The sequence below is a fragment of the Klebsiella sp. 18074 genome, assembly GCF_902705905.1.
GTDB lineage: Bacteria > Pseudomonadota > Gammaproteobacteria > Enterobacterales > Enterobacteriaceae > Klebsiella > Klebsiella terrigena.
This window is the reverse complement of the sequence record NZ_CACSIS010000029.1, coordinates 1-57,671: the sequence shown is the minus strand read 5'-3', so window position 1 is coordinate 57,671 and position 57,671 is coordinate 1. Positions and strand designations below refer to the sequence as shown.

Below are 57,671 nucleotides of genomic sequence, written 5' to 3'. Positions count from 1 at the left end.
CGATTTCAGTACCAGACCATCCTCCAGCCGCTCCTGCACCAGCCCTTCGAAGACGTTGACCGAGCCGATAAACTCCGCGCTATAGCGGGTCGTCGGGTGCTCGTAGATCTCCTCCGGTTCGCCGATTTGCACGAACTTGCCGCGATTCATGATCGCAATGCGCCCCGCCATGGTCATCGCCTCTTCCTGATCGTGGGTCACCATGACGCAGGTCGCCCCCACGCGCTCGAGGATATCCACCACCTCCAGCTGCATTCGGTCGCGCAGCTTTTTATCCAGCGCGCCCATCGGTTCGTCGAGCAGCAGCAGCTTCGGCCTTTTTGCCAGGCTGCGCGCCAGGGCCACGCGCTGACGCTGGCCGCCGGAAAGCTGGTGCGGCTTGCGTTTGGCAAACTCCTGCATATGCACCAGCGCCAGCATCTCCTGCACCCGGCTGGCGATTTCGGCTTTCGGCAGCTTGTCCTGCTTCAGGCCAAAGGCGATGTTCTGCTCCACCGTCATATGGGGGAACAGCGCGTAGGACTGAAACATCATGTTGATAGGCCGCTGGTACGGCGGGACGCGCGACAGGTCGACGCCATCCAGCATAATCTGTCCGGCTGTCGGCTGCTCAAAGCCCGCCAGCATGCGCAGCAGCGTTGATTTCCCGCAGCCGGATGCGCCCAGCAGGGCGAAGATTTCACCTTTATAAATCGTGAGATTGACGTCATCGACGGCGTGCTGACCATCGAACGATTTGGTCAGGTTACGGATTTCCAGCAGCGGGGTCAGCGCTTTGGGGGCTTTCATTTGTGGGCGGGAAATTAGGTCATTCACTTAAGCGCTCTCCGGCAAAAACTCACCACCGTATGGCCCGGTTGCCATACATCATTCTTTATCGTGCAGTCGCACCATCCTGGTGCGTTTTTTTAGCCGGGCATACTGCAATATTCCGGCTATTTATACCCTTTCAGGCCCGGCGAACCGGGCCATTGGGTTTTATTTCCCGCTTTTTACCTTGGTCCACGCGCGGGTGCGCACGCGGTCGATTTTCGGCTCCTGAACCTTCAGGGTGAACAGCTTGGCGAACACGTCGGCCGGCGGATAAATTGCCGGATTGCTGCGGATGGCTTCGCTGACCAGCGGCGTGGAGGCCTTGTTGCCGTTGGCGTAGTACACCTGATCGCTAATCTTAGCGATGACTTCAGGGCGCATCAGATAGTTAAGGAACTGATAGGCTTCATCTTTATTCTTAGCATCTGCCGGCATCGCAAAGACGTCAAAGAACGCCATCGCCCCCTCTTTCGGAATAAAGTAGGAAACGTTGACGCCATTTTTCGCCTCTTTGGCGCGGTTAGCAGCCTGCCATACGTCGCCCGCCCAGCCGATCGCAACGCAGATATCGCCGTTGGCCAGGTCGTTGATGTACTGCGAGGAGTGGAAGTAGCGGATGTTCGGCCGCAGCTTGAGCAGCAGATCGGTCGCCGGACCGGTATAGTCATCGGCCTTCATGCTATTCGGGTCTTTGCCGAGGTAGTTAAGCACGGTGGCAAAAATCTCTTCCGGTGCGTCAAGGAAGGAGACGCCGCAGCTTTTCAGCTTTTCGAGGTTTTCCGGCTTCAGCACCAGATCCCAGCTATCCAGCGGCGCGTCTTTACCCAGCGCGGCCTTCACTTTATCGACGTTATAGCCAATCCCGGTGGTGGCCCACAGATACGGCATCGCGTATTTATTTTCCGGGTCGTGCTTAGCGACCAGCTTTAAGACTTCCGGGTCGAGGTTTTTCCAGTTGGGCAGCTTGCTTTTATCCAGCGGCTGGAACACGCCCGCCGCCAGCTGGCGCTCGAGGAAGCTGGCTGAGGGTACCACCAGGTCAAAGCCGGTGCTGCCCGCCATCAGTTTGCCTTCCAGCACTTCGTTGGAATCAAAAACGTCGTACACCACTTTAATCCCGGTCTCTTTTTCAAAATCGGCCACCGTGTCCGGGGCAATATAGTCAGACCAGTTATAAACGTGCAGGGTTTTCTGTTCAGCGGCGAGCGAACCGGCAGAGACGGCCATCAGCGCGCCGGTAACCAAGCCTGTTAACCATTTTTTACCAAAGGCGGTCATATCTCTTATTCCTTCTCAATGCCCGTTAAGCACGGACTTAATATACGCAATTATCCGCATGCAAAAATCATGCATATTTTTTCATTGTCTAAGAAAAGGAGAGAGGACCTCTCCCGGAATGGTTGCCCGCAACGGGAAGCAGCGTCAGAATAACTGTAGCCAGAATAAGAGGCTATAGCCCAGGTAAAATAACGGCTTTTATCAATTTTTTATGCAAAATGGGTCTATGTGATAAGCCGAAAGCGGCAGAATGGCGGTGAAAAATTCTTTAATGGCGGGTTAATAGCAGAATAAAAGCGTGTAATACGCAGCCGCTCTGGCAGTGGCTGCGCTATTCACCGGCGGGGCTAGTGAAGAAAATGGTGCTGAACCTCCTGCACCGCGAGATCCTCTTCCTCATCGGCCTTATACAGCAGCTGGTTGGCCGCGGCTTCAAGGATAACCATCGAGATCTGCTCTTCGCCCTGGCGGAAGAACCAGCCGAACTGCTCGAGGGTAATGCCGACGCCCACCGGCAGCGCCTGACAAACCACCAGCTTGGGCAGATTGTCGTCCTGGATATCGAGGAAGGCTTTAGCGGTCAGCGAGCTGGCGTTAATCGCCGAGAGATCCGCCGCCAGCGGCAGCAGCGCGGACGGCTTCACCTCCGCCAGCGCGGAAAAGAGCACCACGTTATCCACCAGATCGAGCTTGGCGTCAAAAATGCCGTCGAAGTTCTGCATGTGCGGCAGGTGCAATGCCTGGCAGGAATCACACTCAAAAAAGCTGATGCCTAATTCGTCGAGCCAGTGACGTAACGTATCCAGACCCGGAACGACCAGAGAATCCATATGACCTGTAACCTCTTGCTGTGGAAAAACGACGTCATAGCTTACGCAAAAAACGCGGCGCATACCATGAAAGTGTCATCAATGCGCGCTATCCGCCCATTTTCAGGCAGAATTCTGGCGTCGCCTGGCGCTCAATCCAGGCAATCATGTGCCCGGCGATATCAACCCCGGTGGTGGTTTCAATTCCCTCAAGGCCCGGCGAGGCGTTAACCTCCATCACTAGCGGCCCGCGGTCGGCGCGCAGGATATCGACCCCGGCAACGTCCAGACCGAGCGTTTTTGCCGCCTTGATGGCGATCGCTCTCTCCTGCTCGCTAATCGTTGCCACCGTAGCGACGCCGCCGCGGTGCAGGTTGGAGCGGAAATCGCCCTCTTTCGCCCGCCGCTCAATGGCCGCCACGACCTCATCCCCCACCACCAGGCAGCGAATATCCCGCCCTTTCGCTTCGGCGATATACTCCTGCACCAGAATATGGGCGTTGAGCACGCGGAAGGCGTCAATCACGCTCTCCGCCGCCTGGCGGGTCTCTGCCAGCACCACGCCAATCCCCTGGGTGCCCTCGACCAGCTTGACCACCAGCGGCGCGCCGCCGACCATGGCGATCAGGTCGCTGGTGTCGTCCGGAGAGTGGGCAATGCCGGTCAGCGGCAGGTCGATCCCCTGACGCGCCAGCAGCTGCAGCGAGCGCAGCTTGTCGCGCGCGCGGGTAATAGCGACGGATTCATTCAGCGGATAGCTGCCCAGCAGCTCGAACTGGCGCAGCGCGGCGGTGCCGTAATAGGTAATGGCCGAGCCGATGCGCGGGATCACCGCATCGAAATGCGGCAGCTGGCGGCCTTTATAGTGAATCGATGAGGCCACCGGGCTGACGTTCATATAGCAGGAGAGCGGATCGAGGATTTCCACCTGGTGGCCGCATTTGTGTGCGGCTTCCGTCAGGCGGCGACATGAATAGAGCGTCCCGTCCCGGGATAATATGGCAATTTTCACCCTGCACCTCGGCAAAAAGGCCCGTTCAGACGGGCCGTTGATAGCTGACAAGTCTCAACATTCGCGCTGGCCTGGCGCAACCCCCGGATGCCAGTCCGGCTGCAGTTTACACGCAATCAGCGCGTTGCCCAGCCCTGCTTATGCAGATAGTCGAGAATAAACGGGCGGCTTTCTTTAATGATGGTGCGGCGGATATGGTCGCTCCAGGTATCCCGGCGCGCGTTGCTGCCGCGCGACAGGTAGTACTGCGCCAGCTGCTCATCATACTGGGCCAGCGCGTCGTCATCGATCGGTTGATAGCCATTTTCATGGACCAGCATCGCCGCCGGCATGCGCGGCTTGACGTCCGGATTATCGGCCGGCCAGCCGAGACACAGCCCAAACAGCGGCAGGACGTGCTGCGGCAGGTTCAGCAGCTCGGTCACCGCCTCAATGCTGTTGCGAATGCCGCCGATATACACGCCGCCAAGGCCCAGCGACTCCGCGGCCACCAGCGCGTTCTGCGCCAGCATCGCGGTATCGACGGCGCCAAGCAGAAGCTGCTCCGCGAGACCCAGCTGGGCGTCCGGGCAAATCTGCAGCAGGCGGTTAAAGTCGGCGCAGAATAGCCAAAACTCCGCCGCCTGCACCACGTGCTGCTGACCGCCGCTCATCGCCGCCAGCTGCTCGCGCAGGTGCGAGTCGGTAATACGAATAATCGAAGTGCACTGTAAAAAGCTGGAGCTGGAGGCTCCCTGCGCGCTGGCAATAATCGCCGCGCGCTGTTCGTCGCTGACGGGTACGTCGGTAAAGTGGCGAATGGAGCGGTGGCTACGCAGCAGCTCAATGGTCGGCGTCATCTCGTTTTTCTCTGTCTGACAATGAAGAAGGTGTTTTTTTGCTTTCGGTTAGCTGGGGAGCAACGATCTTCGCCATCCGCCACACCAGCGCGATGGCGGCCGGGATCATCAGCAGGACGCCGGCAAAGATCATTATTAGCGCAGCGGTTGGGCTGGCAAAAGGCGCCGGCAGCTGCAGGTACTGATTAAGCGAGAGCCAGGCCAGCGTCAGCAGTACGATGCCGACGATCTCTATCACCAGAACGCTTTTGGGTAACACAGCGGGCGATCGCATCGCTCTCCTCCGGTCCGTGGGCTTAGCGCGGCGAAGCAAAAATCGTCGCGCAACGAGGTTAGTATAACGGTTTAAAAGCAAAGTCATTTATCAAACATAGCCTTAAACCATCGAAGCAAAAGGCAGAACCTTCTTTTACTCGCCGGCAGAACGCGGCATCATAGGGGTCATTCGCCATCCGGCTGAGATTTAAGGAGAGAAATAATGTTTACCGTAATTTTTGGTCGTCCAGGTTGCCCCTATTGCGTCCGTGCCAAAGAGCTGGCTGAAAAACTGACCAACGAGCGCGACGATTTTAACTACCGCTACGTTGATATTCACGCTGAGGGCATCAGCAAAAGCGATCTGGAAAAGACCGTAGGTAAACCAGTCGAAACCGTGCCGCAGATTTTCGTCGATCAGAAGCACATCGGCGGCTGCACCGACTTTGAAGCCTGGGCCAAAGAGAACCTCGGCCTGTTTGCCTGAGACGGCTTAATGCTCCGATGAGTTGCTGCGTCTGGTATCGATCCAGACGCAGATAAACATAAAGCACAGCGCGCCGAGCGCGCACCAGAATACCGCGCTAAACAGCCATGCCAGCTCCTGCCAGAACGTCCGCTGAGTAACAAAGAAAATCCGCATCATCGCCAGGCAAACCGGCGCCGCCAGAATTGCGCCGACCAGCGGCTGTATCACGCGTCGTCCCGGAGAGAGAGAGCTCGCCAGCGCGCCGGGCAGCAAAAAAAGCAGCAGCCCGAGCTCTGGGTTACCGCCAGCCCGAAAGGTGCCTTTCATATGTAGTAACAGCGATAAACAGACCACAATAAACAGAAAAAATCCGCAGACGGCACCCGTCCAGGCACGCTCAGCTTTCACAACATCCTCCTGATTCTGCCTCTAACCCACTTCCAATTAGCCCAGTCAGATAAAGCATTTTGGCAATCCATGCCAATAAAGGCTCCCGCCGGAGTAAATACGATTGTGACTAGCCGCAGCATCCAGGAAGGATTAAACTATCGACTATATTTTTGCCGGTTATAACGGGATGCCAAAATAGGGTTCGGGACAACGCGAACACTGGAGCAACCTTAGACCAAATAACCATTTCCTTCAACAACTTACTAGTAAATGAGAAGTTGGTTTTCGTGAATATAAACGTCGCAGATTTGTTAAACGGGAATTACATCCTGTTATTATTCGTTGTCCTTGCACTCGGTCTCTGTCTCGGGAAACTGCGCCTCGGGTCAGTACAACTTGGTAATTCCATTGGCGTTTTAGTGGTTTCCTTATTATTAGGCCAGCAGCATTTCAGTATTAACACTGATGCGCTGAATCTGGGCTTTATGTTGTTTATTTTTTGCGTCGGCGTCGAAGCCGGCCCCAACTTTTTTTCTATTTTTTTCCGCGACGGGAAAAACTATTTAATGCTCGCCCTGGTGATGGTCGGTAGCGCGATGCTGCTGGCCTTAGGGCTGGGTAAACTCTTCGGCTGGGATATCGGCCTGACCGCCGGGATGCTCGCCGGCGCCATGACCTCCACACCGGTGCTGGTGGGTGCTGGCGATACGCTGCGCCACTTCGGCCTGCCCGCCGACCAGCTGGCGCTTTCGCTCGATCATCTGAGCCTCGGCTATGCCCTGACCTACCTGGTCGGCCTGGTGAGCCTGATCGTCGGCGCGCGCTATATGCCCAAGCTGCAGCATCAGGATCTGCAAACCAGCGCCCAGCAGATCGCCCGCGAGCGCGGGCTGGATACCGACTCCAAGCGCAAGGTCTATCTGCCGGTGATCCGCGCCTATCGCGTTGGCCCGGAGCTGGTGGCCTGGGCGGACGGTAAAAATCTGCGCGAGCTGGGCATCTACCGTCAGACCGGCTGCTATATCGAACGTATTCGCCGTAACGGTATTCTGGCCAACCCGGACGGCGATGCGGTGCTGCAGAAAGGGGATGATATCGCGCTAGTGGGCTATCCGGACGCCCACGCTCGCCTCGACCCCAGCTTTCGCAACGGCAAAGAGGTCTTCGACCGCGACCTGCTGGATATGCGCATCGTCACCGAAGAGATCGTGGTGAAAAACCACAATGCGGTGGGCCGCCGTCTCGCCCAGCTGAAGCTGACCGATCACGGCTGTTTCCTAAACCGCGTGATCCGCAGCCAGATTGAGATGCCGATTGACGACAACGTGGTGCTCAACAAAGGCGACGTTCTGCAGGTCAGCGGCGACGCGCGACGGGTAAAAACCGTGGCCGACCGCATCGGCTTTATCTCCATTCACAGCCAGGTCACCGACCTGCTCGCCTTCTGCGCCTTTTTCATCGTCGGCCTGATGATCGGGATGATCACCTTCCAGTTCAGCTCGTTCAGCTTCGGGATCGGCAACGCCGCGGGGCTCTTGTTCGCCGGGATCATGCTCGGCTTCCTGCGGGCCAACCACCCGACTTTCGGCTACATCCCGCAGGGGGCGCTGAATATGGTGAAAGAGTTCGGTCTGATGGTCTTTATGGCCGGGGTCGGCCTGAGCGCCGGCGCCGGGATTGGCCACGGCCTCGGCGCCGTCGGCGGACAGATGCTGGCGGCGGGCCTGGTGGTCAGCCTGGTGCCGGTGGTTATCTGCTTCCTGTTCGGCGCCTACGTTCTGCGCATGAACCGCGCAATGCTGTTTGGCGCGATGATGGGGGCGCGAACCTGCGCGCCGGCGATGGAGATTATCAGCGACACCGCGCGCAGCAACATTCCGGCGCTGGGATATGCGGGGACCTATGCAATAGCCAACGTGCTGCTAACCCTCGCCGGGACGCTGATTGTCATCATCTGGCCAGGGCTTCAGTAATTTTTTGAGAAAAAAATGCACATCGGCAGAACTTTTCTTACGGGCATCAGTCATAAGTAGTGCCACTGCTTTTCTTTGATGTCCCCATTTTGTGGAGCCCATCAACCCCGCCACTTAGGTTCAAGGTTGATGGGTTTTTTGTTGCCTGAAATTCAGCACCCTTCTAATCAACCACTTAGAGAACCACTTCTTCATATATGGCGACAAAGTGGCGGCAGCCATTTAGTATGGCTACAAAGTTCGTGAACTTATGCCGATTCAATCGCGTACAACAATTCAACCAAAGCAACAGCGCCCACATCATCCCAGCGCAAATAACTCGACAAAGAACTAGTTCCTGAATCACTTCCTAAAACTCGCTGACAAATAGCCTGGTGATCAACAGATGCTGAAACCCACACGGTCCCACCCTGCTGACAAAAGTAGGTAGAACCTTTTAAACCGTCCCGCTGAATGCGCTTCTTCCAGCTATCCACCTGCTGTGTTGTCACTCTTAAACTCATATTCCACCCTAAATAAATCAAGCAATCATCAGATGATGATCCCATAAGATACCAGGAATTAATCAGCACGGAGAATGCCAGTGTTTAACTTTTTATCCTGAAAAGACATTTCGGCGGCACTACGCCTCCCCGGCCAGGCGGCCGACCATCAGGCGAATCGCCTCTTTTGACAGCGGTGCGCTGTCGGTAACGAAATGCAGGGTCATACCTTCAATAAACGCATCCAGCCCGCGGGCGGTTTGCGGTTCAAACCACTGCTCCAGCGTCTGCTGGCTGCGCTGCATCCAGCTCTGCATCACCGCCTTGAGCGCCGGCCGGGTGCTGCAGAAGGCATACAGCTGGTACATCAGCTCCATGTTGCGGGCGGTGGTCACCTGGGCGCTAAAAATAAGTTCGGCGATGGCGCCGCAGGCCTCATCGCGATTGCTCACTCCGGCGAAAAACTGCTGATACTGAGCGGACATCTCGGTGGTAAAAATGCAAAACGCCTCCTCAATCAGCGCGTCTATGCCGCTGAAATAGTAGGTCAGCGAACCCAGCGGGACTTCGGCGCAGCAGGCAATCTTACGGTGCGTGACCGCATGAATACCGTGGGCGGCAATCGTGTCCAGGGTCGCGTTCAAAATGCGCTCCCGACGCTGGGGATCGTTCGGTCGACGGGCCATATTCATCTCTTTTCATTGCGCCCCATTCACAGGTCATGATGGGAATAACGACGGCCAAACATTCGCTAACCTGAAGGCCATCCGGTGTATGTACAAATGTACACAAACTTGCTAGTGTTGTCTGCATCTTCTCTTTCACTGGCGTTTACGGATGACAGCGCAAAACTCCCGCAGAGCCCTCCAGCTTCGGCTATGGGCGCTATTTATGTTCTTCTTTATCCCCGGATTACTGATGGCCTCATGGGCCACGCGCACGCCGGCAATTCGCGATCTGCTGGCGCTATCGACGGCGGAAATGGGCATCGTCCTGTTTGGCCTGTCGATTGGCTCCATGAGCGGCATTCTCTGCTCGGCGTGGCTGGTTAAGCGCTTCGGCACCCGCAAGGTTATTCGCACCACCATGTCCTGCGCAGTGGTGGGCATGGCGGTATTGAGCGTCGCGCTGTGGTTCGCTTCGGCGACCCTGTTTGCCATCGGGCTGGCGATTTTTGGCGCCAGCTTCGGTTCGGCAGAGGTGGCCATTAACGTTGAAGGCGCCGCCGTCGAACGCGAAATGAATAAAACCGTGCTGCCGATGATGCACGGCTTCTACAGCTTCGGCACCCTGATCGGCGCCGGTATCGGCATGGCGGTCACCGGCTTTGGCCTGCCCGCCGCGCCGCACATTCTGCTGGCCGCGCTGGTGGCCATCGCGCCCATCGCCATCGCCATTCGCGCCATCCCTGACGGCACAGGGAAAAATGCCGCCGAGGCCGCTCAGCAGGGGGAAAAAGGTCTGCCAGTCTGGCGCGATACGCAGCTGCTGCTGATTGGCGTCGTGGTGCTGGCAATGGCGTTTGCCGAAGGCTCCGCCAACGACTGGCTGCCGCTGCTGATGGTAGACGGCCACGGCTTTAGCCCCACCTCCGGCTCCTTAATTTACGCCGGATTCACCCTCGGCATGACCGTTGGCCGCTTTACCGGCGGCTGGTTCATTGACCGCTACAGCCGGGTAACGGTGGTGCGCGCCAGCGCGGTAATGGGCGCGCTGGGCATTGGTCTGATTATTTTTGTTGATAACCCATGGGTCGCCGGGATCTCCGTGCTGCTCTGGGGGCTTGGCGCTTCGCTCGGTTTCCCGCTGACCATTTCGGCGGCCAGCGACACCGGGCCGGATGCGCCGAAGCGCGTCAGCGTGGTGGCCATCACCGGCTACCTCGCCTTCCTCGTCGGGCCGCCGCTGCTGGGCTTCCTCGGCGAACATTTCGGCCTGCGCAGCGCTATGATGGTGGTGCTGGGGCTGGTCATGGTGGCGGCTCTGGTCGCTCGTGCGGTGGCTAAGCCGCAGCCTGAACCTGTCATGGAGAACAGCTAATGAGCGTCAAACTGATTGCGGTAGATATGGACGGTACCTTTTTAAGCGATGCCAAAACCTATAATCGCCAGCGCTTCCTCAGCCAGTATCGGCGGATGCGCGAGCAGGATATCCGCTTCGTCGTCGCCAGCGGCAACCAGTACTACCAGCTGATTTCGTTTTTCCCCGAAGTGGCGGATGAGATTGCCTTCGTCGCCGAAAACGGCGGCTGGGTGGTCAACGCCGGCGATGACGTATTTAACTGCCGGATGCCGAAAGATCACTTTAACGCGGTCATCGACTTTCTGCAGACGCTGCCGGAAATTGAAATTATCGCCTGCGGCAAGCGCAGCGCCTATACGCTCAATCGATACAACGATGAGCTAAAAGCGGTCGCGGCAAAGTATTATCACCGCCTTGAGCTGGTGGATGACTTCAATAACCTCGACGATGCGATCCTTAAGTTTGGCCTTAACGTGCCCGATAATCTGATCCCCGAGATGCAGCCAAAGCTGCATGCGGCGCTCGGCGAGATGGTCAACGCCGTCGCCACCGGCTACGGCAGCATCGACCTGATTATGCCCGGCGTGCACAAAGCCAACGGCCTGCGCATCCTGCAGGAGCGCTGGGGGATTGAAAATCATCAGGTCGTCGCCTTTGGCGACAGCGGGAATGATATTGAAATGCTGCAACACGCCGGATTCGGCTACGCCATGGCCAACGCCGCTGCGCCGGTAAAAGCCGTCGCCGGTTACGATGCGCCGCATAACAATGAGGAAGGGGTGCTGCATATTATCGATAAGGTGCTGAATCGCGAAGCGCCGTTCGCCTGATGCGCTCCCGGGTGAGGCGTCGCGCCGCACCCGGGGTTATTCTCATGCGCTACTGCGGATCGTGGCCGCTGCCGACGCTTTTATCGTGCAGAAAATAGATAATCATCACCAGCCACAGCACGCCGCTTAGCAGGTTAAACAGGCTGAATATCCCGCTGCCCCCCAGCTCATAGGCATGTTTGCTGACTTCAATCCCGACGGTGAAGATCAGCATTTGCAGCATCCCCATCGCCGCCGACACCGTCCCTTTGCTCATATCGCTGGCAAACAGCGTCAGGCGAACCAGGCCGGCGTTAGCCAGACCAATTCCGAAGGCGTAGACGCTTAGCCCGGCGGTCATCCACAGATAGGCGTGGGTCGACACCACCGTCGCCACCGCGGAGAGCAGCAGGCCAAACATAATCGGCCAGCCGCCGAGAATAATCAGCGAGCGCACCGTGCGGCGGGAGGTCAGCCGCGCCAGCACCAGATTACCGGCAATCAGCGCGCCAAAGATAGGCACCTGCAGCAGGCCGTACTCATAGCTGGTCGCCTGCTCACCGCTGATGATAATGACCGGCGACTGGGCAATCCATGCCAGCAGCGGCAGGCTGACAAAACCGGTGGCCAGCGCCCCGGCGACAAAGCGCAGATTTTTCAGCACCAGGCCATAGTCACGGCCCAGCTCTTTCATCGACAGCTTCTCGCCCATACGGGTGGCGGTTTCCGGCATCGCCCGCTGCAGCCCGAAGAAGGCGACGGCCGCCAGCACGGCAAACAGCACGAACATCATTTCCCACGGCAGAATGTGGACCCATGCCGCGCCGACCAGCGGCCCGAGCAGCGGCGCAATCAGCGCGACGTTAGCCATCAGGGCGGTGATTTTGATACACATCGCCTCATCAAACGACTCCTGAATCGCCGCGTAGCCAACCGCACCGATAAAGCACAGGCTGATGCCCTGTAAAAAACGCAGCAGCGTGAACTGCTCGATGGACTGGGCCAGCAGCGTCGCCAGGCAGGTGACGATAAACCACACGACCCCGGTCAGCATGACCGGGCGGCGACCAATACGGTCCGACAGCGGGCCGAGCAGCCACTGTAAAAACATCCCGCCCGCAAGGTAGGCGGTCATGGACGTTGGAACCCACTCATTACCGGCCTGAAACTCGGCGACCACCGAGAGCATGCCCGGCTGGATCATATCGTTGGCGATATAGGTGGAGAATTCGTATAAAACCAGGCACAGAGGGAAAAGTAGCGCCTGCCGTCCGAGGCGTTTGCCTGAAAGCGAATAATTCTGCATGAAATCTCTTATTTATAAAAAATCGCGCAAAGTTTAATGAAAGTCTTGCCGGGGAGATAGTGAATTGTGAGTGGCAATTAAAAAAATAGCCCAACCTCTCTTCTGTCCCCCGCCCGGCGCAATTTTTACTATCCCTGTCTATATTTCGTTTATATTTCAATTAGGTTACAGGCCTTATACTCATTGCAGCCGGCGTGTTAGCAAAGATGCCAGCCGAAAAACAAATCATAACAAGCTGATAATTAAGACAATACTGCTTTAATTCATCGCCTCCGTCTCTTAAGGTGGGCGGCTTATTGTTATCGGACCCCAAGAGCCTGAAAGTATGCTGGAAAATATCAACTACGCGCTGTTCGCCGCGATCAACGCCACGCCCGCCTCACCCTCGTGGGCTATTACGCTGGCCACCCTGATCGCCAAAGATTTGATTTTGATTGTTCCTCTACTGACGGCCGCGCTGTGGCTATGGAGACCGAACCAGCGCCAGCTGGTATTTAAGGTGATGCTGGCCCTGGCAATAAGCCTGACGCTGTCGTGGATATTCGGCCTTCTCTTCCCGCACGAGCGCCCCTTTGCCGCCGACGTCGGCTATCAGTTCCTGCACCACTCGCCGAATAACTCGTTCCCCAGCAATCACGGCACCATCAGCTTTACCTTCGCGCTGGCCTTCTTATTCTGGCATCGGCTGGGCTCCGGGCTCGCGCTGCTGGCCGCGGCGGCGGCTATCGCCTGGTCTCGGGTCTATCTCGGCGTGCACTGGCCGATGGATATGCTCGGCGGCCTGCTGACCGCCATGTGCGGCTGCCTGGGCGCGCAGCTGTTGTGGCACAGCGGCGGCCGTCCGCTCTATCAATACCTGCAGCGCCTGTACCGCCTCTGTTTCTCCCTGCCGATCCGCAAAGGCTGGGTCCGCGAATAGCCCGCGCCAGGCGGCTCCTCGTTCGGCGCGCATTGCAGACGCGTGACTAACCCCCTTCCGGCAGGTAAAATTGCCCACTGACGCCCTGCCAATGCAGGGCGATTTCAGCTTAGAGGGATTATGGAAACACGTCGTGATGAACGCATCAGCCAGCTTATTCAGGCACTCAAGCGCAGCGATAAGCTTCACCTAAAAGAAGCCGCAGCGCTGCTTGGCGTTTCTGAAATGACCATCCGTCGCGACCTGAACGGCCATAATGGGCCGGTTGTCCTGCTGGGCGGTTACATCGTCCTCGAGCCGCGCAGCGCCACGCACTACCTGCTTAGCGACCAGAAGACGCGCCTGGTGGATGAAAAACGCCGCGCCGCCCGCCACGCAGCCGGCCTGCTTGAAGCCCACCAGATGGCCTTTTTTGACTGCGGGACCACCACGCCGTGGATCATTGATGCGATTGATAACGCCCTGCCGTTTACCGGCGTCTGCTATTCGCTGAATACCTTTCTTGCGCTGCAGGAAAAGCCCCACTGTCGGGCCATCCTCTGCGGCGGCGAGTTTCACGCCAGCAACGCGATTTTTAAGCCGCTGAGCCTGCAGGATACCCTGAGCCATCTGTGCCCGGACATCGCCTTCTACTCGGCGGCGGGCATTGACTGCGAGCAGGGGGCGACCTGCTACAACCTCGAGGAGCTGCCGGTTAAGCACTGGGCGATGAGCAGCGCGCGCTACCACGTGCTGGTGGTGGATCACAGTAAATTCGGTAAGGTCAGGCCGGCGAGGATGGGCGATTTATCGCGTTTTGACGTGATTGCCAGCGACGTCTGTCCGGACGACGACCTGCTGGCGCTGGCGAAGCAAAAACAGATTTCACTGCTGTACTGATCGCGCCCCGCAGGGCGCGAACGGCGGATTACGAGAACCAGCCGCCGAACCAGCCGTGCAGTTTCATCAGCACGAAGTCCATCATGCGGCTAAAGAAGCCGCCTTCGTTGACCGCTTCCATCACGATAAGCGGGCGCTGCTCAATGGTTTTGTCATTGAGCTTAAAGTCGATAGTCCCTACCACCTGCCCTTTGGTCAGCGGCGCCGTCAGCTGCGTATCCTTCAGGGCATAGCTGGCTTTCAGGTTCTTCATCTGGCCGCGCGGAATGGTAATCGAGCCGGCTTCGCCCGCGCCGAGCTTCGCTTCACTGCTATCGCCAAACCACACGCGTTGGGTAATAAAGGTGGCATCCGGCTTAATGGGCGTCACGGTTTCATAGAAGCGGAAGCCCCAGGTCAGCAGCTTTTCTGACTCGTTGAAGCGAATACGGTCGGTTTTGGTCCCCAGCACCACGGCAATCAGGCGCATATCGCCCTGCGTGGCCGAGGAGACCAGGTTATAGCCCGCTCCGGCGGTGGTGCCGGTTTTCACGCCGTCGGCGTTGAGGTTGGTGCTCCACAGCAGGCGGTTGCGATTCGGCTGGCGGATCTTATTGAAGGTAAACTCTTTTTCTTTATGGATGGCGTACTCTTCAGGGACATCGTGGATCATCGCTTTGGTCAGCAGCGCCATATCGCGGGCGGTACTGAACTGGCCCGGCGCATCAAGGCCGTGGACGGTCATAAAGGTGGTATTGGTCAGGCCCATTTTTTGCGCATAGCCGTTCATCAGGCTAACAAACGCATCCTGACTGCCCGCGACGTAGTCAGCAATCGCGATGCTGGCATCGTTGCCGGACTGAATGATGACGCCTTTATTGAGGTCCTCAACCGAGACCTGCATACCCGGCTTGAGGAACATCACCGACGAGCCGCGCAGCGCCGGGTTACCGGTGGCCCAGGCATCGCGGCCGACGGTCACCATATCGGTAGATTTAATCTTGCCCGCTTTCAGCGCCTGCCCGACGACATAGCTGGTCATAATCTTGGTCAGGCTTGCCGGATCGAGTTTTTCATCGGCATTGCCTTCGCTGAGCACCTTGCCGCTGGCGTAGTCCATCAGGACCCAGGCTCGCGCATCAATCGATGGGGCGTCGGGGAGTTGGTCCGCAGCCTGTACCGCAGGTGCAACGAGAACGAGAAGAGCGCAGCCTGCCGCGAGGCCGCGAAGGGAAAAAGCATCATGCGTCATAAGAGCCACCCAAGTATCCTTTCCAAACAAAATATGCCGCAGCACTCTATCGGCGCAGCAGCAGCCGGTGAGTAAAGCGTACAAATGACCTTAAAGAAACAGCGAGTTGGTAAAGTTTTTAAAGTTTATGCAATAACCTCGCGTCTTGCTGAAAACAGAGCAATTTTTTTGATCGCGATTGCCTATATATTAACTTTATTCCAACATGATGGCTCACCTTGCTGCAACGACGGCTCAATAACTAACGGGAACCGATATGATTACGCTATGGGGCAGAAACAATTCAACTAACGTGAAAAAAGTACGCTGGGTGCTGGAAGAGCTGGATCTTCCCTATCAGCAGATTTTGGCGGGGCTCGAGTTTGGTGTGAATCACGACGCGGAGTATCTGGCGATGAACCCGAACGGCCTGGTGCCGCTGCTGAAGGACGGCGACCTCGTACTGTGGGAGTCGAACGCCATTATTCGCTATCTGGCGGCGCAGTATGGGCAAAACCGCCTGTGGGTCGACGATCCGGTACGGCGGGCGCAGGGCGACAAATGGATGGACTGGGCCAACGGCTCGCTCTCTCCCGCCCACCGTCCTGTATTGATGGGGCTGGTGAGAACGCCGGAGGAGAAACGCGATCCCGCAGCGATTGCCGCCGGTATTGCCGCCTGTGAAGCGCTCTTTGCCATCCTCGACGACGAGCTGGCGGCGTTCCCGTGGCTCTCCGGCGAATCATTCGGCCTCGGTGATATCGCCGTTGCGACGTTCGTCTATAACCTGATGAGCATCGTGCCGAGCTGGCAACCGCGCCCGAACCTGCAGCGCTGGTATCAGCAGATTAGCGAACGTCAGGCCTGGCGCAGCGTGGTGGCGATCCCGGTCACCTGAGGCTAGCCCTGCGGGCTAACCTTCAGCAGTTCGCCGTTGGATTCGTCGGTCAGGACGTACAGATAGCCATCGGGTCCGACGCGAACGTCGCGAATACGCTGGCCGCGATCGCGCAGAATTCGCGCCTCTTCGCTGACGCTATTGCCCTTGACGTCGAGGACAATCAGCGACTGGTCCTTCAGCGCGCCGATAAACAGCTTGTGCCGCCACTGGGGGAAGGTTGCCGAGTCGTAGAAGGCCATGCCGCTGACGGCGGGCGACGTTTTCCAGACAAACAGCGGCGCTTCGGTTCCGTCCGCCGCCGTCCCCTTAGCTTCCGGAATAGGCAGGCCGCTGTAATTTATGCCGTGCGTCGCCAGCGGCCAGCCGTAGTTCTTACCTTTCTGCGGAATGTTTATCTCATCCCCGCCGCGCGGACCGTGCTCGTTGAGCCACAGGGTATCGCTCCACGGATTGATCGCCATCCCCTGCGGGTTACGAATACCGTAGGCCCAAATTTCCGGCCTGGCGTCGGCGCGGCCGACAAACGGATTGTCCGCCGGCACCTCTCCCGCATCGGTCAAACGCACCACCTTCCCCTGCAGCTTGTCGAGATCCTGGGCCGTTGCGCGCTGGTTATTCTCTCCCAGGCCGATAAACAGATGCCCCTTACCGTCAAATACCAGACGTCCGCCAAAGTGGTTGCCGGTGGAGAGCTTCGGCTGCTGGCGAAACGCCACCCGGAAATTCTCCAGCCGCCGGCGATCCTCACTCAGGCGACCGTATCCTGCCGCGGTTCCCGCTTTGCCATCCTCCCCGGCCTCCGCGTAGCTCAGCCACACCCTGCGTGAGTGGGCAAAGTCCGGCGCCAGGGCCACGTCCAGCAATCCTCCCTGCCCGCTGGCCCACACCTGCGGTACGCCGGAAATAGCCGGCGACAGCCCCTCTCCCTGGCGCCAAAGTCTGAGCTCACCGCCGCGCAGGGTGATCAGTATCCCCTGCTGATCAGGGAGAAACGCCAGCGCCCATGGATGGTCGAGCTTATTTTGCAGGACCTCGACGCTCACCTTCTGGGCGGCGACGGAGGCGGCAGGTAACAGCAGAGCGGCAAGGGTTATCAGGGCGACGGTCTGGCGCATGGCGAACTCCTTTTATCAGCAATGGGATAAGGGTAGCCAGCGCAGAGGATCGGCAGGAGGAGTTTTACATAACATTAAGCAGGGGGGGCATGCCCCCCTGAGTTCAGGCGCGGGTCGTTGGCGCTGATGCATTCAGTTTATGAATGTTTAGCGACAAGCCCGCCAGGCAGCGTTCTAGCGTCTCTACGTTAACCGCAATGTAAGACGGACAATCGTGATGCCCGCTCATCAGGCAAACCGCCGCGGAAGCAACGGCTTCACCCGCAAGACGAAGAGCTTCCCTTTCCTCCGGCGTAACGGCGTGCTGCAATCGCGGCGCACCTTCACGCAATTCACGACAAAGCTCAAACAGGTTATCACGCAGATGCTCATTCTCGCTGACTGACATATAGCCTTTAGCTTTACGAAGCTGCAGATAAGCGTCGAGATCAATGTTGGCATTAATCAGCTTACTCAAAAGGTTACGATACAGTCTGTCAACGGTCATCAGGGTTTCTCCTCTGTCATCCATTACCCTAATCATAATATGGTCGTTTTTTGCGCAAAGGCATGCGCGCGGTCAATAATTTCCGGTTAATTAACATCATTTACAATGTTACAGGAATGTTTGACACTGCCCGCGCCAGACGCGCTGCTTCCGCGGTTACACAACCAACAAAAAACACTAATTTGTTATACGCTCTCATTCTGAACACAATTCTCACCGGTTGGAAAGGTTGGGCATAAAGCCATTTTTTGCAGCAAAGATCACAAATAATGTCTATTACTGTTGCTCGTTAGCGCCGACGGGTGTCATATCACTCCGTTAAATGTAATACGTATAACAAACAAATAAAAAACGCGAACATCTCCGCTTCGCGGCGCTAACCTCTACCCGTTTGAAGGAACTGAAATGATTACGCCCGGCAAAAGAAACTATATCTTGTTGAGTCTTTTCGATTTCCTCTACCTGTTCGCCTAGTCATCTACCATGGCGTTCTTCGTTATCTGGACAACCCAGCATCTGGGCATCAGCGCCACCAAAACCGGCCTGCTGTACTCGGTAAACGCCTTTATCGCCCTGTTGATGCAGCCTTTCTTCGGCTTTATTTCTGATAAGTTCGGCCTGAAAAAGCGGCTGATCTGGATTCTGGTCGCCATGCTGCTGCCGGTTGGCCCGTTCTTTATCTATCTGTACGCCCCGCTGCTGGTCCACAGCTTCTGGCTGGGGGCGCTGCTGGGCGGCGTCTACCTGGGGATTATCTTTAACTCCGGCTGCGGGGTTATCGATTCCTATATCGACAAAATCTCCCGCCGCTATCACTTTGAGTATGGCCGGGTGCGGATGTGGGGCTCTTTAGGCTGGGCCGCGGCGGCATGGATTGTCGGAAAATATATCGATAGCAACCCCAACCTCGCCTTCTGGCTGGCCAGCATTGCCATCGTTATTGCCGCCCTGTGCTTCATGCTGACCAAAGTCGAGCTGACCGAGGCCGAGATTGAAAAAACCAGCGCCCTGAAGGTGAGCCACGCGCTGGAGCTCGCGAAGAACAGTCAGTTCTGGATGCTGCTAATCTTTACCCTGTTCGTTACGCAAATCTACGACACCTACGATCAGCAGTTCGCCCAGTACTTTTCTCTGCAATTTGCCACCCCGGAAGAAGGTAACCGCTGGTACGGCATCCTCGCCTCCATACAGGTCTGCGGCGAAACGCTCTTTTTATGCCTGATGCCGTGGTTTGTGAACCGCACCGGCGCAAAATGGGCGCTGATTATCGCCGGATTGATTATGTCGGTCAGGATCGTCGGCTCCGCGATCCCGCTCGGCCCGGTGTGGATTGGCGCGGTGAAAATGATGCACGCCCTTGAAAAGCCGCTGATCCTGGTATCCGTGTTCAAGTTTATTGCCGCCAACTTTGATAATAAGCTGTCCTCCACGGTCTATTTGCTGGTGCTGTTTGTCGCCTCTATTGCCACCGCCATTTACTCTCCGCTGGCCGGCTATCTGTACGACACCATCGGCTTCGCCCGCACCTATTATATCCTCGGCGGCATCGCCGGCCTGTTCACGCTGATCTCCGTTTTCACGCTGCGTGATAAGCGAGAGCCCCGCGCGCCGGGCGCCGCGCCTGCGGGTGACGCCACCCAATCCTAGAGCCTCATCGCGCCCGGGAGCCTTTCCCGGGCTTTTTCATCATCTGACGCACCATTGCTATACTTTTTTTGATAAACACCTGTAAAATCCTGCCCTGACACCTTCCTTTATGATGAATTTTTAAGCTATGAGCAATGTAACGCACCAGCCGAAGATCGGCTTCGTCTCCCTTGGCTGTCCGAAAAACCTTGTCGACTCAGAACGCATCCTGACCGAACTGCGCACCGAAGGGTATGACGTGGTTCCTACCTACGAGAACGCCGATATGGTTATCGTCAACACCTGCGGCTTTATCGATAGCGCCGTTCAGGAGTCGCTGGAAGCGATTGGCGAAGCTTTAAAAGAAAACGGCAAAGTGATCGTTACCGGCTGCCTGGGCGCGAAAGTCGACCAGATCCGCGAAGTTCACCCCAAGGTACTGGAGATAACCGGCCCGCACAGCTATGAAAAGGTTCTTGAGCACGTCCACCACTACACGCCGAAGCCGAAGCACAACCCGTTCCTGAGCCTGGTGCCGGAACAGGGCGTTAAGCTGACACCGCGCCACTACGCTTACCTGAAAATCTCCGAAGGCTGTAACCACCGCTGCACGTTCTGCATCATTCCGTCCATGCGCGGCGATCTGGTGAGCCGTCCGATCGGCGAAGTTCTGTCAGAAGCTAAGCGCCTGGCCGACGCCGGGGTAAAAGAGCTGCTGGTTATCTCTCAGGATACCTCCGCCTACGGCGTTGACGTGAAGCACCGCACCGGCTTCCACAACGGCATGCCGGTGAAAACCAGCATGGTTAGCCTGTGCGAAGAGCTGGCAAAGCTGGGTATCTGGGTGCGCCTGCACTACGTCTATCCCTACCCACACGTTGACGACGTGATCCCGCTGATGGCGGAAGGTAAAATCCTGCCGTATCTCGATATCCCGCTGCAGCACGCCAGCCCGCGGATCCTCAAGATGATGAAACGCCCGGGCTCCGCCGATCGCCAGCTGGCGCGCATCAAGCAGTGGCGTGAAGTCTGCCCTGAGCTGACCCTGCGCTCGACCTTTATCGTCGGCTTCCCTGGCGAAACGGAAGAAGATTTCCAGATGCTGCTCGACTTCCTGAAAGAAGCCCGCCTTGACCGCGTTGGCTGCTTTAAATACAGCCCGGTCGATGGCGCAACCGCCAACGAGCTGGCGGATCAGGTAGAAGAAGAGGTGAAAGAGGAGCGCTGGAACCGCTTTATGCAGCTGCAGCAGCAGATCTCCGCCGAACGTCTGCAGGAAAAGGTTGGCCGCGAAATCATGGTACTGATCGACGAAGTTGACGAAGAAGGCGCCATTGGCCGCAGCATGGCCGACGCCCCGGAAATCGACGGCGCGGTGTACCTGAACGGCGAAACTAAGGTCAAACCGGGCGACGTGCTGCGGGTTAAAGTCGAGCACGCCGACGAGTACGACCTGTGGGGAAGCCGGGTTTAAACCGCTTCTTACTCCGGCTACGCGTTAGCGCCAGCCGGAGCCTTCCGGAGGCGGCGCGGCGCGCCCTCTCCGGACTCCTTCTCAGCCTATCCCTTTATTTTCGGATCCAGCGCATCGCGCAGGCCGTCCCCCAGCAGGTTAAACGCCAGCACCGTCAGAAAAATAGCGATCGCCGGGAACAGCGCCACGTGCGGCGCCATCACCATGTCCGCTCGCGCTTCGTTGAGCATCGCTCCCCATTCCGGGGTCGGCGGCTGCGCGCCGAGGCCGAGGAATGAGAGGCTGGCGGCGGAGATTATCGACACCCCGATCCGCATGGTGAAATAGACCACAATCGACGACACCGTGCCGGGCAGAATATGGCTGAAGAGGATCGTCGCGTCGCTGGCGCCGATGCTACGCGCCGACTCGATAAAGGTCTGCTGCTTGAGCACCAGCGTATTGCCGCGCACCAGGCGAGCAAACGCCGGAATGGAGAAGATTGCCACCGCGATGATCACGTTAGACATCCCGCTCCCCATGACCGCCACCACGGCGATCGCCAGCAGGATCCCCGGGAACGCAAACAGCACGTCGCAGATGCGCATTATTATCCGGTCCCACCATCCTTCATAGTAGCCGGCCAGCAGCCCGAGCACGGTGCCGATTGCCGCGCCGATCAGCACCGCCAACACCCCCGCCGCCAGTGAAATCTGCGCCCCGACCAGCACCCGACTGAAGATATCCCGGCCCAGCGAATCGACGCCGAACCAGTGCAGCGCCGACGGGCCGTCGTTGAGGCGATCGTAGTCAAAGTAGTTTTCTGCATCGAACGGCGCCACCCACGGCGCCACGACGGCTACCGCGATCAGCAGCAGAACAAAAACGCCGGCGCCCATCGCCACCGGCTGACGGCGAAAGCGCCGCCAGAACTCGTGCCACGGCGTACGTATCTGACCGGGTTTGATCCCCGGCATGGCGTTGATAACCGCCTGCCTTCTCCAGTTGAGCAATCGCACCTTACTTGTACCTGATAGCCGGGTTAATGGCGGCGTACAGCACATCCACCACTAAATTGATAAGAATAAATTCCAGCGAAAACAGCAGGACTTCCGCCTGAATCACCGGATAGTCGCGCATCTCGACCGAATCCACCAGCAGCCGGCCAAGCCCCGGCCAGTTGAAGACTTTCTCTACCACGATCGAGCCGCCGAGCAGGAAGCCAAACTGCAGCCCCATCATCGTCACTACCGGGATCATCGCATTGCGCAGGCCGTGCTTAAGCACCACCAGCGTCTCGCTGACCCCTTTAGCTCGCGCGGTGCGCATATAGTCTTCATGCAGCACATCGACGAAAGAGGCGCGGGTGAAGCGCGCCATCACCGCCGCAACTGCCGCCCCGAGGGTCACGGAGGGCAGAATATAGTGTCGCCAGCTATCGGCGCCCACCGTCGGCAGCCAGCCAAGTTCGACGGAGAAGACCTGCATCAGCAGCATCCCGAGGGCAAACGCCGGAAAGGAGATACCGGTCACCGCCAGCGCCATCCCCAGCCTGTCCGGCCAGCGATTGCGCCACACCGCGGCGGTAATTCCCGCCGCCATACCAAACACCACCGCCCAGCTCATGCTGGCCAGCGTCAGCCACAGCGTCGGCATAAAGCGGCTGGCGATCTCGCTGCTCACCGGGCGTCGCGAGGCCATAGAGACGCCAAAATCGCCCTGCAGCACGCTGGTGATATAGTGCCAGAACTGGACGTGCAGCGGCCGATCGAGCCCCAGCTGCTCGCGCACCATCGCGACAACCTGCGCATCGGCTTCCGGTCCGGCAATCAGCCGTGCCGGGTCGCCGGGCAGCATATGCACAAACAGAAAAACCAGCACCGCCACGATCAGCAGGGTGGGAATCAGCCCCAGCAGGCGCTTAAGCACATAATTCAGCATCGCCCCTCCTCACCCGAACCCTCTGCGCGGACGGCAGAGGGAGCAAGGCCCGGCACCCTCTCTCCGAAAGAGAGGGTTGGGATAAAGGTAACCACCGTCACTGGGCTAAATCCGCCTGCTCAAAGCTGAATCCGGTATCCGGCTGGATATAAAAACCGCTCAGGTTCTTACTGTGCGCGGAGACCAGTTTTTCCACCACCAGCGGCACCCACGGCGACTCTTTCCAGATAATCCCCTGGGCCTGCTTGTAGAGCCGCGTTTTTTCCTGCGCGTCGGTCGTCTTCAGGGCATCGGTAAGGTCTTTATCCACCTGCGGATTGCCGTAGAAGGCGGTATTAAACAGGGTTGGCGGCCAGTTTTGCGAGGCGAACAGCGGCGACAGCGCCCAGTCGGCTTCACCGGTCGAGGCCGACCAGCCGGTGTAGAACATGCGCACCCCGCTCTCTTTCTGTCCTTTACCTTCCACTTCCGCCGCGCGCTGGCCGGCATCCATCGCCGTCAGCTGTGCCTTAATGCCCACCTGCGCCAGCTGCTGCTGGGTAAACTGCAGCACCTTCTGGGCGGTGCTGTGGTTATGCGATGACCACAGCGTGGTGCTAAAGCCGTTCGGGAAGCCCGCCTCTTTGAGCAGCTCGCGGGCCTTAGCCGGATCGTACGGCCAGGGTTTAAAGGTTTCGGCATAGGCGATGGACGGCGGCACGACGCCGGTCGCCGGCGTGGCGTACCCGGCGAAGGCGACCTTCACCAGCGCCTGGCGGTTGATGGCGTAGTTAATCGCCTCGCGCACCTTCGGATTATCAAACGGCTTCTGCGTGACGTTCATGCTGATATAACGCTGCATGATTGACGGGCTGGCAACCAGCTCCAGCTTGTCGTTTTTCGCCAGCAGCGGCGCCTGCTCGTAGGGGATCGGGAAGGCAAACTGCGCTTCGCCGGTTTGCAGCATCGCGGCGCGGGTGTTGTTATCCACCACCGGACGCCAGGTAATAGAGTCCAGCTTCGGCAGGCCCGGCTGCCAGTAGCCGGCAAACTTCGTCACCTTCACAAAATCGGTCTGGTTCCAGGTATCGAGCTGATACGGGCCGGTGCCGACGGGATGGAAGCCAATCTCTTTGCCATATTTTTTCAGCGCCGCCGGAGAGATCATCGCCGTAGCCGGGTGGGCCAGGACGTTGATAAACGCCGAGAAAGGCTGTTTGAGGGTGATTTTTACCGTCGCCGAGTCAACCGCTTCGGTGCTGGCGATATTTTTGTACAGGTTATAGCGCTTGAGATGGTTTTCCGGATTGCTGGCGCGGTCGAGGTTGGCCTTCACCGCCTCGGCGTTAAAGTCGGTGCCGTCCTGGAACTTGACGCCCGGGTGCAGCTTAATGGTGTAGACCAGGCCGTCGGGCGAAACGGTATAGCTCTGCGCAAGAACGTTTTCCAGCTTCATCTCTTTATCGAGGCCGAACAGCCCCTGATAGAACGACTTGGCCACGGCCTGGGATAAGGTGTCGTTGGCATCATAAGGGTCGAGGGTCGTGAAGTTAGAGCCGACCGCCACCACCACATCTTTTGCGGCCAGCGCCGGCGCCGTCGCCAGCGCCGAAGCGACTCCCAGCGCCAGCAACCATTTGCGTGATACGCGTTGTGTCATGTTGTTCTCCTGAAATGCTGCGTTATTGGTGTCGTTGTTATCTGCCCAGCACGTCGGCGGCAGGTTCCCGGGCAACGAAATGCCCGGGCCCTACCTGTTGTAGCGGCGCGCTGGCTACCGCTTCCCCTCGCTTATAGATGTTGCCCGGCAGCTCGTCTGAAAGCAGTACGCGCTGCGGATGACGATGCGCCGGGTCGGCTACCGGTACGGCGGCCATCAGCTTGCGGGTATAGGGATGCTGCGGGTTTTCAAACACGGCGCGACGCGGGCCAATCTCAACGATCCGCCCGCGATACATCACCGCAACGCGATGGCTGATGCGTTCAACCACCGCCATATCATGGGAAATGAACAGAAAGGCGATGCCCATTTCACGCTGGAGATCGAGCATCAGGTTAATAATCTGCGCGCGAATCGAGACGTCGAGCGCCGAAACCGACTCATCGGCAATCACCACTTTGGGATTCAGCGCCAGCGCCCGCGCAATGCATACGCGCTGGCGCTGGCCGCCGGAAAACTCGTGCGGATAGCGCCAGGCGTGCTCCGGCTGCAGGCCGACGCGTTCAAGCAGCCAGGCCACGCGCTGACGGGCCGCCTCGCCTGCCAGCAGCCCGTGCACGCGCAGCGGCTCCATGATCGAGTAACCCACCGTTTGCCGCGGATCGAGCGAGGCGTACGGGTCCTGGAAAATAAACTGTATATCGCGGCGCAGCGCCTGCAGCTTACCGCTTGCCAGGGTATCGATACGCTCGCCGTTAAACACGATAGTCCCGCTCTCGGTCGCCACCAGCCGCAGCAGCGCCCGACCGGTGGTGGATTTACCGCAGCCGGACTCGCCGACCAGCGCCAGGGTTTCCCCCGGCCAAAGGTCAAAGCTGACTTTTTCAACCGCATGCACCTCGCGGGTCACCCGGTTCAAAATGCCGCTGCGCAGCGGGAAGCGCGCCACCAGGTCGCGCACCTGCAGAATCGGCTCGCCGGCGACGACGGTATCCTGTTCGCCGTCATCGGGCGCGCTCTGGTTGAGCAGCGGGAAGCGGCGCGGCAAATCGCTGCCGCGCATCGAGCCTAAGCGCGGGACCGCCGCCAGCAGCGCCTGGGTATAGGGATGCGTGGGCGCGCGGAAAATATCCTCAACCGTTCCGCTCTCCACCGCTTCGCCGCGGTACATCACCAGCACGCGGTCGGCAATATCGGCCACCACGCCCATATCGTGAGTAATAAAAATAACCCCCATCTCCATCTCTTTTTGCAGCACGGCAATCAGCTGAAGGATCTGCGCCTGAATGGTGACATCCAGCGCGGTGGTGGGTTCATCGGCAATCAGCACGGCCGGGCGACAGGAGAGCGCCATAGCGATCATCACCCGCTGGCGCATGCCGCCGGAGAGCTGATGCGGATAGCGCGACAGCATCGCTTCAGCCTCCGGTATTCGCACCTGGTCGAGCATTTTTTTCGCTTCGCGCAGAGCCTCGCCATGGCCCAGATTCTGGTGCAGGCGAATAGACTCGGCGATCTGTTCGCCGATGGTAAATACCGGATTCAGCGAGGTCATCGGCTCCTGGAAAATCATCGCGATATCCGCCCCGCGCACGTGACGCATTGCCGAAGCGGACTGGTCGCTCAGCGCAATGACCTGACGATTGCGCCGACGCAGCCACAGCGCGTCGCTACTGATCTGGCTGGCGGCGTCATCGAGCAGGCGCATCAGCGCCAGCGCGGTGACCGACTTCCCCGAGCCCGACTCGCCGACGATGGCTAACGTTTCGCCGCGCCGCAGGTTGAACGAAAGATGCCGCACCGCGGAAAAGGTCTGCTGCTCCTGGCTGAACGTTACGTTCAGATCGCGCACCAGCAGAACATCATTGGCGTCGATTTCTTGACTATGCGGCAACGTCCCTACCCCCTTATTCCCGATAAATTCCAATAGTGGGCGTATCGCCCGCGTAGCACCAGGCCCGATACATGCCTTCGCTGTTAAACGGCAGCACCACGTTACCTTCTCTGTCGATGGCAATCAGGCCGCCACTGCCACCGAGGGCCGGCAGCTTCTCCATCACCACCCGCTCGCAGGCCTCATGCAGGCTCAGGTTCGCGTACTCCATCAGCGCGGCGATATCGTAGGCCGCCAGGGTGCGGATAAACACCTCGCCGGTGCCGGTACAGGAGACCGCCACGCTGGCGTTATTGGCGTAGCAGCCGGCGCCGGGCAGCGGGCTATCGCCAACGCGTCCTGGAAGCTTGTTGGTCATTCCGCCGGTGGAGGTCGCGGCGGCGAGGTTGCCGGCGATATCCAGCGCCACCGCACCGACGGTGCCCATTTTATGCCGCTCGTCCAGCGGCGCGGCGCCGTGGTCGAGGAGTATCTCATCGTCCGCCTGCGCCTGCTGCAGCTGCAGGCGGCGTTCGGTGGTCGAGAAGAGATCGTTTTCTACCCACGCCATCCCGAGAGAGGCGGCGAACGCCTCCGCCCCTTCGCCAATCAGCAGCACGTGCGGGCTCTGCTCCAGCACCAGCCGCGCCGCCAGTACTGGGTTGCGCAGATGCTTAACGCCGGCAACCGCCCCGGCATGCAGGCTGTTGCCGTCCATTACGCAGGCGTCGAGTTCATGGGTGGCGTCCCGGGTAAATACCGACCCAATGCCGGCGTTAAACAGCGGACACTCCTCCAGCTGGCGCACCGCCTCGGTCACCGTATCCAGCGCGCTGGCGCCCGCCGCCAGCATTTTCTGCCCGCTATCGACAATCGCCGACAGCGCCGCCACGAACTGCCGCTCGCGCTCCGGCGTCAGCTGCGAGCGGCTAATTGCCCCCGCGCCGCCGTGAATTGCTATCACCGCCTTGCTCATTCCGCTATTCCTTCCTGCTGCGCCGATCCGCCGTGGGTTGCGCTATTGATTCACGCCGCATCAGGTCTCTGCCCTCGCAAAGCGAGCTTAAATAATAAAGTGTATAGATATCATTATCGTGCTGACTGTCCTATACAATTTTTGAATATAGAAAGAGCGGACGGTGATGTAAAGCCTGTACCCAGGTGGCATATAGCCGCCCGCACTTTTCTGCCATAATAGGCGTTTTCGATGTTTGCCCGCAGGAGAAACCCATGGATTTTACCGCCGGACTGATGCCTCTCGACACAGCCCTGACCCAGATGCTCAACCGTATTACGCCGCTGAATGCGGTGGAAACCGTGCCGCTGTTGCAGGCCTTTTCGCGCGTCACCGCCCATGATCTCGTTTCGCCGCTGGACGTCCCCGGGTTTGATAACTCGGCAATGGACGGCTACGCCGTACGCCTTGCCGATCTTGCCGACGGCGCGGCGCTGCCGATCGCCGGGAAAGCGTTCGCCGGCCAGCCGTTCCACGATGCCTGGCCCGCAGGTACCTGCATTCGCATTATGACCGGCGCGCCGGTGCCGCAGGGCTGCGATGCGGTGGTGATGCAGGAAGAGACCGAGCAAACCGCCGACGGCGTTCGCTTCATCGCCGCGGTCAAGGCCGGCCAGAATATTCGTCGGCGCGGGGAAGATATCGCTCAGAGCGCGGTGGTGTTCCCGGCCGGTACGCCGCTGACCGTCGCGGAGCTGCCGGTGCTGGCATCGCTGGGCATCGCCGACGTCGAGGTGGTGCGTAAAGTTCGCGTGGCGGTCTTTTCCACCGGCGACGAGCTGCAGCTGCCGGGCCAGCCGCTTGGCGACGGGCAAATCTACGATACCAACCGCCTGGCGGTGCACCTGATGCTCCAGCAGCTGGGGTGCGAGGTTATCAACCTCGGCATTATCGCCGACGACCCGGCAAAACTGCGGGCGGCGTTTATCGCCGCCGACCAGCAGGCCGACGTGGTTATCAGCTCGGGCGGCGTCTCGGTCGGCGAAGCGGATTACACCAAAGAGATCCTCGAAGAGTTAGGCGAAATCGGCTTCTGGAAGCTGGCGATCAAGCCGGGCAAACCCTTTGCTTTCGGCAAGCTCAGCAGCAGCTGGTTCTGCGGCCTGCCGGGCAACCCGGTTTCCGCCACCCTCACCTTCTACCAGCTGGTGCTGCCGCTGCTGGCGAAACTGAGCGGCAGCGCGAGCGGCGCGCAGCCGATGCGCCTTCGCGCGCGCGCGGCGAAGCGGTTGAAAAAATCCCCGGGGCGTCTCGACTTCCAGCGCGGCGTGCTGCAGCGCAATCCGGACGGCGAGCTGGTGGTGGAGTCCACCGGCCATCAGGGTTCGCACATCTTCAGCTCCTTCAGCCAGGGTAACTGCTTTATCGTGCTAGAGCGCGAGCGCGGTCACGTCGAAGCGGGCGAGTGGGTCGAAGTCGAACCCTTTAACCACCTCTTCGGAGGGCTGTAATGGACGTCGAGCTGAGCGATGAGGAGATGCTGCGCTACAACCGGCAGATAATCCTGCGCAACTTCGATTTTGACGGTCAGGAACGGCTGAAGGGCGCCCGGGTGCTGGTGGTCGGCCTCGGCGGGCTGGGCTGCGCTGCCGCCCAGTATCTGGCGGCGGCTGGCGTCGGCGCGCTTACCCTGCTCGATTTCGATAGCGTCTCGCTCTCCAATCTACAGCGCCAGACGCTGCACAGCGATGCCGCTATCGGTCTGCCGAAGGTGGACTCCGCCCGCGATTCGCTGACGCGAATCAACCCTCACGTGCGGCTCACCCCGCTTAATGCGCTGCTCGACCAGCAGGCGCTGGCGGCGCAGATTGCCGCCCACGACCTGGTGCTCGACTGTACCGATAACGTGGCGATACGCAATCAGCTTAACGCCGGCTGTTTTCAGCATAAAACGCCGTTGGTCTCCGGCGCCGCGATCCGCATGGAGGGGCAAATCAGCGTCTTTATGTATCAGGATAACGAGCCCTGCTATCGCTGCCTGAGCCGGCTGTTCGGCGAGAACGCCCTCACCTGCGTTGAGGCCGGGGTGATGGCGCCGCTGGTCGGCGTCATTGGCTCCCTGCAGGCGATGGAGGCCATTAAGGTCCTGGCCCGGTTCGGCACACCTGCCGCGAGCAGGCTGGTCATGTACGACGCCATGACCTGCCAGTTCCGCGAAATGAAGCTGATGCGCGACCCGCAGTGCGAGGTTTGCGCCAGCCGCTAATCCTTCTCCGGCGGCGGCCGTCGCCGGAAAATTTGTGACCGACTGCGACTTTCCCCTCTTCACCGCAGCCACCCGCCCTGCTTGTTGATTTGCATCAATGCAACTTTCATTCGAAAGTAATTTAATCTTCATATGCAAAAATAAAGGGGGTCTCATGATTTTCAACATTCAGCGCTACTCAACCCATGATGGCCCAGGGATCCGCACCGTCGTATTCCTGAAAGGCTGCTCGCTGGGCTGCCGCTGGTGTCAGAACCCGGAAAGCCGCTCCCGCACGGCGGATCTGCTCTACGACCCCCGCCTGTGCCTTGCCGGCTGCAATCTGTGCCAGCAGGCGGCGCCGGATGTCATAACCCGCAGCCTCGATGGCCTGATTATCCACCGCCAGAAGCTCACCGCCGAAGGCTATGAGTCGCTGCGCGACTGCTGCCCGACCACCGCCCTCAGCGTGTGCGGCGAAGAAAAAGAGGTGGCGCAGATTATGGCCACGGTGCTGCGCGATAAGCCTTTTTACGATCGCAGCGGCGGCGGGGTCACTCTTTCCGGCGGCGAGCCGTTTATGAATCCCGAGCTGGCGCAGCAGCTGCTGCAGGCCAGCCGCGCGGCGGGAATTCACACCGCGGTTGAAACCTGCCTGCACGTGCCGTGGAAATACGTTGAGCCCTCGCTGCCCTGGGTTGACCTGTTCCTCGCCGACCTGAAGCACGTCAACGAAGCCATTTTCAAAGAGTGGACCGACGGCAGCGCCGGTCGGGTGCTCGATAACCTGCAGCGCGTGGCGCAGGCGGGGAAGAAAATCATCATCCGCGTCCCGCTGATTCAGGGCTTTAACGCCGATGAGGCGACGATCGCCGCGATTACCGACTTTGCCGCCGACCGCCTGCGGGTTGGCGAGATCCACTTCCTGCCGTACCACACGCTGGGAATGAACAAATATCAGTTACTCAGTCAGCCCTATACCGCTCCGGACAAACCCCTTGCTGCCCCCGAGCTGCTCGCCTTCGCGCAGAACTACGCTCAGAGCAAAGGTTTAACGGCTACTCTACGAGGATAAAATGATGACCACTCTGAAACTGGACACGCTAAGCGCCCGCATTCAGGCGCATAAAACGGCGCTGGTACATATCGTTAAGCCGCCGGTATGCACCGAGCGCGCCCGTCACTATACCGCCGCCTGTCAGCAGCATCTGGATAAGCCGGTCCCGGTACGCCGCGCGCTGGCGCTGGCTCACCATCTGGCAGAGCGCACCATCTGGATCAAACACGACGAGCTGATCGTCGGCAACCAGGCCAGCGAAGTGCGCGCGGCGCCCATCTTCCCGGAGTATACCGTCAGCTGGATCGAAAAGGAGATTGACGATCTCGCCGATCGCCCAGGCGCCGGCTTTGCGGTCAGCGAAGAGAATAAGCGCATCCTGCATGAAATCTGCCCGTGGTGGCGCGGTCAGACCGTGCAGGACCGCTGCTACGGTATGTTCACCGACGAGCAAAAAGCGCTGCTCGCCACCGGGATTATTAAGGCGGAAGGCAACATGACTTCCGGCGATGCTCACCTGGCGGTGAACTACCCGCTGCTGCTGGAAAAAGGCCTCGACGGCATGCGCGCTAAGGTCGCCGAACGCCGCTCGCGTATTAACCTGACGGTGCTGGAGGATCTGCACGGCGAGCAGTTCCTGAAATCCATCGATATCGTGCTGGAGGCGGTCAGCGATCACAGCCGGCGCTTTGCCGAACTGGCGCGCAGCATGGCGGCAGAAGAAACCCGCCCCTCCCGCCGCGACGAGCTGCTGACTATCGCCGAAGGCTGCGAAATCATCGCCCACGAGCCGCCGAAAACCTTCTGGCAGGCGCTGCAGCTGTGCTACTTCATTCAGCTGATCCTGCAGATTGAATCCAACGGCCACTCGGTCTCCTTCGGCCGTATGGACCAGTACCTGTACCCGTACTACCGTCGCGACGTTGAGCTCCAGCAGTCGCTGGACCGCGAGCATGCCATCGAGCTGCTGCACAGCTGCTGGTTGAAGCTGCTGGAAGTGAACAAGATCCGCTCTGGCTCGCACTCCAAAGCCTCCGCCGGCAGCCCGCTGTATCAGAACGTCACCATCGGCGGCCAGACCCTGCACAACGGCCAGCCGTTGGATGCGGTGAACCCGCTCTCGTACGCGATCCTCGAATCCTGCGGGCGCCTGCGATCGACCCAGCCTAACCTCAGCGTGCGCTACCACGCCGGGATGAGCAACGACTTCCTCGATGCCTGCGTGCAGGTCATTCGCTGCGGCTTCGGCATGCCGGCGTTCAATAACGATGAGATAGTGATCCCGGAGTTTATCAAGCTCGGGATTGAGCCGCAGGACGCCTACGACTACGCGGCGATCGGCTGTATCGAAACCGCCGTGGGCGGCAAATGGGGCTATCGCTGCACCGGGATGAGCTTTATCAACTTCGCCCGCGTCATGCTGGCCACGCTGGAAGGCGGCCGCGATGCCACCAGCGGTCAAATCTTCCTTCCGCAGGAGCATGCGCTGTCGAAAGGCAACTTCAGCAGCTTCGAGCAGGTGCTGGCCGACTGGGATACGCAGATCCGCTACTACACGCGGAAGTCCATCGAGATTGAGTACGTCGTCGATACCATGCTGGAGGAGAACGTGCACGATATTCTGTGCTCCGCGCTGGTGGATGACTGCATCGAGCGGGCGAAAAGCATCAAGCAGGGCGGCGCGAAGTATGACTGGGTTTCCGGTCTGCAGGTCGGGATCGCCAACCTCGGCAACGGCCTGGCGGCGGTGAAAAAGCTGGTCTTTGACCAGGGCGCCATTGGTCAGCAGCAGCTGGCGAAGGCGCTGGCGGAGGACTTCGACGGGCTGACCCACGAGCAGCTGCGCCAGCGCTTAATCAACGGCGCGCCGAAGTATGGCAACGATGACGATAGCGTCGATACCCTGCTGGCCCGCGCCTATCAGACCTATATCGACGAGCTGAAGAATTACCATAACCCGCGCTACGGCCGCGGCCCGATAGGCGGCAACTACTACGCCGGGACCTCATCGATTTCCGCCAACGTGCCGTTTGGCGCCCAGACGATGGCCACGCCGGACGGACGTAAAGCCCACTCTCCGCTAGCCGAAGGCGCGAGCCCGGCTTCCGGGACCGACCACCTCGGGCCAACCGCGGTCATCAACTCGGTCGGTAAGCTGCCCACCGGGGCGATTCTCGGTGGCGTGCTGCTGAATCAGAAGCTCAACCCGGCAACGCTTGAGAACGAGTCCGATAAGCAGAAGCTGATGGTGCTGCTGCGTACCTTCTTCGAGGTGCACAAAGGCTGGCATATTCAGTACAACATCGTCTCCCGCGAGACGCTGCTGGAAGCGAAAAAGCATCCCGACCAGTACCGCGATTTAGTGGTTCGCGTCGCCGGCTACTCGGCGTTCTTTACCGCCCTGTCGCCGGATGCCCAGGACGATATTATCGCCCGTACCGAGCATACGCTGTAGGTCGGCTCCCCGCAGTCAATAACACCCGGCTGGCGCAATGCCCGGCCGGGCTACCCGCTTCCCCAGCGGCTTTGGCCGTTAGGTTTTGAGCGGCAGTACGCCGCCAAAGCCGACGGGTAAACTTTCATTCGAAATAAATTTGTGCTTTGGGTCACATTGTAATTAGAATGTTACTGGTCGCAGTTAAGCCAGGAGCACAGGTATGACCGTTAAAGTTATCGTCACTGATATGGACGGAACTTTTCTCAATGACGCCAAGCAGTATGACCGCTCGCGTTTTCTCGCGCAGTTCGCGCAGCTCAACAAGCAGGGTATTGAATTCGTTGTCGCCAGCGGCAACCAGTACTACCAGCTGATCTCCTTTTTCCCGGAAATTCGCGAGCAGATCTCTTTCGTCGCCGAGAACGGCGCGCTGGTCTACGAGCACGGCCAGCAGCTGTTTCACGGCGAGCTGACCCGCCATGAGTCGCAGATTGTGATCGGCGAGCTGCTCAAGGACCCGCAGCTCAACTTCGTCGCCTGCGGCCTTGAAAGTGCTTACGTCAGCGACCGCGCGCCCGACAGCTTCGTCGCGCTGATGTCAAAGCACTACCACCGTCTGCAGCGCATCGCGAACTACCATGATATCGACGACACGCTGTTTAAGTTCTCGCTTAACCTGCCGGACAGCGATATTCCGCAGCTCATCGATAAGCTGCACGTCTCGCTTGACGGCATCATGAAGCCGGTGACCAGCGGCTTTGGCTTCGTCGATTTAATTATCCCCGGCCTGCATAAGGCCAACGGCATTAGCCGCCTGCTGAAACGCTGGCAGATCTCGCCCCAGGAGTGCGTGGCGATTGGCGACAGCGGCAACGACGCCGAAATGCTCAGGCTGGTGAAGTACTCTTTCGCCATGGCCAACGCCGCCGATAGCATCAAGGCCATCTCCCGCTTTGCCACCGATGACAATAACCACCAGGGTGCGCTGAACGTGATTCAGGCCGTGCTGGACCACGCCGCCCCCTTCAACGAATAGCCTGCCGCCGGGGCCCCCTGCCCCGGATTTTTCCATTTTGTGCACCCCATCCGTTTTTTAAACTTGCATTAACTTAAATTTAACTTAAATTAACGTTTGTAAGATTTAATACTTTCGAATGAAAGCAAAGTGAGGCCATCATGACGGTTATCCATACCAGCGAAACGCTCCCCGCCGACCACAAAGCGGCGATTCGACAAATAAAACAGGATCTGCGCGCGCAAATTGGCGATGTGCAGGCCGTGTTCGATCGGCTGACGGCGCGGATTAGCGCGCATCTGGACGAAATTGACGCCATCAAGGCCCGCGGGGAAGAGGTCTGGCCGATTATCCCGTTCAGCGATATTGCGCAGGGCAAAGTGAGCGATGCCCAGCGCGAGGCCATCAGACGCCGCGGCTGCGCGGTGATCAAAGGTCACTTCTCACGCGAGCGGGCGCTGGCGTGGGATAACTCGATGCTGGAATACCTCGATCTCAACCGCTTCGACGACGTTTACAAAGGCCCCGGCGATACCTTCTTCGGCTCGCTCGACGCCTCGCGTCCGGAGATTTACCCGATTTACTGGTCGCAGGCGCAGATGCAGGCGCGGCAGAGCGACGAAATGGCCGCGGTGCAGTCGTTCCTCAACCGCCTGTGGACCTTTAGCCGGGACGGCAAGCAGTGGTTCGACCCTGACGTCAGCGTTATCTACCCTGACCGCATCCGCCGCCGCCCGCCGGGAACCACCTCGAAGGGGCTGGGAGCGCATACCGATTCAGGCGCCCTCGAGCGCTGGCTGCTGCCGGCTTATCAGCAGGTGTTCACCAACGTCTTTAACGGCAATATCGACGCTTACGACCCGTGGGACGCGGCGCACCGGACCGAGGTGGAAGAGTACACCGTCGATAACACCACCAAATGTTCGGTATTCCGCACCTTCCAGGGCTGGACCGCGCTCTCCGATATGATCCCGGACCAGGGCCTGCTGCACGTGGTGCCGATTCCGGAGGCGATGGCCTACGTTCTGCTGCGTCCGCTGCTCGACGACGTCCCTGACGACGAACTGTGCGGCGTGGCGCCGGGTAAAGTGCTGCCGATTTCCGAGAAATGGCACCCGCTGCTGATTAGAGCGCTGAGCGCGATCCCGGCCATCAGCGCCGGCGATTCGGTGTGGTGGCACTGCGACGTGATCCACTCGGTGGCGCCGGTCGAAAACCAGCAGGGCTGGGGCAACGTGATGTATATCCCCGCCGCGCCGCTGTGCGAGAAGAATCTCGCCTACGCGCACAAGGTTAAAATCGCGCTGGAGAAAGGCGCATCGCCGGGTGATTTTCCGCGTGAAGACTACGAAGCCGACTGGCAGGCGCGCTTTACCCTCGACGATCTCAACGTCCACGGCAAACGCGCGCTGGGCATCGAGGTTTAATCGTCGTACAGACCCTGTTGCTCAACGGCGGTGCGGCGGCTGCCTGGCCGTATCCGCCGCACCGAATCCCGCACCGCCAGCGTGCCGTTTAGCAGCAGCGAGCCGCTCGGGGCCTGAGGGCGGATCAGCCGCTGCTGCAGGAGCTGCACCGCCTCCGTGCCGAGCTCATCGCGCGGGACGTGAACGGCGGTAAGCGGCACATCCTGGATGGCGGCGAGGTTAAACCCGTCGATGCTCATGACCGAGATGTCCTGAGGAACCCGCAGGCCGCGCTTTTGCAGGGCATTGACGGCCCCGACCGCCATATAGTCTCCGCCGACCAGAAAAGCCGTCGGCAGCGGCTTCCCGGCCTGAGCGTCGAGCCACTCCCCCACCCGCTCCTCCGTCTCCCTGGCGCTGAAGTTCGCTACGCCTATCAGATCCCGCCCGTCGGTGAAGCGCAGGTTGCACGCGCGCCAGGCCTCCTTGATGCCCACCAGCCGCAGCTCCATGGTGTAGCGGCGCAGGCACATCACGTTCATGACCGCCCGATGCCCCATCTCAAACAGATAGCGCGCGGCAAACTGGCCGATCAGCCGGTGATCCGGGGCGATCGACGACAGGCGCATGCCCTCATCCCGGCAGTTGATCAGCACGCAGGGTTTGGCAAAATCGGCGGCCAGATCGTGAATGTGCGGATCGTCAATACCCAGCAGAATAGCCGCCTCGGTCTCCGCTTCGTTCATGCGGGCCAAAAACAGGTTGGCGTCGCTGTCGTTCTCTTCCAGCGCGCAGGTCCGCAGGCGGACCTCATGCGGAGCCAGCGCATTATTGATGCTCTGAATCACCCGGTAGTAATAGATATCGGAGCGCTCATCAAACGCCCGGGAAGGGGCGAAAACCACCAGGCTGTTCAGCAGCATGCGTCCGGCGGCGAGCCCCTCCATCACCCCCATTTCGCGGGCGCACCGCAGGACCCGCTGACGCGCCTTTTCGCTGGTGTTCGCTTTACCCGCCAGCACCCGGGAAACGGTACTCGCCGACATCCCCGTACGGGCCGCGATTTCGGCAATTCTCAGCTTTTTATCCATTTTGTGATCCAGCTCCATCTTGCAAATGGAAGAATTTTCATGGCACTAAAAAGCAGTTTATCAAGCTAGATTCGCTACCTGTCGTGAGCATTCCCTCATCTCATGAGAAAACTTGCATAAATAAGGCTATTGGCCGCTCATTTTCTATCTTAACCTGAATTGGTCCGATAACTTCCATACTAGTTATACGGAAAACCAAATAAATAAAACAATAATATTCATAACGTTAATAAAACAGGTATGACAACTCAGGGATTGAGCATCGATCATTTCCCCCTACAAAGTTCTTGTGGAGAGTTCTATGAGCCAAGGCCTCAACAACGATATGGCGGTCAGCAAATCGCGCCGCGTAGTCAGAAACCTGCGCTGGTGGATGCTGACCCTGTTTCTGCTCGGCGTCACCGTTAACTACATTACCCGCAACTCCTTAGGCATTATCGCCCCCGAGCTGAAGACAACGCTGGGCATCACCACCGAGCAGTACTCATGGATCGTCGGCGCTTTTCAGCTGGCCTACACCCTCTTCCAGCCTCTCTGCGGCTGGCTGATTGACGTGATTGGCCTGAAGCTGGGCTTTATGATCTGCGCCACCCTGTGGGCCCTCGCCTGTATCGCCCACGCCGGTGCCGGCAGCTGGCTGCATCTGGCGATCCTGCGTTTTTTCATGGGTGGAGCAGAAGCCGCTGCCACCCCGGCCAACGCCAAAACCATCGGCGAATGGTTTCCAAAATCTGAACGCCCGATAGCCGCCGGCTGGGCCGGCGTCGGTTTCTCCATCGGCGCGATGCTGGCGCCGCCGATCATCTATTTTGCTCACGCCTCTTTCGGCTGGCAGGGCGCGTTTATGTTCACCGGGGTGCTGGCGCTGCTGTGGGTGATCCTGTGGTGGGCGTTTTACCACAATCCGGAAAAGCATCCGAATCTGGGCAAGTCGGAGCTGGAGTTCATCCGTCAGGACAACGAGCCGCCGGCGGTAAAACTGCCGTTCTTTACCGCGCTGAAAACCGTGTCGAAAAATAAGCGCTTCTACGGTATTGCGATCCCGGCCTTTATGGCGGAGCCCGCCTGGGCGGTCCTGAGCTTTTGGGTGCCGCTGTACCTCGCCAAAGAACACGGCATGGATCTCAAACAAATAGCCATGTTCGCCTGGCTGCCGTTCCTCGCCGCCGATCTCGGCAGCGTGGTGAGCGGCTATCTGACCAAACTCTATACCCGCTGGTTCGGCTGTTCACGGGTTAACTCGGTGGTGGCAAGCTCGCTGACCGGCGCATTCCTGATGATTTCGCTGGCCCTCGTCACCATTACCCGCGACCCCTACGTCACCATCGTCCTGATCTCCATCGGCGGCTTCGGCCACCAGATTATCTCCTGCATGCTGAGCGCGCTGGTGGTGGAGTCGTTCGATAAGGGCCAGATGGCGACCGTCAACGGCATGCGCGGCTCCGCCGCCTGGATCGCCAGCTTCCTGTTCTCCTTATTAATCGGGGTGACCGCCGACAAGATTGGCTTCAACCCGCTGTTCGTCGCCATGGGCTTCTTCGACCTGATTGGCGCTGTCTTCCTGGTCGCTTTTATTGCTGAACGTCGCGCCAGCCGCGCCTGAGAGTGGATGTAAAAATGAAAACCTTGAAACACTGGAAATTGCAACAGCAGCTGGCCCACCACGTCGAGCTGGCGGTGGATGGGCAGCACACCCTGTGTCTGTACGTGCTGGAAGAGAACCTGTTCCGCGTCCTGCTTAAACGCAGAGGAGAGCTGGCGCTGGACCGCACCTGGAGCATCGCCCCGCAGCAGGACGTCCCCTGGGAGGGACGCAGCCGCGACGACGTCAGCGGATTTACCCTCCCCGCCTGGAGCCTGGAGCAGCAGCAGGAGACCCTGACGGTTGCCACCGAACGCCTGCGCGTCACCGTCCACCAGCCGCTGTGGCTGGAGTGGAGCTATCGCGACGATGCCGGAGAGTGGCAGCCGCTGGTTAGCGACCGTCCGACCAGCGCCTATCTGGTCAACGCCCACGGCGACGGCGTCGCGCACTACCAGAGCCGGCGTCAAGATGAACGCTTCTACGGTCTGGGCGAAAAGGCGGGCAACCTGCAGCGCAACGGGAATCGCTACGAGATGCGCAACCTGGATGCGATGGGCTATAACGCCGTCAGCACCGATCCGCTGTATAAGCACATCCCCTTCACCATCGCCCAGCGCAGCGATATCAGCTACGGCCTGTTCTACGATAACCTCAGCAGTTGCTGGCTGGATCTGGGCAACGAAATCGACAACTACCACACCGCCTATCGCCGCTGGCAGGCCGAAGCGGGCGATATTGATTACTACATGTTTACCGGCAAACGCGTGCTGGACATCACCAAAGCCTTTGTCCGCCTGACCGGGAAAACGCTGTTCGGGCCGAAATGGAGCCTGGGCTATAGCGGCTCGACGATGCACTACACCGACGCGCCGGATGCGCAAAACCAGCTGATGAACTTTATCCGCCTCTGCGAAGAGCACGCCATTCCGTGCGACTCGTTCCAGCTCTCCTCCGGCTATACCTCAATCGGCGGTAAGCGCTACGTCTTTAACTGGAATTACGACAAGGTTCCGCAGCCGAAGGTGATGAGCCAGCGCTTCCACGACGCGGGTATCAAGCTGGCGGCCAACATCAAGCCCTGCCTGCTGCAGGATCACCCGCGCTATAGCGAGGTGGCAGAGCGCGGGCTGTTTATTCAGGACTCCGAAAGCAAGTCCCCGGAACGCTCCAGCTTCTGGGATGACGAAGGGTCGCACCTCGACTTCACCAACCCGCAAACCGTCGCCTGGTGGCAGGAGGGGGTCACCACTCAGCTGCTGGAGATGGGGATTGATTCGACGTGGAACGACAATAACGAATTTGAAGTCTGGGATGGCGAGGCGCGCTGCCACGGTTTTGGCCAGGAGATTGCCATCAAGCATATCCGCCCGGTGATGCCGCTGCTGATGATGCGCGCGTCGCTGGAGGCCCAGCAGCGCTTTGCCCCGGAGAAACGCCCGTACCTGATCTCACGCTCCGGCTGCGCCGGGATGCAGCGCTACGTGCAAACCTGGAGCGGCGATAACCGCACCCATTGGGATACCCTGCGCTACAACACCCGTATGGGGCTGGGGATGAGCCTCTCCGGCCTCTATAACGTCGGTCACGACGTCGGCGGCTTCTCCGGCGATAAGCCGGACGCCGAGCTGTTCGTGCGCTGGGTGCAGAACGGGGTGATGCATCCGCGCTTCACGATCCACTCCTGGAACGACGATCGCACGGTCAACGAGGCGTGGATGTATCCGGCGGTCCTGCCGGCGATTCGCGGCGCGATTGAGCTGCGCTATCGCCTGCTGCCCTACCTCTACACCCTGCTGTGGCAGGCGCACGCTGACGACGAGCCGATGCTGCGCCCGACCTTCCTCGATCACCAGCATGACCCGCAGACCTTCGAGGAGTGCGACGACTTCCTGTTCGGCCGCGATCTCCTCGTCGCCAGCGTCGTGGAGCCCGGCCAGCGCCAGCGCCCGGCGTGGCTGCCGGAAAACGAGTCCGGCTGGTACGACTTTTATAGCGGAGAGTGGTTTGCCGGCGGCCAGTGGATAACGCTCGATGCGCCGCTGGAGAAACTGCCGTTGATGGTGCGCGCCGGGGCGGGTCTGCCGCTCAGCGAGAGGATCGTCCACGTTGACGCCAAAAAAGACGACAGCCGCGAGCTGAAGCTGTTTCCGCTCAAGGGTGCGGGCTCGACGAGCGGCCTGCTCTTTGAAGATGACGGCGAGAGCTGGGGCTATCGCGACGGCGATGCGCTGTGGCTGGGGTGGGAGATGACCTGCAGCGCCAGCACCATCAACCTGCAGGTGAATGCTCGCGGCCGCTACCGTCCGGCGTGGAAGGCGCTGAAGATAACGCTCCCCGCCGGTGAAAAGCGCCGGCTGTTGGTGAATGGTAAAGACGTCGGCGAGTGGCTGCTGGACTAAGGGCAATAAAAAGCCCCGGTCGCGCGAGGCTGACCGGGGCTTTATGTTCACTCCCCGGCTGCGCAGGCGCGTACCGGGGCGGGGCAGCGGACGTTTAGCCGTCGATGCCTTTGCTGCGCAGATAATCTTCGTAATTACCGCTAAAGTCGATGACGCGCTCCGGCGTAATTTCGATCACGCGGGTCGCCAGCGAGCTGACGAACTCACGGTCGTGGGAAACGAAAATCAGGGTGCCCTGATACATCTCCAGCGCCATGTTCAGCGATTCGATAGATTCCATATCCAGGTGGTTGGTCGGTTCGTCCATCACCAGAATGTTGGGTTTCTGCATCATCAGCTTACCGAACAGCATGCGGCCCTTTTCGCCACCTGACAGCACTTTTGCCGGCTTTTTGATATCGTCCTGGCTGAACAGCAGGCGGCCGAGGAAGCTGCGCACAACCTGCTCATCGTCACCATCCTGCTTCCACTGGCTCATCCAGTCGAACACGCTCAGATCGTTATCGAAGTCTTCGGCGTGATCCTGCGCGTAGTAGCCAATCTGCGCATTCTCAGACCATTTAACGGTACCGTTATCCGGCGCCAGTTCACCAACCAGGGTTTTCAGCATGGTGGTTTTACCCACGCCGTTGGCACCCAGAATGGCAATCTTCTCGCCCACTTCCAGCAGCAGATTGAATTTTTTAAACAGCGGGCCGTTATCAAAACCTTTCGCCAACTCTTCGACAGCCAGCGCGTTACGGAACAGCTTCTTGTCCTGCTCGAAGCGGATGAACGGGTTCTGACGGCTGGAGGCTTTCACTTCGTCGAGCTTGATTTTATCAATCTGACGGGCGCGAGAAGTCGCCTGACGTGATTTAGAAGCGTTGGCGCTAAAGCGGCTGACGAAGGATTGCAGATCGGCAATCTGCGCCTTTTTCTTGGCGTTATCAGACAGCAGACGCTCACGAGCCTGGGTGGCCGCGGTCATGTATTCGTCGTAGTTACCGGCGTAGACGCGCAGTTCGCCGTAGTCGAGATCCGCCATGTGGGTACACACCATGTTAAGGAAATGACGGTCGTGCGAAATGATGATCATGGTGCTGTCGCGTTCGTTGAGCGTCTGCTCCAACCAGCGAATGGTATCGATGTCCAGGTTGTTCGTCGGTTCATCGAGCAGCAGGATGTCCGGGTTGGAGAACAGCGCCTGGGCCAGCAGGACGCGCAGCTTCCAGCCGGGCGCGACTTCGCTCATCGGACCGTAATGCTGTTCTACCGGAATACCGACGCCGAGCAGCAGTTCACCGGCGCGGGCTTCAGCGGAGTAGCCGTCCATCTCGCCGTAGGTCACTTCCAGATCCGCCACCTTATAGCCGTCGGCTTCGCTCATTTCCGCCAGGCCGTAGATGCGATCGCGCTCCTGCTTCACTTCCCACAGCTCGCCGTGGCCCATGATGACCGTATCCAGCACGGTGAACTCTTCGAACGCGAACTGGTCCTGACGTAGCTTACCGATACGCTCGTTAGGATCGAGGGACACGTTGCCCAGCGTTGGCTCCAGATCGTTGCCGAGGATCTTCATAAAGGTAGATTTACCGCTACCGTTGGCGCCAATCAGGCCGTAACGGTTGCCGCCGCCAAATTTGACGGAGATGTTTTCGAACAGCGGCTTACTGCCAAACTGCATGGTGACGTTGCTGGATACTAGCACGGGGTTATCCTGAAAAAAGAGAATGAGAAGTGTGACACATCGGACATTATGCCAGCAAAACCATCTCTTTTCACGGTCTGCGGTGAATTCCCTTACCGCTGGCGCCGCGTACGGCGCCTTTTGCCCCCCGCCGCCGGCGTCCGGCAGGCCTCAGCGGCGACCCGGCGGCCCCAGGCATGCCGTGCGATCGCCCCTGCGACGGCGCGGCTTCGCCGGTTAAAGGACGACACTTGAAACAAGCGGCAAAAAAGTGTGATTTCGTACACATCTCATTTCCCTGTTGGCGGGAATGCACATATAATGCGCTCCCATCTACTCCCTGAAAAATCTAACAAAGGCCTGTGTGGCTTTAACATCGCACACGACATGATGAATATGAAATTATCGACACTCCTTGCGGCAGCCTTCGCCATCGTGGGCTTTTGCAACACAGCATCCGCTGTAACCTATCCTCTGCCGACCGACGGTAGCCGACTGATTGGCCAGAACCAGGTTGTCACGGTTCCGGACGACAACAAGCAGCCGCTGGAATACTTCGCCGCCAAATACCAGATGGGTCTCTCCAACATGCTGGAAGCGAACCCGGGCGTCGATACCTACCTGCCGAAAGGCGGTACCGTGCTGAATATCCCGCAGCAGCTGATTCTGCCGGACACCGTGCATGAAGGTATCGTGATCAACAGCGCGGAAATGCGTCTTTACTACTACCCGAAAGGCACCAACACCGTGATCGTGCTGCCGATAGGTATCGGCCAGCTGGGTAAAGATACGCCGATCAACTGGGTGACCAAGGTTGAGCGCAAGAAAGCCGGCCCGACCTGGACGCCGACGGCGAAAATGCACGCCGAATACGTCGCAGCCGGTAACCCGCTGCCGGCCGTAGTACCGGCCGGTCCTGACAACCCGATGGGCCTGTACGCGCTCTACATCGGTCGTCTGTATGCGATCCACGGCACCAACGCCAACTTCGGTATCGGCCTGCGCGTCAGCCACGGCTGCGTGCGTCTGCGCAACGACGATATCAAATTCCTGTTTGAGAACGTGCCGGTCGGCACCCGCGTCGAATTTATCGATGAGCCGGTGAAAGCCACCAGCGAGCCGGACGGCAGCCGTTACGTTGAAGTCCATAACCCGCTGTCGACCACTGAAGCCCAGTTCCAGGGCGGTGAGATCGTCCCGATTACGCTGAACAAATCCGTACAGGCCGTTACCGGCCAGTCAGACGTCGATCAGAGCGTGGTTGAGCAGGCGGTGCAGAACCGTTCCGGTATGCCGGTTCGTCTGAACTGATCCTGAGCGTCGTGCACAAAAAAGGGCGAGGTGAAAACCTCGCCCTTTTTTCTTTTCGCCTGACGTCAGCCGTTGTTAACGATAACGATACCGCCGTGATCGTAGCGGTAGTGACAGTGGGCATACTCCAGCGGCGTACCGTCCTCGAGGTAGATAACCTGCTCAACCTCCAGCACCGGATCGCCGGCTTCGCACACCAGGTGCTGCTGTTCGAGCTCGCCGGGCTTAATGGCGCGCACCACCCGGTACGACCCCATTATTTTCAGCCCAAGCGTTTCAACATACTGGAATACGGAGCTTTCGAGGTGGCTTTTATTCAGGCCGGGGACCAGATTCACCGGCATTACCGTAGCGTCCAGCGACATCGGCTCGTCGTTGAGCAACCGCAGGCGCACGAAGTCATAAACCGGTGAATCGGCATTAATCAGCAGCGACGTCTGCTCCTTCTCGCTGGGAAAGCGCAGCTCGAAGCGCACCACCCTGCTGCTGACCGCCCCCAGATGGGCCCAGGTTTTGGTGGCGCCAAAATAGTCGCTTCCCGGAAGATCCCACTGCGAAAGCTGGAGAAAGTTTTTACGTACGAAGGTGCCCTGCCCTTTGCGGGTATAAATCAGCCCTTCAACAATAAGCTGGCGCATCGCCTGCTGGATGGTCATCCTGCTGGTATTAAACTCCGCCGCCAGCGCAAACTGGTCGGGTAATGGCATGCTGGCGGGGTACTGCTGGCTGATAATCCGCTTTTTAATTTCCCGCGCGATCAAAAGATACTTCGCCGCCATCGTCCTTCCTTATTATTCATTTATCCCATTGTTTTTTAACGCCACTCTCTCAGATATTTTGAGAAATGGCAGGTAGAAGAATACACCAAAGATGATGATTATCAACTGCACCACCACCGCCCGCCAGTCCCCCGCCGTTGCCAGCCAGGCGCTGAGCACCGGCGGCGTGGTCCACGGGATCATCACCACGCAGCGCGACATAAGCCCGAGCGTGGTACACATCCAGGCGAAAAAGATACCGATGGCGGGAAGCAGCACGAACGGGATCATCAGCGGCACGTTGAAAACGATCGGCAGGCCGAAAATCACCGGTTCGTTGATATTGAACAGCCCCGGGGTAATAGCCAGACGCGCCACCTGCTTCGAGGCCTGCTGACGCGAGAAAAGAAAGATGGCGATCAGCAGAGAAATGGTGCTGCCGGTGCCGCCCACCATGCCGAAGGTCGGCACGAAGATATTGTTAATAATATGCGGAATCGGCTGGCCGCTGGCGTAGGCCAGCATATTCTCATTGGTATTAATCAGCAGGAACGGCTCCAGCACCACGCTATTCACAACCGACTGATGAATACCCAGCGTAAACAAGAAGTTGCCGAAGCTGTAGATAAAAATAGTCCCCGGCAGGCTGGTATTAATCAAGCGCAGCGGCTGCTGGATCAGCGTGGTGATCAGATGAATAAGATCGGTGTGCAGCAGGTTATTCAGCAGCGCGGCCAGCGCCGCAAACAGTGACAGCGTAAGAATGGCCGGGATGAGCGATGAAAACGACTGGCCCACCGCCGGCGGCACGTTCTCCCCGAGATTGATGGTCAGGCGCTTGATCCCGGCGATGCGCATAAAGATTTCCGTCGCCACCAGGCCAATGAGCACCCCAGCGAAAATGCCGGTAGACCCGATGTTGGCGAAGGTCAGCACCGACGTCAGGCTGACCGTCGCCTTCCCGCCAACCGGCACCAGATCCACCTGCATCGGCATCATAATAATAAAGCTGCAAAGAGCGATAACGACGGTCGAAACCGGGTTAGCGAAGTTTTTGTTACGCGCCAGCGACCACGCGATCATCGGCGCGATCAGCAGCGCGGCGATATTCAACGTCCCGTTGATAATCGCATCGCCCCACACCTTAAAGTGCACCAGCGTGTCGCCCTGCAGTATCCAGGGAAACACCACGTTATTCACCAGCACCGCCAGCCCTGCCAGAATGAAAATCGGCATGACCCCGGCAAACGCATCGCGCAGCGAACGCAGGTGTACCTGGTTGGCGATACGCGCGGAAAACTCAACAAAGCGATCGGTCAAAGACTGCATACTGGACGTTGTATTATCAGACATTTTGCAGAATCCTCTTCATCACTTACCCGTATTCCCCATCAGGCTTCAGGTTGCAGGCAGCGCGCCCGCAGCCTGAAATCTGACGGAGGTAACCCGGTGCGGCCCGCGCGAACTACATCTCTTCACCGTTGCTGTGGATCGCTCGTTTCAGCCAGGCATAGCTTTTCTTCGGCACGCGGTTAAGGTCTTTAAGATCGTGGTTTTCACGGTTGACGTACACCACCCCGTAGCGTTTACGCATATCGCCCTGCGAGCTGAGAATGTCGATCAGCCCCCAGCCGAGATAGCCGATCACCTCCGCGCCGTCCTCAAAAATCGCCTCTTTCATGGCGTTGATATGGTCGCGGTGATAGGCGATACGATAGTCGTCGGCAATCATGTTTTCGCCATCCCAGGACTCAATCACCCCGATACCGTTTTCAATCGGGAATACCGGCAGGCGCCAGTCGTTGTAGTAGCGGGTGATGATGGTACGAAAGCCGAGCGGATCGATTTGCCAGTTCCATTCCGTAGACTTCAGGTACGGGTTGTCCTTATCACCGAACTGCATGTAGTAGTTCACCTCGGTGCCTTCCGGGATCGGGTCGCTGCTGAGCGTGCGGCTGGCATAGTAGCTAAAGGCCATATAGTCATTTTTATTCTGCGCAATCAGGGCTAAATCCTCAGCGCGGTAAATATCCTCGAAGCCTTCACGGGCGACCACGGCCATGACCTCGGGGCTGTAGCCCTGACCGGCATAGACGCGCAGCAGGTTCTGGTTGAGAAACTCATCATGCTGCTGAGCGCAGAAAATATCGCGCGGCCGGCAGGTCGCCGGGTAGATAAGCTGATGCGCCAGCATTCCGCCCATCAGCCTGCCGGGCTGGGTTTCATGCAGGTACGCGGTCAGATGGACGTGCGCCATCATGGTGTAATGCTGGATCGCGTACAGCTCGCGGAGCGTTTCATCGCCCTGCATATAGCCCGCAATGCGGAACGCAATCGGCATGTGGAAAATATTCTGCTCATTGAAGGTCAGCCAGTACTTCACCTTGTCGCCGTAGCAGTCGATCATTTTTCTGCCGTAGCGCACAAACGCCTCCATCACGCGGCGATCGATAAAACCGTTGTACTCATTCGCCAGCGCCAGCGGCATGTCAAAATGGTACAGGCAAATCATCGGTTCAATGCCGCGGGCAATCAGAGCGTCGATAAAGCGATGGTAGAAGGCGATACCTTCTTCGTTGAACTCGCCATCGCCGGTCGGGCAAATGCGGCTCCACGAAATCTGGAAGCGGTAGCAGTTCATCCCTAGATCCTGCATTAAATCAAAGTCTTCTTCATAGCGATGGTAGGAGTCGGTCGCCACCTTCCAGTCAGAAGCAAACTCTGAGGGCTCGCGAATGTCGTATACCGACATCCCCTTTCCGCCTTCATTCCACGCCCCTTCCGTCTGCATGCTGGAAACCGAGTTGCCCCATAAAAAATCCTTTGCCAGTGTCTTCATCGTTCGCTCCGTCACTATGACTAGTCATTAAAAATTCATGACTAGTCATATAGAATGAAATGATAAATCACGCAAAGGAGTTGTGTCGTTTTTGTGAGCGATTTCGAAAAGAGAGGGTAGAAAGCGGCGGGACAGTGCCCGCCGTTGAGGAACGGACAGGATTACTCGTTAAGCTGATTGCGGCGATATTCGCCCTGGCGCTCGAGCATCCAGCCGGGATATTCGCGCGGCAGCGCGCTCACCGCATCCAGCTTCCGGAGATCCTCTTCGCCGAGCTGGATTTGAGTGGCGGCAATATTGTCCGCCAGCTGATCCGCACGTTTGGCGCCGATAATCACGCTGGTCACCGCCTGCTGATGGAGCAGCCACGCGAGCGCGACCTGCGCGACCGTCGCGCCTTTGGCGTCCGCCACCTCGCGCATCGCGTCCACGCAATCGAAGGCGCGATCCTTATTCACCGGCGGGAAATCAAATTCCAGCCGACGGCCACCCGCTTCCCCCTGGCCATCGCGGGTATATTTGCCGCTCAACAATCCGCCCGCCAGCGGGCTCCAGACCATCAGCCCCAGCCCTTCGCTCTGCATCATCGGCACCAGCTCGCGCTCGAGGTCGCGCCCGGCGATGGTGTAGTAAGCCTGCAGGGAGGCAAAGCGCGCCAGCCCGAGGCGTTCAGCAATACCCAGCGCCTTGGCGATTTGCCAGGCCGCCCAGTTCGATATGCCGATATAGCGGACGTGCCCCTGGCGGACCAGGGTATCGAGGGCGTAGAGGGTCTCTTCGACGGGTGTCGCCGGATCGAAGCCGTGCAGCTGGTAGAGATCGATATGATCGAGCTGCAGGCGCCGCAGGCTCTCTTTGACGCTGCTGAGAATGTGGTAGCGGGAGCTACCGCGAGAGTTAACGCCGGCGGTGCCGGTTTCACCGAACACTTTGGTGGCGACCACCACGTTTTCGCGCGGGATTTTGAGATTTTTTAGCGCCTGGCCGGTTATCTCTTCCGAACGCCCTTCCGAATAGACGTTTGCGGTGTCGATAAAGTTAATGCCGGCATCGAGGGCGCTGCCCACCAACTGCTCGGCTTCCGCCTGGCGCAGCTGGCCAATTTTGCCCCACATCCCCTCTTCACCGCCAAAGGTCATGGTGCCAAGGCACAGTTCAGAGACAAACAGACCGGTATTTCCGAGTTTTTTATAACGCATCGGACTCTCCTCATCAGGATAATTAACGTCAGCGCTATAGTTATACTCCCGCCTGCACGAGCGCGAATGGGGAGATTCTGTCCGTTTCTTGCCCAATCCTCCGAATATCAGAACCCGAAGTGCAGGATGGCGTAGCCCACCAGCGCCGCCCACAGCAGCATCGGCAGAGAGTAAAGATGAAAGCGCCACCAGATGCGCCTGTCTGCCGCCATGCGCAGGGCAATCAGGTTGGCCAGCGAGCCGGGAAGCAGACCAAAGCCGCCGACGTTCACCGCCCAGGCCAGCAGCGTCGACGGCGGGACGTAGTTGAGCAGCAGAATGGTTGCCGGGACGTTGCTGATGAACTGCGACAGGCCGATCGCCGTCAGCCACAGGCCGCCAGGGGAGAGCTGGCCGACGCTGCTCAGCAGCTGATGCAGAGCCGGCAGCTGGATCAGCAGGTGAACGTCAATAAACATCACCATAAAGACCAGCAGCAGGGACCAGTCAACGTTGATAATCACCGCCCGCGCCAGCAGCAAAAAGCCAATGACGATCAGCGCGAGGCCCCAAAGTCCCTGCTTCATCTCTAACGCCGTCAGGAAAACCAGATACAGCGCCAGGCAGCCCCAGACCAGCTTTGGCTGCCAGGAGGGCACCCGCTCACCGCTGTGATAAGTGAGGCGTAGGGCTGAAAAACAGCACCAGCACAGCGCCAGCAGCGTTACCATCATCGCCGCCGCCAGCGGCAGCATCTGCCCGATAAAGGCCGGGAAGCTGAGGCCGGAGCGTCCCCACAGCAGAATGTTTTGCGGATTGCCAATCGGCGTCAGCAGCGAGCCGGCGTTCACCGCCAGCGCCTCGAAAATAATCAGCCGGTTAACCGGAATCGCGCACCATTTTTTTAACGTCAGGGTGAGCGGCACGACGATAAAAAGCGCCACATCGTTGGTCAGGAAAGTGGAAAGCAGCGCCGCCGCCAGCACCATAAAGATGGCCAACTGCCGTTCGGTCACAAACCGCCGCGCCATTTTACGGCCCAGCACGTCAAAATAGCCGCTCAGCTCGACCCCTTTGGTCAGCAGCATCAGCCCGCTGAGGGTAATAATCGTCTGCCAGTCGATAGCCTGAGGCCAGCTGGCGGGGGCAAAGGGCACAAAAATGCTTAATATGCCGGCAATAATCAGCAATAAATGGAGGAAGCGGTCACCCGCCAGCGACCGAACAAAGGGCAGGTTCATTCCCCCTTCTGTCCGTGCTTGAGCGTAAACTGGCTAAAGGCCTCCAGCGTCTCCTGGCTCACGTGATGCTCCATCCCTTCAGCATCGCGACGGGCGATCTCCGGGCTGACGCCGATCACCAGCAGGAAGTTTTCCACAATCTGATGCCGTTCGCGGCTTTCGTGCGCCAGCTTCTCGCCTTCCGGGGTTAAAAAGACGCCGCGCCACGGGATCTGCTCGATCAATCCTACGCTGGCCAGGCGCTTGAGCATTTTCGCGACCGTCGGCTGCGAAACGCCCAGGCGCGCGGCCATATCGACCTGACGCGCTTCGCCCACCTCGCGGATCAGATCGGAAATCAGCTCAACGTAGTCGTCAATCAGCTCGCGACGATGCGCCTCGCGCACCTGACGAAACCCCTCAACGTGCTCTTCAACATTCACTAGCTGCGTCACTTTTTTTGTTATTTGTTTGCCTGCGCGACGGTTCATTGTGCTTCCTCAAATACGTGTGACGCAGCAAGCGTCATCTCAAAGAGGGCCATTGTAAATGATTGGGCCCGTAGCACAAAAAATTAACTTTTTAGCCATAGCTATAAAATATAGCCTGTGCTATATCTGTATGTAATGCAGACATCCTTCACCGAGCGAAGGGCGAAAGCGCAGGAGGTTACGATGAACGAACTCAAGAGGTGCTTACAGGTGTTTACCCACTCTCCATTTAAAGTACGCTTAATGCTAATCGGCATGCTGTGCGATCTGCTCAACGGCAAAAAAGAGCAGGACAAACCGGGCAACTAACGCGGCGTCGCGGCACGCCGCTTCATTTTTCGGTCATAATTCCCCGTTATACTGGTTCATTTCCCCGCCTTTCACCCGCATTTTTCAAGTTTTGTAAGCTTTCTCCCAAAACAATCTGTTATGGCTAGTTGACCTTAGCATTTGCAAGCCCTATCGTTTGTCAGCCCTGCCACTACTGCGGCTCGCAGAGACCCTCTTCCGGCACTGTCCAGCAGGTTTTACCCCTTGATGCCAGGGGATGCACATGGCGTCTTTTTGATTGTTAACTATGAACCTCACCCTGAAAGAAACGCTGGTCGCTCGTGGATTGGTCCTGAACCCGTGGACCGGATTCTACTTTTTACAGTCTCTGCTGATTAACCTGGCCCTTGGCTACGATTTTAGTCTGCTTTATGCCGTTGCCTTTACATGCGTGCTACATCTGCTGTGGCGCAGCTTTCCGCGCGCGCAGAAGGTGGTGGTCGGCGGCTACTCGCTGCTTGCCGCGCTCTATTATCCGTTTGGCCAGGCCTACGGTGCGCCCAATTTCAATACGCTGCTGGCGCTGCACGCCACCAACGTCGAAGAATCCACCGAAATTTTGACCATCTTCCCGTGGTACAGCTATCTGCTGGCGGTGTTTATTTTTGCGCTGGGCGTCATTGCCGTGCGTCGCAAGCCGGACGAACGCAAGCGCTGGAGCAAAATGGACAGCCTGGGCCTGCTGTTCAGCGTCGGTATCTTCTTCCTCCAGCCGGTACAAAATCTGGCCTGGGGCGGCGTCTTCAAGGTGATTGATACCGGCTACCCGGCTCTGCGCTTCGTCAAAGACGTGGTGGTAAATAACAACGAGGTGCTGGATGAGCAGGCGCGCATGGCGCAGCTGGCGAATATCAAGGACAGCTGGCACGTCGTGGCGGTGAAGCCCAAATATCACCTGTACGTGGTGGTGATTGGCGAAAGCGCGCGACGCGACGCGCTCGGCGCCTTCGGCGGCCACTGGGACAACACCCCTTTCGCCAGCTCGGTGAACGGCTATCTGTTCAACGACTACATTGCGGCGAGCGGTTCAACGCAAAAATCGCTGGGCCTGACGCTTAACCGAGTCGTTGACGGCAAGCCGCAGTATCAGGATAACTTCGTCACGCTGGCCAACCGCGCGGGCTTCCAGACCTGGTGGTTCTCGAATCAGGGGCAAATCGGCGAGTACGATACGGCGATTGCCAGTATTGCCAAACGCGCCGACGAGGTGCAGTTCCTCAAAAACGGCGATTTTGAGGCCAATAAAAACACCCAGGATGAGCAGCTGCTGAAGCTAACCGAACAGGTCCTGTCGACCCAGCGGACTCAGCCGCAGCTGATCGTCCTGCATTTGATGGGCTCGCACCCGCAGGCCTGCGACCGTACCAAGGGAAAATATACGGTATTCGTACAGTCGAAGGAGACCTCGTGCTATCTCTACAGCATGACGCAAACCGACGCGCTGCTGGGCAAACTCTATAGCCAGCTGCAGAACTCCGGCGACAGCTTCTCGATGACCTATTTCTCCGATCACGGCCTGGCCTTCAAGGAGCGCGGGAAAGAGGTGCAGTATCTGGCGCACGACGATAAGTTCCAGCAGAACTTCCAGGTGCCGTTCATGGTGCTGTCCAGCGATGATAAAGCGCACAAGATTATCAAAGCCCGCCGCTCGGCCAACGATTTCCTCGGCTTCTTCTCGCAGTGGACCGGGATCGCCGCCGAGGAAATAAAGCCGCGCTATCGCTTTATCTCTGAGCAACAGGCTGGACCGGTTTTCATCACCAACTTCCAGCTGCAAAAAGTGGACTATACCCATCTGGGTACCGACCTGTTCACCACCCAGTAGGCCACCTCATCCGCCATCGGGATGCTGATGGCGACGGGTTTTGCCGAATGACAGGCAAAAAAAATCCGCCCCTGTGAGGCGGATTTTTTATATCACCGAAGTGATTAGAAGCGGTAACCAACGCCCGCGATCCAGGTACCAACGTCAACGTTACGAATGCGAGACTGCTCGTAAGAGAAGTCCAGAGCAACGTTTTCGATCGGGTTGAACTGCAGACCAGCGCCGTAGGAGAAACCGTAGTCGCTCATGTCAGCTTTGTTCGGGTAGCTGTTGTCCTGGAATTTACCGTAACCAATACCCACTACGCCGTAGATGCTTGCCCAGTCGTTGATACGGTAAGCCGGACCAGCGGTGATGCCGTAGTACTGGCCTTTTTCGTATACGCCAGATTCGGTGCGATCTTTTTCAGTGTAGGTGAAGGAACCGATAACACCCAGCGGGCTATTGTCTTGCTCGTAACGGTACTTCAGGTTGAAACCGCCTGCTTTATTCGCTTCGCCCTGCATGTCGCTCTGAGCATAACCACCGGTAACGGTAGAAGTTGCAGCGAACGCGGTACCTACGGATGCAGCCAGTACAACAGCCAGTGCTGAAAAACGTGCAATTTTATTCATAACCACCTCAAATGTGTTTCTAATAAGTCCTAAGTCTTAAATATATCAAAAACTTTCGGGAAACTCTTTCCGCTTTACACTGTCTAACATACTTTTTCATGTAACCAAAAGTTTCCACAAAACTATAACAAACTGGAAAACAACCGTTTTTAGCGGATACAATCATATTTATGCGCGTAGCTCGCCGGACATGCATCCAGATTATTCCTAATCACCAGACGAGTGTTTCAGCGGCGCGCTTCCGATTGTACTCCCCTCTTCGAGGATTTTTTCAACAATAGCTCAACTGCGGTTGGGTAATTCATTTACACTGGAACCTTTACCGGTTTTGACAAATTTTGACAGGAGAAAGGATGCCCGGCTCGTCCCGAAAGGTCCCGGCGTGGTTGCCGACGGCAGTTATTTTAATCGCCATGATCTCTATTCAGAGCGGCGCGTCGCTGGCAAAATCGCTCTTCCCGCTGGTTGGCGCGCCCGGCGTGACGGCCCTGCGCCTGGCGCTAGGCACCCTGATTCTGGTGGTCATTTTCAAGCCCTGGCGGCTGCGCTTCGCCCGCGAACAGCGCCTGCCGCTGCTCTTTTACGGCCTCGCGCTGGGGGCGATGAACTATCTGTTCTATCTCTCAATTCAGCGCATACCGCTGGGCATTGCGGTGGCCCTTGAGTTTACCGGCCCGCTGGCGGTGGCCCTCTTTGGCTCGCGGCGTCCGCTCGACTTCGTATGGGTGGTTCTGGCGGTTCTGGGGCTATGGTATCTCCTGCCGCTGGGGCGGGACGTGGCGCAGGTCGATCTCACCGGCGCGCTGCTGGCGCTGGGCGCCGGGGCCTGCTGGGCGGTCTATATTCTCACCGGCCAGCGCGCGGGCGAAGAGCACGGCCCGGCAACGGTGGCGATGGGCTCGCTCATTGCCGCGGTGATTTTTGTGCCGCTGGGTATGCTGCAGGCAACCGATACGCTATTCCAGTGGTCGCTGCTGCCGCTGGGCCTGGCGATCGCCGTGCTCTCTACCGCGCTCCCCTACTCGCTGGAAATGATCGCCCTGACCCGCATGCCGACCAAAACGTTCGGCACGCTGATGAGCATGGAGCCCGCCCTTGCCGCGCTATCGGGAATGGTGTTCCTTGGCGAGACGCTGACCTTCACGCAGACCCTGGCGCTGGGGGCGATTATCCTCGCCTCGATGGGTTCGACGCTGACGATGCGGCGGGAAACGAAGCTGAAAAAAGTCGATATCGGCTAAATTGTCAGACGGTTCTGTACGGCCACCGAGCCGTACAGCGCTCACGCGAAAAAGCACTCAACCCATTGAGTTAAATACCTTTTAGAATTATCAACAAGCGTGCGCTATCAAACCGATAGAGACTACCGACACCGCCTTCTGCGTATCCGTTGCTATACTTGTCCCCATAAGTTACCGGGGACAAGCGCTCCATATAATTCGAATTTGATGTATGACGAGTATAAATATCAAGAGGATATGAAACTATGAGTACCGCAAAACTGGTTAAAACTAAAGCATCTAACCTGCTCTATACCCGCAACGATGTGACCGACAGCGAAAAGAAAGCCACCGTTGAGCTGCTCAATCGTCAGGTTATCCAGTTCATCGACCTGTCGCTGATCACCAAACAGGCTCACTGGAATATGCGCGGTGCCAACTTTATTGCCGTTCATGAAATGCTGGACGGCTTCCGCACGGCGCTGACCGAGCACCTCGATACGATGGCCGAACGCGCCGTCCAGCTCGGCGGCGTTGCGCTGGGCACCACTCAGGTTATCAACAGCAAAACTCCGCTGAAAAGCTACCCGCTGGACATTCACACCGTCCAGGACCATCTGAAAGAGCTGGCCGACCGCTACGCGATTGTGGCGAACGACGTGCGCAAAGCGATTAGTGAAGCAAAAGATGAAGATACGGCCGATATCTTCACCGCCGCTTCTCGCGATCTGGATAAATTCCTGTGGTTTATCGAATCTAATATCGAATAATCGCCACGCCGACTGCCGTCAGCCCCGCTGGCGGCATTTCTTTCCCTCCACGCCTCACGTTTCCCGCTTTTTTTATTACCGTGCGCCATCGCACTCTATTAGTGCATCACAATGGTCAAAATGCGTACTAAAGTAAATCAAATGTAATAATCACCTCACACAATCGTTACAGCAAGATTGTTTTCCCATCGGTGTTTGCGTTAAAAATGCTCTTGTTATTCGGTATATTTATGACGCACCAAAACAACGCCCCGCTATGGTGCAGATTCAGTTTGCCAGACCCGAAAGCGTGCAACAGGAACCACTCTGGTTGTTATAAAACAACAAGTTGTAAAACTGGCACGATTTTTTCATAGGGTTACTCGTTCTCGCAGGGGATCGTCCCGTGGATATAAAAGGAAATGCTATGAAGTCTGTATTAAAAGTTTCACTGGCTGCACTGACCCTGGCTTTTGCGGTTTCTTCCCAGGCCGCTGAAAAACAACTGATTGTTGCGACCGATACGGCGTTTGTTCCGTTTGAATTTAAGCAAGGCGATAAGTACGTTGGCTTCGATGTCGACCTGTGGGCCGCCATCGCCAAAGAGCTGAAACTGGACTATACCCTGAAGCCGATGGATTTCAGCGGCATCATCCCGGCGCTGCAAACGAAAAACATCGACCTCGCGCTGGCGGGGATTACCATTACCGAAGAGCGTAAAAAAGCGATCGAATTCTCCGATGGCTACTATAAAAGCGGCCTGCTGGTGATGGTGAAAGCGAACAACAACGACATTAAAGACGTGAAGGATCTGAACGGTAAAGTGGTCGCGGTCAAAGGCGGCACCGGCTCCGTTGACTACGCTAAGGCCAACATCAAAACCAAAGACCTGCGCCAGTTCCCGAACATCGATAACGCCTACATGGAGCTGGGTACCGGACGCGCCGATGCCGTGCTGCACGATACGCCAAACATCCTCTACTTCATCAAAACCGCCGGCCACGGCCAGTTCAAAGCGGTAGGTGAATCGCTGGAAGCGCAGAGCTACGGCATCGCGTTCCCGAAAGGCAGCGACGAACTGCGTGAAAAAGTGAACGGCGCGCTGAAAACCCTGCGCGAAAACGGCACCTACAACGAAATTTATAAAAAATGGTTCGGTACTGAGCCAAAATAATAGTCAGACCGTATCCGCCAGGATATATCTCTTACAGGCCTGCTGAGGTCTGGTAGCCCGGCACCGGCGCTTGCGCCCTCTGCCGGGGATCGCCTCACAGCAGGCCTGAGTCATTTTTTTCTCAGAGGGCCATCCTCTGCTTTCGACACGGTAACAGGAACGAATTATGCAGTTTGACTGGAGTGCCATCTGGCCCGCCATTCCAATTTTGCTGGAAGGCGCCAAAATGACGCTGTGGATCTCGGTCCTCGGCCTGGCTGGCGGTCTGATAATCGGCCTCGTCGCCGGTTTCGCCCGCTGCTTTGGCGGCTGGATAGCGAACCACATCGCGCTGGTCTTTATTGAAATTATTCGCGGCACCCCGATCGTGGTGCAGGTCATGTTTATCTACTTCGCCCTGCCGATGGCGTTTAATGATTTACGCATCGATCCGTTCTCCGCCGCGGTGGTGACCATCATGATCAACTCCGGCGCCTACATCGCGGAAATTACCCGCGGCGCGGTGCTCTCTATCCACAAGGGCTTCCGCGAAGCCGGCCTGGCGCTCGGACTGTCACGAAGCGAAACGATTCGCCACGTGATCCTGCCGCTGGCGCTGCGCCGCATGCTGCCGCCGCTGGGCAACCAGTGGATCATCAGCATCAAAGATACCTCGCTCTTTATCGTCATCGGCGTTGCCGAACTGACCCGCCAGGGGCAGGAGATTATTGCCGGTAACTTCCGCGCGCTGGAGATCTGGAGCGCCGTTGCCGTTATCTATCTCATTATCACCCTGGTTCTGAGCTTTATTCTGCGCCGTCTTGAAAGAAGGATGAAAATCCTGTGATTGAATTTAAAAACGTTTCCAAGCACTTTGGCCCAACCAAGGTGCTGCACGATATCGATCTGAAGATTAACAAAGGTGAAGTCGTGGTGATTATCGGGCCTTCCGGCTCCGGTAAATCAACCCTGCTGCGCTGCATCAACAAACTGGAAGAGATAACCAGCGGCGAGCTGATTGTCGACGGCCTGAAGGTCAACGATCCGAAGGTAGACGATCGTCTGATCCGCCAGGAAGCCGGCATGGTGTTCCAGCAGTTCTATCTGTTCCCGCACCTGACAGCGCTGGAGAACGTCATGTTCGGACCGCTGCGCGTGCGCGGCGCGAAGAAAGAGGCGGCCGAGAAGCTGGCGAAAGATCTGCTGGAAAAAGTGGGGCTGGCCGAACGCGCGCACCACTACCCTTCAGAGCTCTCCGGCGGCCAGCAGCAGCGTGTAGCCATCGCCCGCGCGCTGGCGGTGAAGCCGAAAATGATGCTGTTCGATGAGCCCACCTCCGCGCTGGATCCGGAGCTGCGTCATGAAGTGCTGAAGGTGATGCAGGATCTGGCAGAGGAAGGGATGACGATGGTTATCGTGACCCACGAAATCGGCTTCGCCGAAAAAGTGGCCTCGCGCCTGATCTTCATCGACAAAGGGCGTATCGCGGAAGATGGCGATCCGCAGGTTCTGGTCAAGAACCCGCCTAGCCCGCGCCTGCGCGAATTCCTGCAGCACGTCGCCTGATAGCCACCGGCTCCCCCGTCGCGGGGAGCCGCTTTCCAGATTCATCCCACCCCCGCCC

The 57,671-nt window shown here is 58.3% G+C and carries 51 protein-coding genes and 1 pseudogene (1 of these 52 running past the window's edge); 25 read left to right on the top strand and 27 right to left on the bottom strand.

Going from position 1 to position 57,671, the window contains the following annotated elements:
* The 6 genes from potG to GVK32_RS23145 all read right to left on the bottom strand — a co-directional run.
* Positions 1–816 carry the 5' portion of a putrescine ABC transporter ATP-binding subunit PotG gene (gene potG, locus GVK32_RS23170; RefSeq protein ID WP_159870504.1) on the bottom strand. It extends 318 nt beyond the left edge of the window, so the window shows 816 of its 1,134 coding nt (coding positions 1–816); it begins with the start codon at positions 814–816; the stop codon falls past the left edge of the window.
* A 162-nt stretch (positions 817–978) separates the two neighbouring features.
* The gene (gene potF, locus GVK32_RS23165) at positions 979–2,091 is read right to left on the bottom strand and encodes a spermidine/putrescine ABC transporter substrate-binding protein PotF (protein ID WP_041144750.1); all 1,113 of its coding nucleotides are present in this window, start codon (positions 2,089–2,091) and stop codon (positions 979–981) included.
* Between the two features lie 347 nt (positions 2,092–2,438).
* Positions 2,439–2,921 carry a YbjN domain-containing protein gene (locus GVK32_RS23160; protein ID WP_045854609.1) on the bottom strand — a complete coding sequence of 161 codons (483 nt, stop codon included), beginning with the start codon at positions 2,919–2,921 and terminating at the stop codon, positions 2,439–2,441.
* An 88-nt stretch (positions 2,922–3,009) separates the two neighbouring features.
* Positions 3,010–3,912 carry a 30S ribosomal protein S6--L-glutamate ligase gene (gene rimK, locus GVK32_RS23155; RefSeq protein ID WP_159870507.1) on the bottom strand — a complete coding sequence of 301 codons (903 nt, stop codon included), beginning with the start codon at positions 3,910–3,912 and terminating at the stop codon, positions 3,010–3,012.
* 116 nt (positions 3,913–4,028) lie between these two features.
* Positions 4,029–4,751, bottom strand: a complete 723-nt coding sequence (nfsA, locus tag GVK32_RS23150) for a nitroreductase NfsA (protein ID WP_159870510.1) — start codon at positions 4,749–4,751, stop codon at positions 4,029–4,031.
* Positions 4,735–5,025 carry a YbjC family protein gene (locus GVK32_RS23145; protein WP_041144746.1) on the bottom strand — a complete coding sequence of 97 codons (291 nt, stop codon included), beginning with the start codon at positions 5,023–5,025 and terminating at the stop codon, positions 4,735–4,737. The genes nfsA and GVK32_RS23145 overlap by 17 nt, the downstream gene beginning before the upstream one ends.
* A gap of 204 nt (positions 5,026–5,229) precedes the next feature.
* Between GVK32_RS23145 and GVK32_RS23140 the strand changes: the two genes are divergently transcribed.
* Positions 5,230–5,493: a GrxA family glutaredoxin gene (locus GVK32_RS23140; RefSeq protein ID WP_004859945.1), complete on the top strand. Its 264-nt coding sequence runs from the start codon at positions 5,230–5,232 to the stop codon at positions 5,491–5,493.
* A gap of 6 nt (positions 5,494–5,499) precedes the next feature.
* Here GVK32_RS23140 and ybjM read toward each other — a convergent pair whose 3' ends face one another.
* Positions 5,500–5,883: an inner membrane protein YbjM gene (ybjM, locus tag GVK32_RS23135; RefSeq protein WP_159870513.1), complete on the bottom strand. Its 384-nt coding sequence runs from the start codon at positions 5,881–5,883 to the stop codon at positions 5,500–5,502.
* Positions 5,884–6,152: 269 nt separating this feature from the next.
* Between ybjM and GVK32_RS23130 the strand changes: the two genes are divergently transcribed.
* On the top strand, positions 6,153–7,838 hold the full coding sequence (locus tag GVK32_RS23130) for an aspartate:alanine antiporter (protein WP_041147558.1): 1,686 nt from the start codon (positions 6,153–6,155) through the stop codon (positions 7,836–7,838).
* A 248-nt stretch (positions 7,839–8,086) separates the two neighbouring features.
* Here GVK32_RS23130 and GVK32_RS23125 read toward each other — a convergent pair whose 3' ends face one another.
* Both GVK32_RS23125 and GVK32_RS23120 read right to left on the bottom strand, forming a co-directional pair.
* The gene (locus tag GVK32_RS23125; protein ID WP_159870515.1) at positions 8,087–8,410 is read right to left on the bottom strand and encodes a hypothetical protein; all 324 of its coding nucleotides are present in this window, start codon (positions 8,408–8,410) and stop codon (positions 8,087–8,089) included.
* A gap of 50 nt (positions 8,411–8,460) precedes the next feature.
* Complete coding sequence (locus GVK32_RS23120; protein WP_159870517.1) at positions 8,461–9,006, bottom strand: TetR/AcrR family transcriptional regulator; 546 nt, start codon at positions 9,004–9,006, stop codon at positions 8,461–8,463.
* A 151-nt stretch (positions 9,007–9,157) separates the two neighbouring features.
* On the opposite strand from GVK32_RS23120, the gene GVK32_RS23115 reads away from it, so the two are divergent.
* A complete protein-coding gene (locus tag GVK32_RS23115) occupies positions 9,158–10,360 on the top strand; it encodes an MFS transporter (protein WP_159870519.1) in 1,203 nt (400 codons plus the stop codon).
* A complete protein-coding gene (locus GVK32_RS23110) occupies positions 10,360–11,172 on the top strand; it encodes a Cof-type HAD-IIB family hydrolase (RefSeq protein WP_159870521.1) in 813 nt (270 codons plus the stop codon). The genes GVK32_RS23115 and GVK32_RS23110 overlap by 1 nt, the downstream gene beginning before the upstream one ends.
* 49 nt (positions 11,173–11,221) lie before the next feature.
* Here GVK32_RS23110 and GVK32_RS23105 read toward each other — a convergent pair whose 3' ends face one another.
* Positions 11,222–12,457, bottom strand: a complete 1,236-nt coding sequence (locus tag GVK32_RS23105) for an MFS transporter (RefSeq protein WP_159870523.1) — start codon at positions 12,455–12,457, stop codon at positions 11,222–11,224.
* A 325-nt stretch (positions 12,458–12,782) separates the two neighbouring features.
* Here GVK32_RS23105 and ybjG point away from each other — a divergent pair, with 325 nt between their 5' ends.
* Positions 12,783–13,376, top strand: a complete 594-nt coding sequence (gene ybjG, locus GVK32_RS23100) for an undecaprenyl-diphosphate phosphatase (RefSeq protein WP_076945026.1) — start codon at positions 12,783–12,785, stop codon at positions 13,374–13,376.
* A 120-nt stretch (positions 13,377–13,496) separates the two neighbouring features.
* The gene (gene deoR, locus GVK32_RS23095) at positions 13,497–14,255 is read left to right on the top strand and encodes a DNA-binding transcriptional repressor DeoR (protein ID WP_045854601.1); all 759 of its coding nucleotides are present in this window, start codon (positions 13,497–13,499) and stop codon (positions 14,253–14,255) included.
* Positions 14,256–14,283: 28 nt separating this feature from the next.
* Here the strand turns inward: deoR and dacC are convergent, their stop codons facing one another.
* Entirely contained in the window at positions 14,284–15,486 is a 1,203-nt protein-coding gene (gene dacC, locus GVK32_RS23090; protein WP_123707143.1) for a serine-type D-Ala-D-Ala carboxypeptidase, read from the bottom strand.
* A gap of 256 nt (positions 15,487–15,742) precedes the next feature.
* On the opposite strand from dacC, the gene GVK32_RS23085 reads away from it, so the two are divergent.
* On the top strand, positions 15,743–16,363 hold the full coding sequence (locus GVK32_RS23085) for a glutathione S-transferase family protein (RefSeq protein WP_159870525.1): 621 nt from the start codon (positions 15,743–15,745) through the stop codon (positions 16,361–16,363).
* A gap of 2 nt (positions 16,364–16,365) precedes the next feature.
* On the opposite strand, the gene GVK32_RS23080 is transcribed toward GVK32_RS23085, so the two are convergent.
* Positions 16,366–17,481 carry a PQQ-dependent sugar dehydrogenase gene (locus tag GVK32_RS23080; protein ID WP_159870527.1) on the bottom strand — a complete coding sequence of 372 codons (1,116 nt, stop codon included), beginning with the start codon at positions 17,479–17,481 and terminating at the stop codon, positions 16,366–16,368.
* A 103-nt stretch (positions 17,482–17,584) separates the two neighbouring features.
* Complete coding sequence (bssR, locus tag GVK32_RS23075; protein ID WP_159870730.1) at positions 17,585–17,968, bottom strand: biofilm formation regulator BssR; 384 nt, start codon at positions 17,966–17,968, stop codon at positions 17,585–17,587.
* A 408-nt stretch (positions 17,969–18,376) separates the two neighbouring features.
* On the opposite strand from bssR, the pseudogene GVK32_RS23070 reads away from it, so the two are divergent.
* Positions 18,377–19,615 (top strand): annotated as a pseudogene (locus GVK32_RS23070) (oligosaccharide MFS transporter).
* 127 nt (positions 19,616–19,742) lie between these two features.
* Positions 19,743–21,068 (top strand): 30S ribosomal protein S12 methylthiotransferase RimO, encoded by a 1,326-nt coding sequence (gene rimO, locus GVK32_RS23065; protein ID WP_076945022.1) that lies wholly within the window; start codon positions 19,743–19,745, stop codon positions 21,066–21,068.
* Positions 21,069–21,154: 86 nt separating this feature from the next.
* On the opposite strand, the gene gsiD is transcribed toward rimO, so the two are convergent.
* The 5 genes from gsiD to iaaA all read right to left on the bottom strand — a co-directional run bounded on the left by gsiD (position 21,155) and on the right by iaaA (position 27,476).
* On the bottom strand, positions 21,155–22,066 hold the full coding sequence (gene gsiD, locus GVK32_RS23060) for a glutathione ABC transporter permease GsiD (protein ID WP_045854591.1): 912 nt from the start codon (positions 22,064–22,066) through the stop codon (positions 21,155–21,157).
* Position 22,067: 1 nt separating this feature from the next.
* Positions 22,068–22,988, bottom strand: a complete 921-nt coding sequence (gsiC, locus tag GVK32_RS23055) for a glutathione ABC transporter permease GsiC (RefSeq protein ID WP_159870529.1) — start codon at positions 22,986–22,988, stop codon at positions 22,068–22,070.
* A gap of 97 nt (positions 22,989–23,085) precedes the next feature.
* A complete protein-coding gene (gene gsiB, locus GVK32_RS23050; RefSeq protein WP_159870532.1) occupies positions 23,086–24,627 on the bottom strand; it encodes a glutathione ABC transporter substrate-binding protein GsiB in 1,542 nt (513 codons plus the stop codon).
* Positions 24,628–24,664: 37 nt separating this feature from the next.
* Positions 24,665–26,521: a glutathione ABC transporter ATP-binding protein GsiA gene (gene gsiA / locus GVK32_RS23045; RefSeq protein WP_159870535.1), complete on the bottom strand. Its 1,857-nt coding sequence runs from the start codon at positions 26,519–26,521 to the stop codon at positions 24,665–24,667.
* Positions 26,522–26,534: 13 nt separating this feature from the next.
* The gene (gene iaaA / locus GVK32_RS23040; protein ID WP_159870538.1) at positions 26,535–27,476 is read right to left on the bottom strand and encodes a beta-aspartyl-peptidase; all 942 of its coding nucleotides are present in this window, start codon (positions 27,474–27,476) and stop codon (positions 26,535–26,537) included.
* 254 nt (positions 27,477–27,730) lie between these two features.
* Between iaaA and moeA the strand changes: the two genes are divergently transcribed.
* From moeA to GVK32_RS23010, 6 genes are all read left to right on the top strand, one after another.
* Positions 27,731–28,966 (top strand): molybdopterin molybdotransferase MoeA, encoded by a 1,236-nt coding sequence (gene moeA / locus GVK32_RS23035; RefSeq protein ID WP_159870541.1) that lies wholly within the window; start codon positions 27,731–27,733, stop codon positions 28,964–28,966.
* Positions 28,966–29,721, top strand: a complete 756-nt coding sequence (gene moeB, locus GVK32_RS23030; protein WP_159870544.1) for a molybdopterin-synthase adenylyltransferase MoeB — start codon at positions 28,966–28,968, stop codon at positions 29,719–29,721. Before moeA ends, moeB begins: the two co-directional genes overlap by 1 nt.
* A gap of 154 nt (positions 29,722–29,875) precedes the next feature.
* A complete protein-coding gene (locus GVK32_RS23025; RefSeq protein ID WP_159870547.1) occupies positions 29,876–30,775 on the top strand; it encodes a glycyl-radical enzyme activating protein in 900 nt (299 codons plus the stop codon).
* Between the two features lie 4 nt (positions 30,776–30,779).
* On the top strand, positions 30,780–33,212 hold the full coding sequence (locus GVK32_RS23020) for a formate C-acetyltransferase/glycerol dehydratase family glycyl radical enzyme (RefSeq protein ID WP_159870550.1): 2,433 nt from the start codon (positions 30,780–30,782) through the stop codon (positions 33,210–33,212).
* A 202-nt stretch (positions 33,213–33,414) separates the two neighbouring features.
* Entirely contained in the window at positions 33,415–34,230 is an 816-nt protein-coding gene (locus GVK32_RS23015; protein WP_132511743.1) for a Cof-type HAD-IIB family hydrolase, read from the top strand.
* 140 nt (positions 34,231–34,370) lie between these two features.
* Positions 34,371–35,636 carry a DUF1479 domain-containing protein gene (locus GVK32_RS23010; RefSeq protein ID WP_159870553.1) on the top strand — a complete coding sequence of 422 codons (1,266 nt, stop codon included), beginning with the start codon at positions 34,371–34,373 and terminating at the stop codon, positions 35,634–35,636.
* On the opposite strand, the gene GVK32_RS23005 is transcribed toward GVK32_RS23010, so the two are convergent.
* Positions 35,633–36,706, bottom strand: a complete 1,074-nt coding sequence (locus tag GVK32_RS23005; RefSeq protein WP_159870556.1) for a LacI family DNA-binding transcriptional regulator — start codon at positions 36,704–36,706, stop codon at positions 35,633–35,635. The two genes, GVK32_RS23010 and GVK32_RS23005, sit on opposite strands and share 4 nt — an antisense overlap.
* Positions 36,707–37,007: 301 nt before the next feature.
* On the opposite strand from GVK32_RS23005, the gene GVK32_RS23000 reads away from it, so the two are divergent.
* Positions 37,008–38,309 carry an MFS transporter gene (locus GVK32_RS23000; protein WP_159870559.1) on the top strand — a complete coding sequence of 434 codons (1,302 nt, stop codon included), beginning with the start codon at positions 37,008–37,010 and terminating at the stop codon, positions 38,307–38,309.
* 14 nt (positions 38,310–38,323) lie between these two features.
* Positions 38,324–40,690: a glycoside hydrolase family 31 protein gene (locus GVK32_RS22995; RefSeq protein WP_159870562.1), complete on the top strand. Its 2,367-nt coding sequence runs from the start codon at positions 38,324–38,326 to the stop codon at positions 40,688–40,690.
* A gap of 94 nt (positions 40,691–40,784) precedes the next feature.
* Here GVK32_RS22995 and GVK32_RS22990 read toward each other — a convergent pair whose 3' ends face one another.
* Positions 40,785–42,380, bottom strand: a complete 1,596-nt coding sequence (locus GVK32_RS22990; RefSeq protein ID WP_159870565.1) for an ABC-F family ATPase — start codon at positions 42,378–42,380, stop codon at positions 40,785–40,787.
* Positions 42,381–42,749: 369 nt separating this feature from the next.
* Between GVK32_RS22990 and ldtB the strand changes: the two genes are divergently transcribed.
* Entirely contained in the window at positions 42,750–43,670 is a 921-nt protein-coding gene (ldtB, locus tag GVK32_RS22985; RefSeq protein ID WP_115193996.1) for a L,D-transpeptidase, read from the top strand.
* Between the two features lie 65 nt (positions 43,671–43,735).
* Here the strand turns inward: ldtB and GVK32_RS22980 are convergent, their stop codons facing one another.
* From GVK32_RS22980 to mntR, 6 genes are all read right to left on the bottom strand, one after another.
* Positions 43,736–44,449, bottom strand: a complete 714-nt coding sequence (locus tag GVK32_RS22980) for a GntR family transcriptional regulator (protein ID WP_159870568.1) — start codon at positions 44,447–44,449, stop codon at positions 43,736–43,738.
* Between the two features lie 12 nt (positions 44,450–44,461).
* A complete protein-coding gene (locus GVK32_RS22975; protein WP_159870571.1) occupies positions 44,462–45,781 on the bottom strand; it encodes a PTS sugar transporter subunit IIC in 1,320 nt (439 codons plus the stop codon).
* Between the two features lie 112 nt (positions 45,782–45,893).
* Positions 45,894–47,267 carry a glycoside hydrolase family 1 protein gene (locus GVK32_RS22970; protein WP_159870574.1) on the bottom strand — a complete coding sequence of 458 codons (1,374 nt, stop codon included), beginning with the start codon at positions 47,265–47,267 and terminating at the stop codon, positions 45,894–45,896.
* A gap of 161 nt (positions 47,268–47,428) precedes the next feature.
* Positions 47,429–48,466, bottom strand: a complete 1,038-nt coding sequence (locus GVK32_RS22965) for an aldo/keto reductase (RefSeq protein ID WP_159870577.1) — start codon at positions 48,464–48,466, stop codon at positions 47,429–47,431.
* Positions 48,467–48,573: 107 nt separating this feature from the next.
* Positions 48,574–49,686 carry an anion transporter gene (locus GVK32_RS22960; RefSeq protein WP_159870580.1) on the bottom strand — a complete coding sequence of 371 codons (1,113 nt, stop codon included), beginning with the start codon at positions 49,684–49,686 and terminating at the stop codon, positions 48,574–48,576.
* A complete protein-coding gene (gene mntR / locus GVK32_RS22955; RefSeq protein WP_045854573.1) occupies positions 49,683–50,156 on the bottom strand; it encodes a manganese-binding transcriptional regulator MntR in 474 nt (157 codons plus the stop codon). The genes GVK32_RS22960 and mntR overlap by 4 nt, the downstream gene beginning before the upstream one ends.
* 183 nt (positions 50,157–50,339) lie before the next feature.
* Here mntR and mntS point away from each other — a divergent pair, with 183 nt between their 5' ends.
* The gene (mntS, locus tag GVK32_RS22950) at positions 50,340–50,465 is read left to right on the top strand and encodes a manganase accumulation protein MntS (RefSeq protein ID WP_041144714.1); all 126 of its coding nucleotides are present in this window, start codon (positions 50,340–50,342) and stop codon (positions 50,463–50,465) included.
* A 268-nt stretch (positions 50,466–50,733) separates the two neighbouring features.
* Positions 50,734–52,311 (top strand): phosphoethanolamine transferase, encoded by a 1,578-nt coding sequence (locus tag GVK32_RS22945; RefSeq protein ID WP_159870733.1) that lies wholly within the window; start codon positions 50,734–50,736, stop codon positions 52,309–52,311.
* 104 nt (positions 52,312–52,415) lie between these two features.
* On the opposite strand, the gene ompX is transcribed toward GVK32_RS22945, so the two are convergent.
* Positions 52,416–52,925, bottom strand: coding sequence for an outer membrane protein OmpX (gene ompX / locus GVK32_RS22940; protein ID WP_159870583.1), 510 nt, complete (start codon positions 52,923–52,925; stop codon positions 52,416–52,418).
* A gap of 353 nt (positions 52,926–53,278) precedes the next feature.
* Here ompX and rhtA point away from each other — a divergent pair, with 353 nt between their 5' ends.
* From rhtA to glnQ, 5 genes are all read left to right on the top strand, one after another.
* Positions 53,279–54,166 carry a threonine/homoserine exporter RhtA gene (gene rhtA / locus GVK32_RS22935; RefSeq protein WP_159870586.1) on the top strand — a complete coding sequence of 296 codons (888 nt, stop codon included), beginning with the start codon at positions 53,279–53,281 and terminating at the stop codon, positions 54,164–54,166.
* A 245-nt stretch (positions 54,167–54,411) separates the two neighbouring features.
* Positions 54,412–54,915: a DNA starvation/stationary phase protection protein Dps gene (gene dps / locus GVK32_RS22930; protein WP_045854568.1), complete on the top strand. Its 504-nt coding sequence runs from the start codon at positions 54,412–54,414 to the stop codon at positions 54,913–54,915.
* Positions 54,916–55,321: 406 nt separating this feature from the next.
* Complete coding sequence (glnH, locus tag GVK32_RS22925; protein WP_159870589.1) at positions 55,322–56,068, top strand: glutamine ABC transporter substrate-binding protein GlnH; 747 nt, start codon at positions 55,322–55,324, stop codon at positions 56,066–56,068.
* Between the two features lie 166 nt (positions 56,069–56,234).
* Entirely contained in the window at positions 56,235–56,894 is a 660-nt protein-coding gene (glnP, locus tag GVK32_RS22920) for a glutamine ABC transporter permease GlnP (protein ID WP_041144708.1), read from the top strand.
* A complete protein-coding gene (gene glnQ, locus GVK32_RS22915; RefSeq protein ID WP_045854565.1) occupies positions 56,891–57,613 on the top strand; it encodes a glutamine ABC transporter ATP-binding protein GlnQ in 723 nt (240 codons plus the stop codon). Before glnP ends, glnQ begins: the two co-directional genes overlap by 4 nt.
* The last annotated feature ends 58 nt before the right edge of the window (positions 57,614–57,671 follow it).

Bases quoted from the DNA above. Each gene is read 5' to 3' on its own strand.
- rimO (WP_076945022.1), top strand. From the start codon at position 19,743: ATGAGCAATGTAACGCACCAGCCGAAGATCGGCTTCGTCTCCCTTGGC.
- GVK32_RS23140 (WP_004859945.1), top strand. From the start codon at position 5,230: ATGTTTACCGTAATTTTTGGTCGTCCAGGTTGCCCCTATTGCGTCCGT.
- GVK32_RS23080 (WP_159870527.1), bottom strand. From the start codon at position 17,481: ATGCGCCAGACCGTCGCCCTGATAACCCTTGCCGCTCTGCTGTTACCT.
- GVK32_RS23005 (WP_159870556.1), bottom strand. From the start codon at position 36,706: ATGGATAAAAAGCTGAGAATTGCCGAAATCGCGGCCCGTACGGGGATG.
- GVK32_RS23010 (WP_159870553.1), top strand. From the start codon at position 34,371: ATGACGGTTATCCATACCAGCGAAACGCTCCCCGCCGACCACAAAGCG.
- moeA (WP_159870541.1), top strand. From the start codon at position 27,731: ATGGATTTTACCGCCGGACTGATGCCTCTCGACACAGCCCTGACCCAG.
- GVK32_RS23115 (WP_159870519.1), top strand. From the start codon at position 9,158: ATGACAGCGCAAAACTCCCGCAGAGCCCTCCAGCTTCGGCTATGGGCG.
- GVK32_RS22945 (WP_159870733.1), top strand. From the start codon at position 50,734: ATGAACCTCACCCTGAAAGAAACGCTGGTCGCTCGTGGATTGGTCCTG.
- ompX (WP_159870583.1), bottom strand. From the start codon at position 52,925: ATGAATAAAATTGCACGTTTTTCAGCACTGGCTGTTGTACTGGCTGCA.
- bssR (WP_159870730.1), bottom strand. From the start codon at position 17,968: ATGACCGTTGACAGACTGTATCGTAACCTTTTGAGTAAGCTGATTAAT.
- GVK32_RS22995 (WP_159870562.1), top strand. From the start codon at position 38,324: ATGAAAACCTTGAAACACTGGAAATTGCAACAGCAGCTGGCCCACCAC.
- GVK32_RS23085 (WP_159870525.1), top strand. From the start codon at position 15,743: ATGATTACGCTATGGGGCAGAAACAATTCAACTAACGTGAAAAAAGTA.
- GVK32_RS23000 (WP_159870559.1), top strand. From the start codon at position 37,008: ATGAGCCAAGGCCTCAACAACGATATGGCGGTCAGCAAATCGCGCCGC.
- nfsA (WP_159870510.1), bottom strand. From the start codon at position 4,751: ATGACGCCGACCATTGAGCTGCTGCGTAGCCACCGCTCCATTCGCCAC.
- GVK32_RS23025 (WP_159870547.1), top strand. From the start codon at position 29,876: ATGATTTTCAACATTCAGCGCTACTCAACCCATGATGGCCCAGGGATC.
- GVK32_RS23145 (WP_041144746.1), bottom strand. From the start codon at position 5,025: ATGCGATCGCCCGCTGTGTTACCCAAAAGCGTTCTGGTGATAGAGATC.
- ldtB (WP_115193996.1), top strand. From the start codon at position 42,750: ATGAATATGAAATTATCGACACTCCTTGCGGCAGCCTTCGCCATCGTG.
- GVK32_RS22960 (WP_159870580.1), bottom strand. From the start codon at position 49,686: ATGAACCTGCCCTTTGTTCGGTCGCTGGCGGGTGACCGCTTCCTCCAT.
- GVK32_RS23020 (WP_159870550.1), top strand. From the start codon at position 30,780: ATGACCACTCTGAAACTGGACACGCTAAGCGCCCGCATTCAGGCGCAT.
- GVK32_RS23105 (WP_159870523.1), bottom strand. From the start codon at position 12,457: ATGCAGAATTATTCGCTTTCAGGCAAACGCCTCGGACGGCAGGCGCTA.
- GVK32_RS23160 (WP_045854609.1), bottom strand. From the start codon at position 2,921: ATGGATTCTCTGGTCGTTCCGGGTCTGGATACGTTACGTCACTGGCTC.
- GVK32_RS22965 (WP_159870577.1), bottom strand. From the start codon at position 48,466: ATGCGTTATAAAAAACTCGGAAATACCGGTCTGTTTGTCTCTGAACTG.
- GVK32_RS23120 (WP_159870517.1), bottom strand. From the start codon at position 9,006: ATGGCCCGTCGACCGAACGATCCCCAGCGTCGGGAGCGCATTTTGAAC.
- moeB (WP_159870544.1), top strand. From the start codon at position 28,966: ATGGACGTCGAGCTGAGCGATGAGGAGATGCTGCGCTACAACCGGCAG.
- GVK32_RS22970 (WP_159870574.1), bottom strand. From the start codon at position 47,267: ATGAAGACACTGGCAAAGGATTTTTTATGGGGCAACTCGGTTTCCAGC.
- GVK32_RS22975 (WP_159870571.1), bottom strand. From the start codon at position 45,781: ATGTCTGATAATACAACGTCCAGTATGCAGTCTTTGACCGATCGCTTT.
- iaaA (WP_159870538.1), bottom strand. From the start codon at position 27,476: ATGAGCAAGGCGGTGATAGCAATTCACGGCGGCGCGGGGGCAATTAGC.
- rhtA (WP_159870586.1), top strand. From the start codon at position 53,279: ATGCCCGGCTCGTCCCGAAAGGTCCCGGCGTGGTTGCCGACGGCAGTT.
- gsiB (WP_159870532.1), bottom strand. From the start codon at position 24,627: ATGACACAACGCGTATCACGCAAATGGTTGCTGGCGCTGGGAGTCGCT.
- gsiC (WP_159870529.1), bottom strand. From the start codon at position 22,988: ATGCTGAATTATGTGCTTAAGCGCCTGCTGGGGCTGATTCCCACCCTG.
- GVK32_RS22980 (WP_159870568.1), bottom strand. From the start codon at position 44,449: ATGGCGGCGAAGTATCTTTTGATCGCGCGGGAAATTAAAAAGCGGATT.
- glnP (WP_041144708.1), top strand. From the start codon at position 56,235: ATGCAGTTTGACTGGAGTGCCATCTGGCCCGCCATTCCAATTTTGCTG.
- ybjG (WP_076945026.1), top strand. From the start codon at position 12,783: ATGCTGGAAAATATCAACTACGCGCTGTTCGCCGCGATCAACGCCACG.
- mntS (WP_041144714.1), top strand. From the start codon at position 50,340: ATGAACGAACTCAAGAGGTGCTTACAGGTGTTTACCCACTCTCCATTT.
- mntR (WP_045854573.1), bottom strand. From the start codon at position 50,156: ATGAACCGTCGCGCAGGCAAACAAATAACAAAAAAAGTGACGCAGCTA.
- dacC (WP_123707143.1), bottom strand. From the start codon at position 15,486: ATGACGCATGATGCTTTTTCCCTTCGCGGCCTCGCGGCAGGCTGCGCT.
- glnH (WP_159870589.1), top strand. From the start codon at position 55,322: ATGAAGTCTGTATTAAAAGTTTCACTGGCTGCACTGACCCTGGCTTTT.
- deoR (WP_045854601.1), top strand. From the start codon at position 13,497: ATGGAAACACGTCGTGATGAACGCATCAGCCAGCTTATTCAGGCACTC.
- GVK32_RS23015 (WP_132511743.1), top strand. From the start codon at position 33,415: ATGACCGTTAAAGTTATCGTCACTGATATGGACGGAACTTTTCTCAAT.
- potF (WP_041144750.1), bottom strand. From the start codon at position 2,091: ATGACCGCCTTTGGTAAAAAATGGTTAACAGGCTTGGTTACCGGCGCG.
- GVK32_RS23110 (WP_159870521.1), top strand. From the start codon at position 10,360: ATGAGCGTCAAACTGATTGCGGTAGATATGGACGGTACCTTTTTAAGC.
- dps (WP_045854568.1), top strand. From the start codon at position 54,412: ATGAGTACCGCAAAACTGGTTAAAACTAAAGCATCTAACCTGCTCTAT.